The sequence below is a fragment of the Bacillus cereus group sp. MYBK216-1 genome (assembly GCF_051916495.1).
In the GTDB taxonomy this organism is placed as follows: domain Bacteria; phylum Bacillota; class Bacilli; order Bacillales; family Bacillaceae_G; genus Bacillus_A; species Bacillus_A thuringiensis_K.
In genome coordinates, this window is record NZ_JBQAGT010000008.1 from 115,344 (window position 1) to 162,967 (window position 47,624).

Genomic DNA, 47,624 nt, shown 5'->3' on the forward strand with positions numbered 1-47,624 from the left:
TTATATTATTGCAAGTAAAGACCATGCGAACCCATCGTATATAGAGAATAAGGTGTTACAGCCGAAATCTCCACAATGGACTGTTACATCATGGTTCCAAAAATATACGTATAATGATTACTCTGATCATTATCCAGTAGAGGCGACTCTTTCTATGAAGTAGTTTCAAAAAGTTTCTTCGTAAAGAAGAAACTTTTTTTATTTGCAAACAGGAAAATCACACTTTCTTTCCAATATGTATAAGACATATTGAGAAGAGGAGAGAAAAATGTGGATCGAGGACTTTTTAAAGAAGTTCCATTACCGTGTGCATTTTTGGATGAAGTGGCTTTAGATAGAAATATTCAATCGATTATAGAGTTAAGTGGAAATAAAAAGATTCGTATAGCGAGTAAATCGTTACGCTCTGTTCCGATTATGCAAAAGATTTTAGCTGCAAATGATCGATTTCAAGGTATTATGTGCTTTTCACCTAGAGAGATTTTATTTTTAATAGAACAAGGATTTAATGATTTATTGCTTGGATATCCTGCTTACGATGAAAGAGCTCTGTATGAAATTAGTTTGTTAACAAAGAAAGGTTTCATTATAACTTGTATGGTGGATTGTGAAGAGCATATTGTGTATTTAGAAAACATTGCTGAGAAATCTAAAGGATGTTTTCGTGTTTGTTTGGATATTGATATGAGTAGTCGTTTCTTTCAATTTCATTTTGGTGTACAAAGGTCCCCAGTAAAAAATGTGCAGGATGCGTTGAAAGTAGTAGAAAAGGTGAGAAGGTCATCATATTTAATGTTAGATGGTGTGATGGGTTATGAAGCTCAAATTGCTGGGGTGGGAGATCATATACCGAATCAATGGTTGAAAAGTAAAGTGATTTCGTATTTAAAGCAGAAATCAGTGCTAGAAGTTAAAGAAAGAAGAGAACATATTGTAAAAGCAATACAAAACATTGGTATTGAGCTAAGGTTTGTAAATGGAGGCGGAACAGGAAGCATAAAAACAACCGAGAAAGATAATTCAGTTTCAGAGATTACAGTAGGTTCTGCTTTTTATTCTCCAAAGCTGTTTGATTATTATAAAGAGGTGAAATTTCATCCAGCGGTCGGATTTGCCTTACCAGTTGTGCGGAAACCAGTCCCGTTTATTTACACTTGCCTAGGTGGTGGATATATTGCTTCAGGAGCAGTTGGAAAAGATAAAGAGCCTGAAGTTTGGAGACCGAAGGGTGCAAAACTATTAGCTTTAGAAGGTGCTGGAGAGGTACAAACACCAATTTTTTATAACGGCGAGGAACGAGTGGATATAGGAGAGTCCATATTGTTTCGCCATAGTAAAGCTGGTGAGTTATGTGAGCGTTTTCCTTTTTTGTATCGTGTTAAAAAAGGAGAGATTGTTGGGGAGTATTCAACATATCGGGGGGATGGCCAATGCTTTCTATAAAGGGACAAAAGTGGAGAAATTGGACAGGGAATGTAGAAGGAACGCCGCATTATACGATGTATCCAGAAAGTATACAAGATGTAGTAGAAGTTGTGGGGCTTGCGCGAAAAAAGGGGAAGAAAATTCGTGTTGTCGGTTCAGGACATTCGTTTACACCCCTTGTGCAAACGGAAGAAGTTTTAGTTTCTTTAGATGAATTGAAGGGTATTGTGAATATTGATGCAGAGAAGATGGTTGCTGAAGTATGGGCAGGAACAAAGTTATATGATTTAGGGAAGTTACTTGAGGAAAAAGGTTATGCGCAAGAAAATTTAGGAGATATTGATTTACAATCTATTGCAGGAGCGATTAGTACGGGGACTCATGGAACGGGTATTACCTTTGGGAGTTTATCAACACAAGTTATAGAGATTACGGCAGTTTTATCTAATGGTGAGAGTATAGTTTGTTCGGAAGCTGAGAACGTAGAATATTGGAGAGCGTTTCAGTTGTCACTTGGAATGTTAGGTATCATTGTAAAGATAAAATTGAAGGTTATTCCAGCGTATTCACTCGTTTATGAAAGTGAGAAACAGTCATTATCTACTGTAATGAACAAACTAGAAGAATATAAGAAGCATCGTCATTTTGAATTTTTCGTTTTTCCTTATTCTGATGAAGTACAAGTGAAACTTACGAACGAAACAACGAATAAAGGCAGTGATTTGAAATGGCATAAACTAAAGGTAGAGTTACTTGAAAATAGGATGTTCTCTTTACTATCTAAAGGATGTAAATGGTTTCCTTCTATAAGTAAAGGAGTGAGTCGATTATCAGCTAAAGCTGTACCAAACACAAAAATAATTGGCCCGAGCTATGAAGTATTTGCTACATCACGTACGGTACCATTTTATGAAATGGAGTATAGCATTCCTTCAAAGTATATGAGGACGGTTGTAGAAGAAATCTCAAATCTTATTGAAAAGAAAAAGTATAAGGTGCACTTCCCAATCGAATGCCGCTATGTAAAAGGGGATGATATATGGCTTAGTCCAGCCTATGGAAGAGATTCAGCGTATATCGCTGTTCATATGTATAAAGGTATGAAATATGCTGCTTACTTTGGCGAAGTGGAAAAAATTTTTCTGAAGTATGAAGGGCGTCCGCATTGGGGGAAAATGCATACATTATCGTATGAGCAATTACAAGATATATATCCAGAGTTTCAGTCGTTTTTACAGGTGAGGAAATCTCTAGATGAACTTGGAATGTTTTTTAATCCTTATGCAGAAAAGTTATTTATCCCGCTATTTGTCAGGCAGTAAGACCCCCACCTCAAAATTCAGCGGAAGCAAAGAAGTTAGGTCGGGGCTGATTAAAGTTTCACATTATGTATATGAAAAAGCTGACAAATAATTATTTGTCAGCTTTTTTTAGTGTAATTGCATTTCTTGTATGACTAATATGTTCATAAAATAGTAGTTTATCACGGCTAAATACATGAAGTAAAACATGAATAATGAATAGGCCGTTAATGATAAATAGGAATAACAATGTAACGAGTAATACTAAAGGCTCTGTGTGATTTAAAATAGAGCTACTAGAAAGAATATAATTGATTCCGCCTAACGCAAAATAAAATATACCGTAGCGAATAAATAGTTCTTTTAATGTAATACGATTTGATTTTCCTTTCACGTGAATGCGAAGCAATGCTTTCCCAATTGTTTTTCCATTCGTAAAGTATGGAATAATAATAAAGTAAATAAGGATTGAACACGTAATGAAAATGAGTTCATACATATTCGTGTAAGATTGCATATTAGAAACGAAGAAAGAATTCCCTTTGTTTTTAACGACAGGTACGACGATAGATAAGAAAATCCAATCAATTTGCATCGCGATAAGGCGACGAATGAATCCGACTGGTTTCGTTTCCAAATTAATATGACTATCTAACTCGTTTGTCTTCGGAAGGAAGTACGTAAATATTGGTGCAATGATAAAACCAATTACGCCACCTAATGTATTTAAAAATAAATCATCGATATCAAATAATCGGTATGCACAATTGTATATACCGTATAATCCAGTCACTTGTGTTAGCTCAAAAAATAGTGAAAGGAAAAAGGAAATGCAAATTGTTTGTAAGAAACTACGTCGGAAATAATAACGTAAGTAAATGCCGAATGGAACAGTTAATAGAACATTAAAGGCAACTTGTAAAAACGCAGACTCTTTTAATAAGTAGAAATAAGTAGTTGGTTTCGTTAAAACTGCCGATGTATGACTACTAATCTCTTGTATGAAATAAAATGGTGAGAGTTGCATGTGTTGTGTATTAGCCGGTTGTAGGCTACAAGTATCAAACGTTTGTGGCAACGGCAAAATAACAAGAAAATAGGCATTTAATAAGTAAAGTAATAATGAGTATAAAATAAATGAGCGCCATTTATTTAAATAACCGTATTTTCGATAATTAAATATTAAAAAAGGGATTAAAAGAAACATTGCTAAAAAAGGAAATAAAATAAATGCTGTTTTCACTGGAAATAAATATGCAGTCAAAGTAAAACTCCTTTCAATAAAAATTCGTTTATCATTATAGCGCTAAAAATATTTAAATACAAAGTTAAAATTTTTCGAAATAGAAATAATTACTAATTTTATAGGGATTAAGTTATAATAAATTAAATATAAGGATATTGTGATTACATAATTTGAGAGAGGGTACAAGAGATGCGATATGAACTTTTTTCTGTAAGTGGGGATCATATTACGACTTTTGAAAGTGCATGGCGTTTTCAGGAGGGAGAACAGATTTTTGTTTATGATGATCAAACAAAACGAAACTTTATTATTATTCGGCTGACACATGATGTATTTCAACAAAATAAACATGTTATTCGTTTGTATTGTCAAGAGAAGAAAGTGTATGCATAAGAGAAGCCCTCTTACAGTATGAAAAGTAAGAGGGTCCTTATCTCGTTATTTGTGAACAGCCCAATTGATGAGGGCTGATTAAAGTTTCACTTTATCATTTTGGCCCTCGTAAGGAATAAAAAGAGAAGGATTAATGCACATAGGTAGCATTTGATTTGGAAGAAAGGATATAGCCTTGTATTTTGTGCTTCAAAGTTTCATTGCCTTCTTTTTGAGAAAGCCATGTATGGTAATCTTGTTGTGTTTTCCATAACATACGAATCATATACTCTGCCTTATCATTTGTACGATGAACAGGTGAAAACTCTATGTTAATACAACCGTTCGTTCCGGGGGAAGGATAATATTGTTTAAGCCCATAAAGTAGCTCATTTTCATATCCGTACTTAATGTGAATGAGTTTAGTAACTATAAACATATAAACACCTCTTTTACGATAATAGTAGGAAAGATAGAATTACTGTAATAGTGAACTTTATAAAAATTATACTATTCAGAAAATTATAAGTGAATAATAGGTTTTAACTTAATAAAGGTATAAAAAAGCGAGTTATTCTATTACACTAGATGACTCGCTTTTAATTTGTAAGTTTTACTTTATAAGAAAATAAGAGTAAGTACACCTACGATAATACAATAGAAAGAGAAATATTTTAAATTTCCTTTTGCCATAATGTTCATAAACCATTTTAGTGAAATATACGTCATGATAAATGTTGCGATGAATGCAACGACATATGGTACGAATAATGTGTCTAGATTTGGATCATTTGCAATGTCTGTAATGCTTAACAATAAGCCACCTAAGCTAACAGGAATGTATAGTAAGAATGAGAAGCGAAGAGCTGTTTCTTGCTTCATACCAAGTAACATTGCTGCTACGATTGTGGCACCAGATCGGCTTATTCCGGGAATCAGTGCGCAAGCTTGTGCTAATCCGACGATGATTGCATCTTTCATAGAAAGGTCGCCATCATTTTTACGACCGCGTAAATTTCTAATAATCCAAAGGCCGACAGCAGTAATAAGAAGGGAAATCCCAACCATCTTCACACCTTTTAAGTACTGATCGATGTAATCTTTAAATAAAACACCAATAACACCTGCTGGAATAGTTGCCATAACAAGATAAATAATAAAGAAGAAATCTGATTTTGCGTCTTCTGCTCTTGTAAATATATAAGAGAGACCATTCTTTGTTAGACGAATTAAATGATTTCTATAAATAAGTAATACAGCTAATAATGAAGCTGAATTAACAAGTAGTTCGAAGCTAAACCCTTCTATTTTTAGTTCTAGCAAATGTTGTGCTAAAACGAGATGACCACTTGAAGAAATCGGAATTGGTTCTGTTAGTCCTTGGAACAGACCGAGAATTAAATATTTTAAAACGTAGTAAAATTGTTCCATAATAACCTCCTTGTTTATTAGTTGAAAGAAACAACTTTTCCATTATAACAAAGATATGGATGAATATTGAAAAGAAATAAATATTCGAAATAAAATAAAAATCCCTTATAGCAGTATAAGGGATTTTTATTTTTAATTAAGAAGTTACTGTTCCTTGAAGACTTTTAGACAATTGAACATCGACTTTTTCAGCATCATGAATATGATTCATAATAGTAGTATTTAATTTTTGGAACATTTGTTGTGTGTTAGCGAATTCTCGTAATATGTCATCATTACAAGATTTTTGGTTTTCAATAGCCTTAATAACATTTGTAGCACCATTTTGTAACGTTTGAATCATAACTAAAATATTTTCAATTCTAGCATTTGTATCGGCGCTCATTTCTACACCTTCATCGACTAAATGTAAATTATCTTTTGTGTTATCATATGCTTTTTCAATTTCTTCTTGAATTTTTTTCGTTAAGTTGCCGATGTTTTTTGTACTTTCTGCTGTACTTTCCGCTAGTTTTCTTACTTCATTGGCAACGACAGCGAATCCTTTACCGTGCTCTCCAGCACGTGCGGCTTCAATACTCGCATTTAAAGCAAGTAAATTTGTTTGTGCTGCAATGTTTTGAATGACTTCTACAATTTGCTCGATTTCCTTTGAGCGTTCGCTTAGATGATTCATACTATTAGACGTGCGTTGAGATTGTTCACCTAATTTATTAATTACAATAAGTAAGCGGTGAACGGATTCTTTTCCTTCATTAGAGCAGTCAATAATTTCTGCAATAGATTGAATTAAGCTTTGTTCCTTTTGTAACATTTCATTATTTAGCTCATTGGAATGTGTCGTACGTGTTGAAACATTTTCGAAACATGAACTTAATTGTTGAACTAAATTTTGAAGTGTATTATGTTGGTTATTTACAAGTTGATGCTCTTGGACAACACTTTGTACACGATCGTGGATAGTAGAAATAGTCTCTTGTTTTTCAATATCTTTTTGTTTTAATTCTGCTTCTAATTCTTGTATACGCTCTTCTAATTGAGCAATTGTATGTTGGAGTGATTTTTTTTGAGTAAACATGTATTTATTTCAACCGCCTTCGAAAGTTATATTTTCTCTATATTTGGATTTTAGCATCTTTTGTATTTTTTAAATATAGGAATTGTTAAATATTTAAGAATCTATTACATTTTATTCATAATTCTCTTTTTTTTGTCACGAAAAATAAACTGTATTTAATCGTTTTGTAAACAAACTGTAAAATAAATCATGTATAACTGTATAAGAAGGGAGTCGGATTATGAACTATTTTAAGCGAATCAGCTGTCTAGTATTAGCAGGAATTATCGGTCTTTCTAGTACAGTCGCTGTTAAAGCAGAGTCAAACGACGAGAAACTTAACAACATGCAACAGCAATTGCAACAAAACGATGCAGAAATGCAAAAGAAAGAGCAAGAGAAGCAAGCTGTTAGTAAAGAAATTAAAGGTATCGAAAACGAACTACATAATTTAAATAATACAATTGCAAAAAATAAAGAGGATCAAGCTGCTATTCAACGTAAAATCGATGAAACACATAAGCAGATTGAGCAAAAAAAGCAAGAAATTGTCGTTTTGGAGGATAAAGTCCTTGCTCGTAAAGATATTATGAGAAAACGTATGGTTTCTGTTCAAAACAGTTCAAATACAAGTTTAGTAGTAGAAGTTGTAGTAGAATCAAAAAACTTTGCAGACTTCTTACAACGTATGAACGCAGTTTCTACTATTCTAGAAGCTGATAAAGAAATTTTACGTCTACAAGAACAAGATCTTCGTCAAATTGAAGAAGATAAGAAAACAATTGACGAAAAAGAAGCATCTTTAGTAGTAGACAAACAAAAATTAGCAAAAGCGCAAGCTGAACTGCAAGATAACTTGAAAAAGCGTCAAGATAACTTACAAACAGTTCAAGCTAAATATAATGAAGTTGCAAGTCAACTTAATTTAGCAGCGGAAGAAAAAGCTAAAATTGAATCAAATATGAAGACAGTACAAGAAACGATTGCTCGTGAGCAAGAAGCAGCAAGAATCGCAGCGGAAGAGCGTGCAAAAGCAGAAGCGGCTGCAAAAGCAGAGCAAGAAGCTTTAGCGAAAGCACAAGCAGAAATTGCTGAAAAGCAAAAGCAGGAAAAAGCTAGTAAACCAGCTGAACCAGTTGCTAATAATAATTCGAAGGTACAACCTACCAAACCTGCACAACCTGAACCACCTTCTAAGCCAACTGCTGGTGGGAAAGAAATTTATGTAGAAGCTACAGCTTATACAGCTGATCCAGCGGAAAATGGTTATGCACCAGGTCAACAAGTATTTTCTGCATGGGGACACTATAACTTAACTGCAAACCCAGGAATGAAATTAATTGCTGTAGATCCAAATGTTATTCCATTAGGTAAGACTGTAAATGTTGAAGGTTATGGAGTAGCAATTGCAGCCGATACTGGTGGAGCTATTAAGGGGCATAGAATTGATGTTTTAATGCCAGATAAAGGTTCATCAAGTAGTTGGGGCAGAAGAACAGTTAAAGTTACAATTTTAAACTAAAGCGAAATCCAACTTTACAATATGTAAAGTTGGATTTTTTTATAATAATAATGTTAAGTTGAGTTTACATTTTGTTAAGGATAGCATACAATAATGGTGAGAGGTGGTAAATTTGACCATTTTAAACAGAGTAAAAGAATTAAGAGCTCGTTTTAACTTTACGCAAAGCGTATTAGCAGAAAAGGTTGGAGTAACGAGACAAACAATTGCAGCAATTGAAAAAGGGGATTACGTTCCTTCGTTGTTATTAGCACTTACGATTTGTGATGTGTTTCAGTTAAAGATGGAAGATGTGTTTGTTTTAAATAAGGAGGGGGAAGAGGATGAATAGAATTGTTTTTTCTTATATCATAAACGTGCTTTATACTGCTTTAGCATGCTGGACATTTGTTGAATTTTATAGTGTCATTACAGAGTTAGCAGATATAATTAAAAACGAGAAATTCCCATTTGAAGTATGGTTTAATGGAGTACCATTCATTTTATTATTTATTGGAGCAATTATAGTTACAATTTTTTATAGAATTCAAAAGAAAAAATATAAGAATTTATCTTTTTGGATGTATCCATTATTATTTCCACTAGAAGATGAACGTGAAAAAGCGATTACGGATAAAGCTTGCCGAACAACATTTGTATCGTTATGGTTTGTGTTACCTTGTGCAGTTGGATTTTTAACTTTTTCGCCTATTATTAATGAATATCTTCCTGGATACCCATTATATATTATATTTTCGATTTTCTTTATTCAAATGACAGTATTTCACGTATCACTATACAGAAATAAATTAGCTTAAAAAGAAACCTTCTTGCACCGGCAAGAAGGTTTCTTTTCAGCTAATACTTGTACATATGGCGATATTATTTTATCATTTTATATAGAGTAAGATTTTGTAAGGGAAAGGAATTGTATATGAATAAGCAAAGAATTTATAGTATAGTAGCAATCCTTCTATTTGTTGTAGGTGGCGTGTTAATTGGAAAGCCATTTTATGATGGATATCAGGCTGAAAAGAAACAGACTGAAAATGTGCAGGCTGTTCAAAAGATGGATTATGAAAAGCATGAGACGGAATTTGTAGATGCTTCCAAAATTAATCAACCAGACTTGGCGGAAGTAGCGAATGCATCATTAGATAAGAAACAAGTAATCGGTCGTATTTCGATTCCAAGTGTTTCAGTAGAACTGCCTGTTTTGAAAGCTTCTACTGAAAAAAACTTATTATCAGGTGCAGCGACAGTAAAAGAGAATCAAGTTATGGGAAAAGGAAATTACGCACTAGCAGGACATAACATGTCTAAAAAAGGTGTTTTATTTAGTGATATAGCTTCTTTGAAAAAAGGCGATAAAATTTATTTGTATGACAATGAAAATGAATATGAGTATGCGGTTACTGGTGTATCTGAAGTAACTCCTGATAAGTGGGAAGTTGTAGAGGATCATGGGAAAGATGAGATAACGCTTATTACATGTGTATCTGTAAAGGATAATTCTAAGCGTTATGTTGTTGCTGGTGATTTAGTAGGAACGAAGGCGAAGAAGTAAAAAAGAAGGTGAACTCTTTAAAGAGTTCACCTTCTTTTTTACTAATGTTGAGAAATAATAGAATATTTCGGTTCGTATTTAAATATTCTTCTATTTATGTATAATAAAGTTAGAATTCTATATTTTGGGAGGAACAAGAGTGAGACAACAAGTGAAGAAACTTCTTTTAACAACGAGTATAGCGTTATTGGTAGCTCCAATTTCAGCTTATGCGCATCCAGGGCGTACAGATGCTAATGGCGGACATACGTGTCGTACAAATTGTGAGAAGTGGGGATTACAGTATGGGGAATATCATTATCACAATAAACCAGCTTCTAGTAGTGGCGTAACGAGCCCAGCTCCTAGTCAGAATAATAATAGTGCTGTAGAAACTGAGAGACAAGCAGAAGCACAGCGCAATACTGAGGCTGAAAAACAACGTGCTGCAGAAGCACAGCGCAACGCTGAGGCTGAAAAACAACGTAATGCAGAAGCAAAGCGTAAAGCTGAAGAAGAGAGACAACGTGTAGCCGAGGAACAAAGAAAAGCTGAAGAGGCACGTAAGCAAGAGGAAGCACAGCGCCAAGCTGATATGGAAAAAGGTCAACTTGAAGGTCAAAAGAATGGAGAAACTGATTTTAAAGCAGGAAAAAATGATGCAGAAGTGCATGTAGCTGGAAAATCTGATGCATATAAACAAGCGTTTAAAGCGACTTATGCAGCCGCATGGTCTTTAGAAGAGCAGAAGAAAACGCATTTTGAAAAAGGAAAAGAACAAGGTTTAGCACAAGAGACGATGGACGATAGTCAAGTTGCTCCAGAGTTTAAGGTAAACTTTGCAGACGGGTTCAAAGCAGGGAATAAAGAAAGAACAGAAAAAATTGAAAAAGAGCAAGCTGAATTAGGGGAAAAGACAGGGAAAGAACTAGCTGAAAAGAATCCTGAAAATAGAGAGAAAGAAGTATACGTGAAGGCATATGAAACAGCGTATGAAAAAGGCTATAAGTCTACAAAAAAGGCAGTAGAAAAGGCTGGCTATAAGTATGCATTTGAAAACTATGATTTAAAAGTTCCTGCTAAGTATGAACGAAATGAATTGTTAAAGAAGTGGTTTACTGAAGGATTTAAATCGAATAAAAAAGCAGCGGAAATTCGAGAAGAAGGGTATAAAAAAGGAGACAGCTGGTTCTCATTCTTCTATAAGAGTTTCGTACCAAGTGAATATAAAGAACATAAAGAGCTGTACGAACAAGCAATAGAAAAAGGTAAAACAGCATAAAAAAGATGAGGAGAAATTCCTCATCTTTTTTAATCCATCCATTTCACTAATTTCTTAGAAATTAATAATAAAACACAACCTAATACAATTGCCACAGCGCCAATAACTGTGAATACTTCAGCGTATCCAAGTGAAGTTGTGAAGCTTGCAAGTTGTCCGCCTAAAATGTTGGCGATACCTGAACTTGCTAGCCATACACCCATTAATAAAGATGCTAATTTTACCGGAGCAAGCGCACTAACCATTGATAGTCCGACAGGTGATAAGAATAGCTCACCTAACGTATGGAAAAGATACGTAAAGACGATAAACAGTAAGTTTGCTTTTTCTGTAATGTTATGTTCATCACTACCTGTTTTTAATGTAGCGATAACGAGAATGATATAACCGATACCGAGTAAGATCATACCAAGTCCCATTTTAGTTGGGATTTTTAAATCACCCTGCTTGCGAGTTGCAAGTTTTGCCCATAATGCAGAAATGACTGGAGCAAGTAAAATAATAAATAATGGATTGACCGATTGGAACCAAGATGTTGGAACTTCCCATCCGAACACAGAGCGGTCTACAAATTTGTTTGTATATAATGTTAATGAGCTACCAGCTTGTTCAAAGCCAGCCCAGAAGAAGACAACGAAGCATGTTAAAATGACAATAACTGCGGTACGTTGTTTTTCTTTTTTTGTTAACGGTGTATCTCCTACTGATGGTTGTCCAGTAGCTGTTTGTAAATCGCGAGTTGGTTTCTTACCGATATTACCAAGGAAGCGATTTGATAGTGTTGTAAATAAAATTTGTCCAATGATCATTCCGATTGAAGCGGCTAAGAAACCGTAACGGAATCCGTAATGTACAACGCCATCAACTGTTGTTTTGAATAAATTTTCTGATAAAAATCCGCAAACGAGTGGAGCTAAAAATGACCCGACGTTAATACCCATATAGAAAATGGTAAATGCACTATCACGTTTTGGATCGTTCTCTTCGTATAATTCTCCAACCAGTGTAGAGATGTTCGGTTTGAAGAATCCGTTACCTATAATAATAAGCGCTAATCCGAGGTATAGACCTAATTGGTTTTGCAAGGCAAATAGTGTAAGGTTACCGATTGCCATTGTTATACCACCAATTGTGATTGCTTTTCGTCTACCTAGAAAACGGTCTGTTAAGTATCCACCAATCATTGGTGTGAAATAACAGGCTCCAGTATAAAATCCGTAAATAGAGAGTGCCCATGCGGGACTAAACCCAAGACCACCGCTTACTAAAGCTGTCGTTAAATATAATGTTAATAATCCTCGTAATCCATAGTAACTAAATCTTTCCCACATTTCTGTAAAGAAGAGTAAGTATAAACCTGGAGGATGTTTCTTTTTTCTTTGTTGTTCTCTTTCTAGTTGTATCGCTGATTCCATGTTATTTTCCTCCTGACACAAACAAAAACAAAGTTAATAATTTTGTACATTTAATATTTTACTTTATTAACTATTATAAGTCAATAAAGGTTGATTTTTCAGAAGAAATTGGAAAAGAGGAATAGCTATAGAATGGGTGTTTCTTTTGTGATAGACTATGGACTATGTTTTCTTTGTAAGGAAGCGGGTTATTGTACTTTTTTATATGTGAAATTGATTTCATAAAAGATGAAATTAAAGAAGGAGAAAGAAATGAAATTGTTACAGAAAAAAGAAATTTTACTTATTAGCCTTATGTTATTCTCTATGTTCTTTGGAGCAGGGAATCTTATATTTCCACCTTTCCTTGGGTATGAAGCAGGAGAACATGTTTGGATTTCATTAGTAGGGTTTATTATATCAGCAACAGGTCTTCCTATATTAGGTGTTATCTCTATTGCAAAAGCAGGAAGCTTTCAAACGTTAGCGGGTAGGGTTCATTCTTCATTTGCAATTATTTTTCCATGTATCGTGTATGTATTTATTGGACCTGGGCTTGGTATACCACGTGCGGGAAGTTTAGCTTTTGAAATGGGGCCAGGTCAGTTATTCCCTGAAGCAGGAAACGGATTATTATTGTTTTACACAGTTATTTTCTTTAGTATTGTTTACTGGTTAAGTTTATCCCCATCTAAATTAATGGGGTTGTTTGGAAAAGTCTTGACGCCGTTATTATTATGTATGATTGCACTCATTTTTATAAAGAGTATGTTTACAACGGTAGGAGATATGAAAGAACCAATAGGGAACTATGGACAAGCTCCTATGTTTCAAGGGTTTTTAGATGGATATTTAACAATGGATGCGTTAGCTGCTTTAATCTTTGGAATTGTTATTGCAAATGCATTACGTGCAAAGGGTATTGAAGATGATAAAGGTTTAGCGAAATATATGAGTATTGCTGGAATTGGGGCAGGACTATTATTATCTATTATTTATGTCATCCTTGGATATGTGGGGGCAATTAGTGGCTCATTAGGAACATTTGATAACGGTGCGAAAGTGTTAGCACAAGTTATGATTACATTATTTGGACAGGGCGGAGTCGTTTTATTAGGTCTTATTTTTACTATCGCGTGTTTATGTGTTTCAATTGGACTTGTTACGTCTTGTAGTCAATTTTTTGCGAGTGCATTTCCGAAAGTATCTTATAAATTGTGGGCATTTATAGTAAGCGTTGTTAGTATGATCTTAGCTAATTTAGGGTTAACGCAAATTTTAAAAGTATCAGTACCAATTCTTGGATTTATTTATCCAATTGCGTTAACGCTTATTATTCTAGGGTTATTCCATCAGTATATTGGAAAGTATACATACGTATATGCAGTAACTGTTTTGGTTGTAGCGATATTTAGTGCAATTGACATTTTAAATAAAAATGTAATGATGAATCAGTGGACGTCAGCATTAAAATACATCCCGTTTTATACAGAAGGTGTTGGGTGGATTGTTCCAGCTATTGTAGGCATGTGTCTTGGTTTTATCGTTAGCATTGTTCTAAATAAGAATAAATGAGTAAAAAGGTGTTTTCCTATTTTGGGAAGACACCTTTCTTTTTTTGGAAAAATACTATTGAAAATGAATAGACTAAGAGTATGATAAAGATAATTGGTAATATATAGGTTCAATGAGAGTTACGAATGAGGGGGGAGCGTATGAAGAAGGATTTGGATAAGAAAATAGAAGCACTCGAAACGGCAATTGAAACAATTCAAGAAGCACTTGCTGAATTAAAAGTAAAGCAAAGGGAAATAGAAGTAGAAAACGCTCAGCAACATGTTAGTAAGAACAAGAAAGAATATATTGAAACGGTAATGGAGGAAAAGCCAAAAGAAGAAATAGTTAAGATAAAAGAGCCTTTGCAAGAACCTGAGGTAAAACAAGTAGATATATCGGCTTTTAAACCAGAGCCATTTAATATTATTAAGTTTTGTCAGACGTGGTTACCGCGTGTATTTGTCGGTATTATGTTGCTTGGAGTGATCTGGTTATTTAAAGCAGGGGTAGATGCTGGTTTATTAACACCAGCGATACGAATTGTGTTTGGTATCGCATTATCTATCGGGTTGTATTATATAGGAGATATTCAAATTAAAAGAGAGCGGCAAGCGTTAGGATTAGTATTAGCTGGAGGAAGTATTACCGGGATTGTTCTAACGACGTTTGCAGCACATTATTTATATGGATTTATTCCGGCCAGTGTCGCGTTTCTCTGTAATATTGCATGGGTTATTTTAGGTATTTATTTAGCGAAAAGATATCAATCGGAATATCTTACTATTTTCGTAGCGGTCGGTGCGTTCTTCGTACCATTCTTGTTAAATAGTACGACTCCTAATCCTTATATTTTCTTTGGATATGAGACAGTATTAACACTTAGTTTATTATGGTATGCGTTGAAAAATCGTTATAAATACTTATATATGATTTCTTACGCTGTTGCAGCCATTGTCCTTTTCGTTTTCTTTGCTGTTATGTCAATGTTAGTAGAGAACTTGCAAATGCAGTTAACGATTGTATATGGTTTGATTCATTTACTATTATTTTGGCATATGTTTACGGAGAGAAGTTTTATACTAGAACCACGTTTGGCGATATTTAGTGCGAATGCAGTGTTCTTTATACTAGCTATTTCAAAAATACCTGATTTTACAACATGGGGATTGATTATTAGTGCATTCGTACATGCCGCTATGTTCGTATGTGAATATAGGAAAAATAGACATTCTACATTTACAAATCTCTTATTTGGTTTCGCAATGGGAGCATTTAGTTTAGCAATTTTATATGAGTATAGTTTAGTGAATGCAGCGATTGTACTATTGTTACAAGGTTTCCTCGGCATGGTCACTTCTATTAAAGTAAAACAACAGATAAAATTGTATGTTAGTGCGACGGTTTACGCAATTGGAATGATACAGACTATTTTTAGCCCGTTTGATCAATTTATTTCGGCAGGCTTTGTTGCTCATCTTATTTTAATAGGAACGTTCTATTATTGCATGAGAGAAGCGAAAGAAGTATTAGCGAGCTTCGGTAAATATATGTATTCTATAGTGCTCTATTGGTTTATGATAATTGTATTTATTACAATTACGAGAATCGGTGAAGTTTTATCTACAGATGGAAGCGTAATTAGTGTATCAGTATCGTTATTATGGATGGTATATGCATTATTTGCGGTTTGGTTTGGAAGAAATAGAAATATGAATGAAATATTATATGCTGGTTTAGTCGTTTTAGTCGTAACGGTAGGGAAGTTATTCTTACTTGACTTACCAGAGGTATCGATGATGATTAGGGCAGTGTTATTCCTAATCGTCGGTAGTATAGGTATCGTTATTTCAAGAATGTTTTTCTCGAAGGAAGAGAAGTGAGAAGAAGGCAATCCATGTATGGATTGCCTTTTTTATTATTTCTTATTAATCGTTACAGTTTCATTATATTTCGTTGTTGTATTTTGGCGTAGACGAAGCGTTGCTTGTCCAGTTGTATTTGAATCAATCTGTACATTTACAACTTTCTCAGCAGAGCCTAAGCTGTTTGTTGTGAAAGAAAATGCACTACTATATCCGAAAGTAGATGGCCAAGTGCCGTTTGCATTTTGTACTTTAGCCACTTGTGTTCCACCAGTAGTGAAGATACCTAAAGAATAGTTGTTATACGTTGTATTAGGTAGTAAGTTATTTACTTGAATCTTCATTTGGAAAATTTCATTGTTTGGTAGAATGCTAGGGTGTGTAACGACGTAGTCGCTTGTTGTTACCGCACCGTTATAACCGTATGAACCTGGTTTAAAAGTATTTGTATTAAACCATTGATAACCTGCATTTGGTGCACTCCAAGGTTCAGGTTGTGGTTCTGTTGATAAGTTTGGCTGTTCAAATGTTTGTAGAGCTGTAGGTGAATCAAGTTGTAAACCATTTACTTGATCTAAACTTGTAAATGTCTCTTTATTTGATAACCAATTTACGATGTTTTCTAATAAAATCGCATCGTTTTCTTCTTTATAACCATCATAAGTTTTCTTTGTTTGACCAGAATCTTCACGAACGTATTTTGGCGTAGCATCTTCAACAGGAGAAGAGTCACCAATAAAGGCAGCTTTTCCAAGTCCTACTTTTGCAATTGCAGCATATGGGCCTTCTGCAATACCACCGCCATTATAAACGCCACTATCAACAGCGTTATTCCATTTTGATGGATTTTCTGGAAGGTAAACAAGTCCTTTTGCTAGTTTTGGGTTTGTAATTGCTAGAGTAGAACCAGCATGCATTGCTACAGACGAAACACCTTTTGTAATTCCGAAAGATTGTTCAGGCGATACAATTGTTTTCGCTGAAACATCACCAAGTGCATTGTAGCGGAAGCGAATACCGAAGTTGTCAGAGAGCCAATCAGAGCTTTCTACTCCTTGCATAGCTTGTGAATTTGCTTCTTCATTAGACATTCCTTTTGCTGGATTATCCCAAGCACCGCGTCTATATCCATTAAATACTTCAGAAGAGTCCCAGCGATTTTTATTACGATCTGCATTGTAATGATCAGCAATAAAGAAGATACTACCACCATTTTTTACATATTGTAACATAGCGTCCTGCTCAGATTTTTTGTAAGGAATATTAGCTTCTGGAACGATAAATACATTGTAATCTTTTAAGTCTTCGTACGTAATAGGTGTTGATTTACGAAGTTCCTTTACGTGATATCCGTTTTTTGCAATGCCGTTTCCGAAGTCAGAAAAGCCGCCGTCAATAACCCAGTCAGCTGTCCCAGCAGTTTGACCGTGTGTATTATCGAATAATACTTTCTTCCCATTGTTTTGATTTACAACTTTTGCAGCAATTTCAGGAGCTGGGTCTACAGAGCTTTCGGCATAAGTAGACGGTATGAACGAGGTCCCTATACTTAGTGTAATTGCTGTTGCTAAAGAAAATGTAATCCATTTTTTATTCTTCATAGAAGAATCCCCCTAATAATAAATATATGTGCTTTAATAATGTAATTTATTTTTCTGTAAAAATAAAGACGGAAAACATAAAAAATATTAAAAAAATGTAAAAATAAAGTGAATTTTGTTGAGAAATATTTATATAGATATAAAAACATCCCTTCCAAGTAATAAGGAAGGGATGTTTTGCTTAACTAATTTTTGAGTTAGGTGTTTCATCAATCTTATGAAACCCTTTCATGTAATATACGATTGCTAAGCCGATAAGCCAAATTGGGCCGACAATCAATGCAATTCGTGTATCTTCTGAATACGCCATTATACCTAATACTAATACAAGGAAAACGAGTGAGAAATATGAGCTTAATGGGTATAAAGGCATTTTATACGATAACTTTTGTTTATTTTGAGTAGGCAAGCTTTTACGGAATTTAATTTGAGCGACTAATATAATTCCCCAAGTCCAAATTGCACCGAAAGTTGAAATGCTAGTAAGCCATGTAAATACCTTTGCAGGTACGAGATAGTTTAATATAACACCAATTAGTAAAACGATAGCAGTTGCTACAATTCCTTGGCTTGGAATGCCATTTTTATTTAAACGACCAAATCTTTCAGGAGCTTTTTTCTGCTGAGCTAATGTATATAGCATACGGCCTGTACTAAATAAACCACCGTTACAAGAAGAAAGAGCTGCTGTTAATACGACAAAGTTAATAATACCTGCTGCTTTTGCGATACCAATTTGTTGGAATGTTAATACGAATGGACTGCCTTTCTCACCCAGTTCGTTCCATGGATAAATTGCCATCATAACGAATAATGCCCCAACGTAAAAGAGAAGAATTCTCCAAAATACGTTATCGATTGCCTTTGCGAGTGTTTTCTTCGGATTTTGAGCCTCACCAGCTGTAACACCGATTAATTCAACGCCTAAATAAGCGAATAGTACCATCTGCATGGAGAGTAGTAACCCAGAAAATCCATTTGGGAACCAGCCACCATGTGACCAAAGATTTGAAATACCAGTAGCGATACCACCGTTTCCGAATCCGAATAAAATAATACCAGCTCCGACTACTATCATACAGATAATTGTGACAATTTTAATGAGAGCAAACCAAAACTCAAGTTCTCCAAATACTTTTACCGATAAGAAGTTAAAAGCGCTCATTAATAATAGAGCAAGTAACGCCCAAGTCCAGCGCGGAATATCTGGGAACCAGTACTGCATGTAAATACCAGCTGCTGTAATTTCAGCCATACAAGTAACAACCCATAAGAACCAGTAATTCCAACCAGTAATATAGCCAGCGAGTGGTCCAATATAATCATATGCATATTTACTAAAAGAACCGGCAACAGGTTGTTCAATTGCCATTTCCCCAAGCGCTCGCATAATGAAAAAAATAACGAGTCCGGCAATCATATAGCCTAGTAAAATAGAAGGACCGGCTAGTTTAATGGCGGAAGCGGATCCTAAAAATAGCCCAACGCCAATAGCTGAGCCAAGTGACATTAAAGTAATATGTCGTTCTTTTAAACCACGATTTAAAGTTCCAGATTTGTTTGCGTGCTGCATAAGAAGAATCCCCCTTGTAGAGTGAACGATATTTGAATGCGTTTACTAAATATTTAACTATTTCAAATTATAAAACATTTCTATCTGTTATGCTACAAAAATAATCATAATGAACTGTACTGCATCTGTACTTGTCCGACTTAAACTTAAAATTCGAACTATTAGGGAATATATTGACTCTTCTTTTTATTGATTGTTAAGATTAAGTATTATATTTTCTCACATACTAGTAAGAAAAAGAATGTGTGATAATAATTCAGGTGTAGGAAGGGTACATAAGCATGTTTCAATTACAAAAATATAACACTTCTGTGAAGCAAGAGTTTTTAGCTGGCATCACAACTTTTTTTACATTTGCGTATATTCTTGTCATCAATCCAAAAATATTATCTGATGCAGGTGTACCGTTTGACCAAGCGTTTACAGCAACAATTATTGCCACTGTTGTTGGAACAGTAGGTATGGCGATTTTCGCGAATTACCCGATTGTTATTGCTCCAGCTATGGGAATGAATGCATATTTTGCTTATTCTGTTGTACAGAAGGCAGAAGGGATTACATATGTAGTTGCCTTTTCAGCTGTATTTGTAACGGGAATTATTTTTCTTTTATTATCTTTTACTTCGTTTAGGCAAAAGTTAATTTTAGCAATTCCTGATAGTTTAAAGCATGCAATTGCAGGTGGAATTGGACTATTTATTGCTTTTATTGGATTACGCCTTTCTGGAATTATCGTGGATCATCCGTCTAATTTAGTTACGATTGGTGATTTTCATTCTCCAGCTGTTATTTTAACTTTAATTGGTTTAATCTTAGCGGCGGTATTAATGGCATTACGTGTGAGCGGTGCATTATTTATTAGTATGATTGTGACAGGAATTATTGCCTTCTTTACAGGGCAATTGAAGTTTGCTGATAAAATTGTGGCGATGCCTCATTTACCAGAGGGTATTATCGTTTCAAACCCAATCAATGCCTTTTCTGATGTAATTGAATACGGATTATACGGCGTTGTATTTTCATTTTTACTTGTACTGTTATTCGATACAACAGGTGCATTACTCGGTTTAATTAAACAAGCAGGTTTAATTACAGACAATACAGAGAAGCGTTTTGGTAAAGCATTTATTGCAGATGCAATTGGCGGGACTACAGGTTCTATCTTTGGAACAAGCCCAACAGCAGCGACCATTGAATCGTCAGCAGGTATTGCTGCAGGTGGTAAAACTGGATTAACAGGGATTGTAGTTGTTGGTCTAACAATTATAACGGCATTTTTCAGTCCTGTTATTGCTTCTTTATCAAGTGTAGCTGCTATTACAGCTCCTTCATTAATTATAGTAGGTAGTTTAATGGCACAAAGCATTCGAGATATTAATTGGAATGGATTTGAAGATGCGTTACCAGCATTTTTGATCTTTATAGGTATTCCGTTAACATCTAGTATTGCAAATGGAATCGCAATTGGATTTTTAGTATATCCAGTCTTGAAAATTGTGAAGGGTAAAGGGATGGAAGTACATCCATTACTATACCTATTTGCATTCTTATTTGGATGTCATTTATTCTTATAATATAAATATAGGAGAGGGCCTTCTTATGGGAGGCCCCTTTTTTGTGTATAATAAAGTGAAACTATAGGCAGTAGGGGGATCCCCACTGTGTATTAGCCCACACCAATTGTGATAAGATGAAAACTTAAATGATTTCGTAAAATATAAATTACTTAATGGAATATATATGTTACAATAAAGATAGAGGAGGAACATGAATGGCTGTAAGTAAAATAAAAGTCGCGCGTGTTCAGTTAGATTTAACACAGCAACAATTAGCAGAAAAAGTAGGCGTTACAAGGCAAACGATTAGTTTAATTGAGAAGGGGAAATACAATCCATCTTTAGATTTATGTTTAAAAATTTGTTATGCAGTAGATAAAACGTTGAATGATTTGTTTTGGGAGGAAAAGGAGTGGTAGGATGAAAATCGTGAAAGATGAACGTTTAATGATTGAAGGGTTAAAACATATTAGATTAGCTTTCATTTTACAAAATATCGTCATACTAGCTATCGTCTTTTACCGCTATGTCTTGCAAGGGGCAGGATATGAAAGTGTTTCGGATTTATTAATGGTATTTATGAGCGGGATAATAATTATTAACTTTTTAAATCTGAAAAATTCAGTGGAAGTGTATGAGCATACGGGCGGAGTGTCGCGTCGTTATTTTATGAAGCTATTATTCATTCCGGTGGGTATTATTATTGGGATTTTAGCTATTTGTATCGTTGTAACACCAGATATTTCGATAAAGGAAATTAGTATGACAGGACTTATTATGTTTGCTTGTTTTTTAGTTCCTAGTTTGTTTATATACATATATATGAAAAAAATAAAAAGAGAAGATTGAAATATAAGAAAGGCTTTCCTGTATTGAGGAAAGCTTTTCTTATATCTTTTTATACAAAACTTTATGAAGGCCAATTGGTTCAATTTCAAAAATTTCACCATGTTCCTGAAAGCCTAAGCGCTTGTAATAGTCAGCTACAGTAATTCGGCCATTACACCATAACATATTTGCTTGACGCTCTTGTAAGATTTGTTCTGCATTCTGAATTAAGGAGCTTCCAGCGTGGTTGTTTCGAAACTCAGGTAATGTGGCCATTCCTCGTAGACGATAATGAATACCGGCTGGTAGGTCAGGATATATTTCTTTTGAGAAGGAAGCGATACTAATTAGTTCATCGTTTATAAATGCGCCTAAGTGGAAGGTGTCTGTTTCATAATCGGAAGGATATTTACAATCTGCTAATGTTTGATTGGGGCGTAAAATTTTTTGACGTAATACGTAAGTTTCAGATCCCTCAATATTTTTCACGATAATCATATTAACATCCTTTCTTATAAGGCTTTTTCTGTTAATTGTATAAAGAAATAAGCAGGTGCGGCGAGAAGTCCGAGTATGCTAGCAGTTCCGAGAAGGAGTGAAAGTAGGAGGCAAGAATATTTTATTCCATTCGATTTTTTCCATCCGTAACTACAAATCTCAATACTAACACCGATGAGAATAATGGCAATGAGTATTTCTGCTAATAATAAAAGAGCTAAAGTTACAATAGACATAATGTGATCCATCCTCATAATATGTGATAGTAACATTTTACCATATGAAGTTAAAAAAATGCCCCTCAATTATGTGAGGGGCATTTTTTTACTCTAATATGTTTTTTAGTGTATCGATATGTTCTTTTGAACCTGTTACAAGTAATGTGTCACCGTGTTGTAGTCTTGTATCACCATGTGGTATTAATGCTTTGTTACCGCGGTAGATTTGAATGACAAGTACATCACCTAAAAACGGGAGGCGGCGAAGCGCAACGCCGTTATATTTATTGCTGCGCAGTTCAACTTCACGTACTGTTTCGTTTGCTGTTGTAATTAAGCGAACGAGACTAGGTTTATCAATAAGTGCACGTAATAAAATACGTGTAGAGTTAATTGTTGAGAATACAGCGATATGTTCTTGCGTTGCTTTTTCTTGTAGAAGTGGATCTTCTACACTTGCAATAACATGTTCAACACCTAGCTCTTTTGCATGTTCTGCCAATAATAAGTTTTGTTCATCATCGCTTGTTGCAACAACGACGCGATCTGCATCAAATGCTGTTTGTTCAGTTAATGATGCGATTGTAATATCATCTAATTTCACGATAGGAAAGTCGTGTGATTTCGCTTCTTCATCATTTATTTTGTTTTGCCGCATCATATATAGCGTTACGTCATAATCTTCTCGTTTTAAATCTAGTGATAACGGAAGGGTAATTCTGCTCGCGCCAATAATAGCTACTTTTGGTTTTGGTGTTTCTACTTTTGGGAACATTTTTTTAAACAATATAGGTGCAAAAATACAAGTAATAACTGCGCTTAAAATAAGAGAGGCAGATAAACTTGGACTGATAATCCCCAGTTTTTCACCAATTTGTGCAGCCGCAATAACTAAAGAAAGTGTCGATGTTAATAAAATTGCACTTCCAAGTACGATATTACGTGGATACCATTTTCTTAAGACGAGTGATGGTAAGAGTTTCGAAATAAAGAGTCCTACAATTAAGATTGGGATCATTAGCATGCTAGAAGGTTCTTTGAAAATAGACCACACCTCTAGATTTACACCAACCATTACGAAGAAAATAGGGATGAAGAAACCATAGCCGATAGAATCAAGTTTTTCCACCATATCTTCATTTGGTGATAATAACGATACAAGTACACCTGCTAAGAAGGCTCCTAAAATATTTTCTGCTCCAACAGATTCCGATAACCCAACTAAGATTAAAATGAGTGCAAAAACAGCTCGTGTATCAATTTGTACACTACCAGCTTTTAAACTATCTAAGTATGGAATGTTTTTAAAGCGTTTTGCAATAAAGTAAATGATAATACCGGCACCGAATAGAATAAGTAAGAGCCACATACTTTGGCCGCTTTCGGAATTTAATCCGACGAAAACAGCGAGTAAAATCATTGTAACTAAATCTGCAATAACAGCAACTAATAAAATGATTTGTCCGATTGCAGTTTTTCCTAGGTTGTTCTCTTTTAATGTTGGTACAACAACACCTAAAGAAATAGTTGAAATAATTAAAGTCATGAACATTGCATTATCTACGAATCCTAGCCATACGAATAGTAATGATAGGGCATAAGATAAGATGAAAATAAATAAGAAGATAATGCTTGCTGCTTGAAATGTATTTGGTTCGTTTGTCGTATTCTTTTTCCCTTTTTGTTTAAAGATAGAAAAATCAATTTCTAAACCGCTTAAGAACATGAGGAAGATAAATCCTAATGTTGATAAAACTTGAAGCCATATATCTGGCTCAATAATATTAAACCCACTTTTACCTACAAAGATTCCTGCAATAATTTCTGCAACGACCACAGGAAGTGCTTTTAATTTAAAGCGTTGTAACAAAAGGGGAACGAAAAACGCGATTGCAACGACAACCATAAGTGATAGAACAGAAGTATGATGTTCCATTGCGTTCTCTCCCTTCAAATAAATATAGTACCTATTTAGCCATATAATAGGTAGAAAAGCAACGCATATGGATTCGATTTCATAAAGAAAGAGTTTTCTTAACATTTGTCATAATAAGTATATTTTTCATGATTATGTTGTTAATTCCGTAATGTGGATGTAATAGGGGAGAGGATAAAAAAAGGACTGCTGAGCAATCTCAGCAGTCCTTTTCATGTACATTACATTGAGAAGAAGATCCATACAGTTAAACCAACAGTTGCGGTTGCAACGAAGAAACTGTAGATCATAGTAAGAATTTGAACTCTTCCTTCTCCTTCTTTTAAATGCATGAACATAATTAATTGTAACAACGCTTGCGCAACAGCCATTATGATAATGGTAGTTAAGATCGTTGATAGTGGCAGGTTTGTGTAAAGTGCCACGTATAGAGCTAGAAACGTTAGTGCAAGCGATAAAATAAATCCGAAAACGTGTGACCAAGGGAATCCGCTATGCGCATGCCCGTTTGCTTGATTGTTATTTTGACTCATTTACGCCACCATCCCGTTCAAGTAAACTAGTGTGTAAATAAAGACCCAAACTAGATCAAGGAAATGCCAGTATAAGCTGATAATAAATACTTTACGAGCTGTAACTGGTGTTAAACCTCGTTTTAAAATTTGGATAATAACACAAATTGCCCAAATGATACCGCCTGTTACGTGGGCTCCGTGCGTTCCAAGAAGAACGAAGAATCCAGATAGGAAAGCACTTGTTTGAATTGTTGCGCCTTCACCAATATACATAATGAACTCTTCAATCTCGAAGAATAGGAAGCCTGCACCTAAAAGTAATGTAAGGACGAACCATCCAAGCATCGCTTTTTGGTTGTGCTTACGCATTTCGTGAATCACGATACCACATGTGAAACTACTTGTTAAAAGTAGTAATGTTTGAATTAAAAGCGTTTTAAGTTCAAACAGTTGTGCTGGTGTTGGACCATCTGCCGTACGACCAGCAAGTACTAGATAAGAGGCGAAAAGTGTTGCGAACAGCATAATTTCAGCCCCAAGAAAAATCCAGAATCCTAGGATATTCAATCTGCTTTGTTCGGATTGATATTCCAAAGGTAAGCTTTTATCTAAAGCCGCCATATCATTTCACCTCTCATGCTACATGTTCTGATTTTTTAATTTCATCAACACTAATATAGTAACCTTCATCGTAATCGAATGAACGATAGATTAAGCAAGCTAAAATACCAATGCCGCCGATTGCTGCAAGCCAGAACCAGCTAAATACTAATGCGAAACCTGCAAGACCGAAGAATCCAGACGCAATAATAGGCACACCAGAGTTACTTGGCATGTGAATTGGTTTGATGTCTTCTTCTGCTGGTGTAACTGTTTCCCCGCGCTTCTTCATGTACCAGAAAGCATCAGCTTCTTTAATTTCAGGAAGTTTCGCGAAGTTGTAATGTTGTACAGGAGATTGAGTAGCCCATTCAAGTGTACGGCCATCCCATGGATCTCCAGTTGTGTCACGTTCACCGTGACGAGCACTCCAAATTACGTTGTAACAAAGAAGTAGGAAACCAATACCCATCATTACCGCACCAACAGATGCGATTTGGTTTAGCCATCCCCATCCAAGACTTTCAGAGTAAGTGTACATACGACGAGTCATACCATCTAAACCTAAGAAGTACATTGGGAAGAAACAGATGTTGAATCCGCTCATAAAGATCCAGAATGTCCATTTACCTAGGCGTTCATTTAACATATGACCAGTCATTTTTGGATACCAGAATGTAAATCCAGCAAGCATAGCGAATACTGTACCTGCGATTAATACGTAGTGGAAGTGAGCAATTAAGAAGTAGCTGTTATGGTACTGATAATCAGCTGCTGCCATACCAAGCATAACCCCTGTAACCCCACCGACTACGAAGTTTGGAATAAATGCCAATGACCAAAGCATTGGAACTGTAAAACGAATACGTCCTTTATACAGCGTAAACAACCAGTTAAAGATCTTAACACCGGTTGGAATCGAAATCGCCATTGTCGAAATCGAGAAGAATGAGTTAACCGCTGGACCTGCACCCATCGTGAAGAAGTGGTGAAGCCATACGACGAAACTTAGTAAAGAAATTGCAACCATTGAGTATACCATCGCACTGTAACCGAATAGACGCTTACGTGAGAATGTACTAATGATTTCAGAGAAAATACCGAATGCCGGTAAAATAACGATATATACTTCAGGGTGACCCCATACCCAGAATAGGTTGGCCCATAACATTGGCATACCGCCGCTCGCCATCGTAAAGAAGTGAGCATCGAATAGACGGTCAAATGTCATTAATGCAAGAGCAACTGTTAATACTGGGAAAGCGAAAATAATGATAATTGTTGTAATTAAGATTGACCAAGTAAACATTGGCATTCTCATTAAAGTCATACCAGGTGTACGCATTTTTAAGATAGTAACAAGGAAGTTAATACCTGTCATTAACGTACCGAGACCTGAAATCTGTAATGCAATTGCGTAGTAGTTATTTCCTACACCAGAAGTAAACTCTGTACCTGCCATTGGGAAGTAAGAAGTCCACCCAGCGTCTGGAGAACCACCGATTACGAAAGCGATGTTGAATAACATTGCTCCGACAAAGAATAACCAGAAACTTAAAGCATTTAAGAACGGATATGCAACGTCACGAGCACCAATTTGTAATGGTACTACAAGGTTCATTAATCCCATAACGAATGGCATTGCCATGAAAAGAATCATTACTGTACCGTGTGTTGTAAAGATCCCGTTATAGTGTTCAGCGTTTAAATAAGTTGTTTCTGGGAATGTTAACTGTGCACGGATCATTAAACCATCCATACCACCACGGAATAACATGATAACCGCAGAAATAATATACATAGCTCCGATTTTTTTATGGTCAACAGTTGTCAACCATTCGTCCCAAAGCCATTTCCATTTTTTATACTTTGTTAGTACGAAAATGATTGCTAATGTCACAAGAACGATAGAAGCGTCTGCACCGTAAATAATCGGGTCACCTGTGACAAAGAATTCATCAAGCTTCACTGTGTTCACTCCAATCTGTTGGAATAATAGCTATTATTTTTTGTTTTTGTAGTAGTTGTAATCACAATATTCAAGTGATTTTGGATCTACATAACTTAAGTGGTGACTAGAGAATGTCATACGACCAACTACACCAGGTTTAACAATTTCGTTGTACTTATCTTCTGTTAGTTTAGGAGCAGTTTGTTGTACTTCTTTAACCCACTTGTCATATTTCTCTTTAGTTTTTGCTTCAACTTCGAACTCCATGTGTGTGAATCCTTCACCAGAGAAGTTCGCGCTACGACCTAGGTAAGAACCTGGCTTATCAGCTTGTAAATAAAGATCCATAATCATGCCATCCATTGTGTACTTCATACCACCAAGTTCTGGTACCCAGAAAGCATTCATTGGGCCGACAGAAGTCAGTTTGAATTGAATTGGTACACCAGCTGGGATGTTTAAATAGTTAACGGTTTCAATTTTTTCCTCTGGGTAACTGAATAACCATTTCCAGTTTGCAGATGTAACATAAATTTCAACTGGTTTAATATGTTTGGACTCTTTCGGCACCTCTTCAGAAGCATAAGTTGCTTTTACTGTTGGAATCGATAATGCGATAACGATAATAACAGGAACAAGCGTCCAAATAATTTCTAGTAATGTGTTACCGTGTTGTTCAGGTGGCTCATAGTCCATATTCTCTGGTTTTTCACGATAACGAATCAAGATGACTGTAAACAGAATGAATACAATTGCGATAATTAATGACATAAGCAAGAATGACCAAACAATTAAATCATACTGTGCTTTTGCAACAGGTCCTTGCGGATTTAATACTGCGAGTTTTTTATCACAGCCACCGAGGAACAGAAGTAATGATAACGGAAGAAGCGAAGCCAACTTCCAAAACGCTTTCTTTAGTTGCACGATTGAAAATCTCCTTTCTCCTTGGATTGAAACTATGCCAATAAAACAATATAAACCTATTAATTTATAGAAGGCAATAGTTTTTGATATATTGTTAAAAAATAGACACAAATGCACACTTTTTAAGGTGAATATCATTTGTAACTTGATTACATTGTAAACTATTTTCCAGAGAAAAACGTGATTGTGAAAATTTTAAGATAAATAAAGTTATACCAGGATATCCAAGAAATAGAAAAAAGCTATCTTATCATAAGAAAGATAGCTGAATGTTTTGTATATTTAGTTTATTTATCGTGTGACAGTTCGCGGCTGTTCAAGTGTGACAATTTTTTTATATTTAACTTGGTATAAAATGTAACAAATAATCATAAATGGAATGCCACAATAAAGAGCAATTCTTTGATCTGGAATGAAAGCCAAACTAACAAATGTAATGAAATTGAGCGAGAACGCTACGATTGGAACTAGTGGATAGAGCGGTGTACGATATTTTAAATCATTTATGTCGCCACCATTTTTCACGAAATTTCTACGGAAGAAAAACTGTGAAGCGGCGATTGACATCCAAACGACAACGGCAGCCATTGCTGCAATAGATGTTAAAACTAGAAAGACAGTATCTGCTGCAAATACACTTGTTAATAAGGAAAGGCTAGCAAAAATCAGACTGAAAATTAATGCATTTAGCGGTACACCTTTTTTAGTTAATTTCGTAAATGCTGGGCTTGCCATTCCTTGTTTTGCCATCGCCCACAGCATACGAGAATTTGCGTATAGACCAGAGTTAGCAACGGATAATACAGCTGTAATAATAACAAAGTTCATAATGTCCGCTGCATATGGGACACCGGCTACATCAAAAACAAGTACAAACGGACTTTCGACTAGATTAGCCTCTTGCCATGGGAGTAAACCTACAACAACTGATATCGCTAAGACGAAGAAGAAGAGAGTTCGCCAAATTGTATTTTTGATCGCTTTTGGAATTGTTTTTTCAGGATTTTCACTTTCTCCTGAAGCGATTCCGATTAATTCTGTTCCTTGGAAGGAGTAATTTACTGTAATCATCGTAAGAAGAACAGCTAATGCACCATTTGGAAATAGCCCGCCATTTTCAGTGAAATTATGAAGCATCGGAGCTGGCTTTCCATTAAAGTCTAGTAAACCGAACATAACAGCCCCACCAAGTACAATGAAAATAACGATTGTTGCGACTTTTACACTTGCGAACCAAAACTCTGCTTCTGCATATGCTTTTGCTGATAAAGCGTTTACGAGGAAGAGCGCTGCTGCAAATGTAACGCACCAAATCCATGAAGAAACGTCTGGAAACCAGCGTTTCATTAAAATACTTACAGTTGTTAACTCTACACCAACTGTAACAGCCCAATTTAACCAATACATCCAACCGACAACAAATCCAAAACCAGGTGAAATGAATTTGCTTGCATAGCTTTGGAATGAACCTGCTTCTGGCATAGCAACAGATAATTCACCAAGACATAACATCGTTAAATACATAACAAATCCACCTACTAAAAATGCAAGAATAGCGCCACCAGGTCCGGCATTATGGACGATTTGACCAGATCCCATAAATAGCCCGGTTCCGATAACACCACCGAGTGCAATCATAAATAGGTGTCTACTTTTCATTGTTCGTTTTAAATTTGTTTGTTCAATTTGTTGATTCATATGCCCCTCACCCCGTATTTTCTTGAATGTGTGAACTTCATTTTATTCTGAGTTTTTAATCATTAGTGGGGGATGCAACACACACTCGGTTTATTTGCTATGAAATGAATGGAGTATGTAAAAAACGAACTATGACTAAATACTCTAAGAATGTTTGTTAACATGGTGATATCTTCACTATGTTAACAATTTTGATTTTAGCAAAATATTCTGGAAATGTATATTTATTTTTCTTTTTATTAAAAATAATTAGAATTTTTACAATTAATTTTATGAGCGATAATTCACATGATCTTTCTAGCAAACTAGTAAGAAGAAAGGTACAATGATAAGAGTTGTGTCTGTAAAATAATAATTAATGGAGTTTTGTTTATAATGAAAAAGTTAAAATATCTTTTTGTTTTTGGTATTATACTTGTTGCTGCATTTTTTATAGGGAAAGATAAAATCATGCAAAAGGCGCAAGTTTTACGCTTAGAGTTTCTATCTGAAATGAAAGAAGCAGCTATGATTGAAGATGTTCCGTTTATTAAACAATTACCAGAATTACCTCGAGGATGTGAAGTGACAAGTTTAGCTATGTTGCTGCAATATAAAGGTGTACAAGTAGATAAGATGCAACTTGCTAGCGAAATTTATCGTGTTCCATTTGAACAAAATGGTTTGCGTGGAAATCCTTACGAGGGATTTGTAGGAAATATTTATACAAAGGCAAAGCCTGGATATGGTGTATACAATAAACCAATCTTTGATTTAGCAGAAAAATATGTTCCTGAAAAAGTAATTAATTTAACAGGTAGAGACATGCAAGATATATATAAAGTAATTAGTTCTGGCTCCCCGGTATGGGTCATTATTAATACGACGTTTAAGCCGCTAGCTGAAAGTAGTTTTGAAACATGGAATACGAGTTCAGGCGAAGTGAAAATTACATATTATGAGCATAGTGCAGTAGTAATTGGATATGATCAAAACTTTGTATATGTAAATGATCCTCTGAAAAATAATCCACGTTTGGCTGTTCCACGAGCAGAATTTGAGAAAGCTTGGGAGCAAATGGGAAAACAAGCGATTACTATTTTATAATAAAGAAAAAGTCATCTTTTGGATGGCTTTTTCTTTTTGTTTTATTGTAATTGAAAATTCAGAAGATTCTTTTAAAAGTTAACAATTCACGTTATAATAACATTTAACTTGGTGAAGAAGGAGTGAAGGGGTATGGATGTTGCAAAGGAACTTGTTTTGTCAAAAAATCAGTTAGTTGAGTGGAGAAGGCATTTTCATAAGTATCCAGAGTTATCTTTTCAAGAAGAAAAAACATCGCAGTTTGTGTTCGATATACTTCGGAAATGCCCATATTTAGAAGTGTCACGGCCGACTAAATATAGTGTGATGGCAAAGTTAGTAGGTAAACAGCCGGGCAAAACAGTTGCGGTTCGAGCCGATATGGATGCTCTTCCTATTCATGAAGAAAATGAGTTTGACTTTATTTCTAAATATCCGGGTGTAATGCATGCATGTGGCCATGATGGACATATAGCGATATTACTTGGGGTTGTACATAAGTTAGTAGAAGCAAGAGAGAAGATTAAAGGGGAGATTCGTTTTCTATTCCAACATGCTGAAGAAAATTTTCCTGGTGGTGCAGAGGAAATGATTGCGGCAGGTGTAATGGAAGGTGTGGATTATATCATTGGTGCTCACCTTTGGGCGTCGTTAGAGGTTGGGAAAATAGGCGTTATTTATGGTCCTGCAATGGCTGCACCGGATGTTTTTAAAATTAGGATAGAGGGAAAAGGTGGACATGCTGGAATCCCTCATGAAACGGTAGATAGTATCGCAATCGGTACACAAGTCGTTTCGCAACTTCAGCAAATTGTATCTCGCCTCACGAATCCATTAGATTCTCTCGTAATATCCGTTACGCAATTTCATGCGGGGACAACTCATAATGTAATACCAGAGCAAGCGGAGATTGAAGGGACAGTGAGGAGTTTAAGACATGAGTTACGAGGTGAAACAGAGAAGAAGATTGAGCGGATTGTGAAGCATATTACGGAATCTTACGGAGCGAAATATACGTTTTCTTATGAATATGGATATCGACCAGTTGTAAATAATTATGAAGTTACAGAGCTTATTGAACAAACGGCATTACAACTTTATGGAAGAGATAGAGTTGTTCGTTTGCAGCCGACGATGGCTGGAGAAGATTTTTCAGCGTTTTTACAAAAGGCACCAGGGGCATTCTTTTTTATCGGAGCGGGAAATAAAGAGAAAGGTATTATATATCCTCATCATCACCCTCGTTTTACGATTGACGAAGATGCATTACCGATTGGAGTGGAAGTCTTTGTATCAGCCATTATGAACTTTATAAGTAAAGGAGAATGAGATGAAGAAAATACACATTCTAGCGCTTATCCCAGTTCTTTGTTTAGTAGTTGGGCCAATATTTGCGAATTCAGTTACTCCTTACGTATTAGGGATGCCATTTTTATTATTTTGGGTATTATTATCAGTGTTTATTACATCTCTTTGTATGGGGCTTGTGTACGTGTTTGATCCTGCTAATAAGGAGGATGTAAAATGACTGCATTACTTATCATTATTTTATTTTTGTTTCTCGCACTATTTTTAGGGATTCGGGCACAACATGGAAAAGATATGAATTTAGAGCAATGGTCAGTTGGGGGAAGAGGATTTGGCACTATTTTTGTTTTTCTCCTGATGGCAGGTGAGATTTATACGACGTTTACATTTTTAGGGGGAAGCGGCTGGGCGTATAGTAAAGGAGCACCTACCTTTTATATTTTGGGATATGGTGCTTTAGCTTATCTTTTATCGTATTTTTTATTACCACCAATTTGGAAGTATGCGAAAGAGCATAACCTTGTTTCGCAGTCGGATTTTTTTGCGAAGAAATATAGAAGTAAAGCTCTTGGACTTATTGTTTCAGTTGTTGGTGTTGTTTCCATCATCCCATATCTTGTTTTACAGTTAAAGGGACTAGGGATTATCGTTTCAGAAGCTTCTTACGGAAGGGTGTCACCTGTTGTTGCAGTATGGATTGGTGCTATTGTTATAACTATATATGTAATGGTTTCAGGTATACACGGTTCGGCTTGGACGGCTGCTTTGAAGGATATTATGATACTGTTTATCGTTATGTTTTTAGGTATATATTTACCGTATCATTATTATGGAGGATTTCAGCCTATGTTTGAGGCTGTAGAAGCAGCGAAGCCGGGATTTTTATCTTTACCTGAAGAAGGAATGAGTATTTCTTGGTTTGTTTCTACTATTATATTAACGGCCCTAGGTTTTTATATGTGGCCTCATACATTTGCTTCTGCTTTTTCTGCAAAAAATGAAAAAGTATTTCGTAAAAATGCAGCAATTATGCCATTGTATTCTTTAGTGTTACTTTTCGTATTTTTTGCAGGGTTTGCTGCTATATTGCAAGTTCCTGGGTTAAAGGGAGCGGATGTGGATCTTTCGTTATTCCGTCTTGCTTTACAAACTTTTGATCCTTGGTTTATTGGAATTATTGGTAGTGCGGGAGTATTAACGGCGTTAGTTCCAGGCTCTATGCTTGTTATGGCGGCTTCTACACTGTTAGCGAAAAATATTTATCGAACGATGGTTCCATCTGCTTCAGATAGACAAGTTGCTAAAGCTGCAAAGTTATTTGTACCTGTAGTAACGCTCGTAGCAGTTTTATTTACATTTAAAGGAGGAGAAACAATAGGAGCCCTTCTATTAATGGGGTACAGTATTGTTACACAACTTTTCCCTGCACTTGTATGTAGCTTGTTTCCACGTCAGGTTATTACGAAGCAAGGAGCGATTGCAGGAATGGGAATGGGGTTATTAGTTGTTGCATATATCACTTTATCGGGCTCTAATATAGCTACGATGTTTCCGAGTTTTCCGCAGTCTATAAAAGATTTAAATGTAGGTATAGTCGCATTGTTAATTAATATGATTGTGATGTTTGTAGTTAGTGGATTTACAAAAAGTGTATCTATAAAGAAAAACAGCATAATAGTAGAAAAGTAATTCGTTTATTAGAGCTATCTTTGAAAAGAGATAGCTCTTTTTTGTATATATTTTCTTCTATTAGCGGAATCTAACTAAAAACTTGTTGAAAAGGAAGTTAGGTGGGGAAATTGTTAGAGCTTGAAGGTAACTTATTTGAAGTTATGAAAGAAATTAGGGATGAGTTAGGTTCACCTAATGATTTAACAATTAGAGAAGTTGCTCTTGCTGGGAGTTTTACACGTTGTGCGGTTGTGTTTTTATGTGGGTTAACAGACAAGGATAATGTTTATAAATATGTCGTTCGTACGCTGCAATACGAAGAAATTCCAAGTGAGGAAGCCGTTGTTCAAACGTTATTGGATCGTTTTATTTCTATCGCAGAAGTTGGTGTAAAGACGAAGTTTCCAGACATTATGAATGCGATTTTAGCGGGAGATACAGTTATATTAATTGATAATATTCAAACTGCTATCGTTATTAATAGTAGGGCTTGGGAGAAGAGAAGTTTAGAACCACCAGTGACAGAAGATTTAATACGTGGACCGAGGATCGGATTAAATGAAGATATTAACGTGAATAAAATGTTAATTCGCCGTAGTTTACGTGACCCAAAGCTGAGATTTCAATCTTATATTATAGGGAAGAGATCCCAAAAAGAAGTAACTTTAGTATATGTAGAAGACGTTATTAATCCTTACATTGTAAAAGAGTTAGATCGGCGTCTTCAATCAATAGTGACAGATGTCGTTTTTGAGACGGGAACGATTGAGCAGTTAATTCAAGATAATAATTTGTCACCGTTTCCACAATTTTTGAACACAGAAAGGCCTGATAATATTGTGGCCTCATTAATGAAAGGTAAGGCGGCTATTTTAGTGGATGGATCACCGTTTGCTCTTATTGCGCCATTAGTATTTGTTGATATTTTTCAATCTGTGGAAGATCATTATGAGCGCTGGGTAATTGGGACTTTATTAAGAATTTTGCGGATGGGTTCTGGTATAATTGCGATTTTAATGCCAGCGATGTATGTAGCGCTCGTCTCATATCATCAAGGACTTATTCCTTCTAAATTGGCTTATTCAATTGCTGGAGCAAGAGAAGGGGTTCCGTTTCCTGCATATATTGAAACGTTAATGATGGCATTAACGATGGAGCTAATACGAGAAGCAGGAATTAGGTTGCCGAAACCGATGGGGCAAACAATTGGGATTGTAGGTGGTCTTGTAATTGGAGAGGCAGCGGTGAATGCAGGAATTGTAAATCCATTTTTAGTTATCATTATTGCGGTTACAGCTATTGCTACATTTTCACTTCCAGTGTATAGCATCACAATTACGTTTCGGATTTTACTTTTCGTCTTTGTATTAGCAGCAACGGCTTTTGGGTTGTATGGAATCATTCTAGCTCTTATTGCGCTTGCTGTTCATATTACAAATTTAACAAGTGTTGGTGTACCGTATACAACTCCAATTGCTCCTGCATTTTATAAAGATTGGAAAGAGGAGTTTATTCGCATGCCAAAATCAATGTTGAAAGAGAGACCGGAATATTTACAAACGAAAGATTCTACAGTACGTCCAAAGGAGCGAAAATAATTGAAACCATTTGAGTATGGCGATGAAGAAATTGGATCTCGGGAAATTGGGTTTGCGGTATCATCGACCATTATTGGTATAGGAGCATTATCTATGCCAAGGGATATTGCTAACCAAACTTTATTTTCAGATGGTTGGATTATTTTGCTTTTGGGTGGATTGATATGTGCAGTTTTAGGCTGGTTTGTAACGAGGGTGGCTATTTTATTTCCAAAACAAAACTTTGTTCAATATACGAGTGCACATTTGACAAAGCCGGTAGCATACACGATTAGTATGGTTTTAGTATTAACGTTTGCTGCTTTGACAGCATATGAATCGCGAATGATTTCAATTATTTCTCAAACGTATTTATTTAGTGAGACACCGATACAACTACTGTCTTTCTTCTTCTTACTAGTTGTTATTTACGGAATAGCAGGATCAAGAGCGGCCTTATTAAGGTTAAATGTTCTATTTTTACCTATTGTTTTAATTGCGATAGTGCTTCTTTCTTTATTGAATATAAATTTAATGGAAATAAACAATTTATTTCCAGCTTTTCAAACGGAAGTAAGTCAGTACGCTGTTGGGGTTAAAAATTCTATATTCACATTTATTGGATTTGAGGTAGCTCTGTTTTATGCTGTGTTGTTGAATGATAAGACAGCGAAAAAGGCACCAATGGCAGTTGCAAAAGCCGTGATAGTAAATGTGCTCTCATATATTTTAATTTATGTAACTTGTATTAGTGTTTTTACGTATATGACAACTCGTGGATTGACATATCCAACAATTGAATTAGGGAAAGAAATTGAAATTGGTGGAGGCTTTTTAGAAAGGTTCGATGCAATTTTTTTTACGACTTGGATTATTACTATTTATAACACTACAGCAATGTATTATGACGTCGCATCTTTATTGTTTTGTGCCATGTTTCCGAAAGTGAAGAAACATATTTTTATTTTCGGAAGCGCGCCTCTGATTTTTATGCTGAATATGCTCCCTGGTAATTTAGATACGTTATCAAGTTACGGAACGTATTTAGCGTGGATAGATATGGGGTTTGTCGTATTAGCTCCTTTGCTAGTTTTTATTGTATATAAAATGAAAAGAAGGAATGGTAGAAATGAAAAACCTTCTTAAAATTATAATGGTTATGGTTTTAGCTGGATTTATAAGTGGGTGTTCTGAACTAGAAGAAATAGAAGAAAGAGGATTTGTAGTAGGCGCAGCTTACGATATTGTGAAGAAAAAGAAATCAAATCCGATTATGAAAGGGACGTATCAGATGGTACTTCCCAGTAAGTTAGCACAACAAGGTGGACAGGGCGATGGAGATAGTGAAAATTATATTAACGTAAGTGCGAAAGCAGATAGCGTCTTCGAGCAAATAAGAATAATTGCTAAAAAAATTAGTCGAACATTATTTTTTCCGCATATACAAGTCATTATTTTTTCGGATGAATTACTAGCGAATCCGTATGTTTTGCAAAATACGTTAGATGTATATTTTCGTGATCATGAAATGAGAAGAAATATTCGTTTGTTCGTTTCCAAGAAAAATGCAGAATCTATTTTAAAACAGAGCGCCAAACCTGAAAACTTACCGGCGCAGTACATTGATATGTTAGCTGAACATCCTCCGAAAAACGCTCAAATGATTGAGGCGGCGAGAATTGGTGAGGTACAAGGGAAAATGATCGCAGATCGAAGTTTTGCATTACCTCTCTTAGGATTAACTAAACAAGGAGTACAAATGGAAGGAGCGGCATTGATCCGTGGAAAGGATAATAAGTGCGTTGGAACTTTGAGTGGAGAACAAACATTAGGAATGAACTATGTAATAGGTAAAAAAATTGGAGGTTTCTTTACTGTTCGTAAAAAGAATCAGCTCATTACATATGAAATTCATAAGTTGCGCCGAAAGATTCAGGTGTCTACTGAAAATGCTACAAAACCGAAGTTTGATATTCATTTGTCCACAGAAGGCATATTAGCTGAGTTACATTTTAATGAACCGAAACAAGTGATGAATGAAAAGTTTTTAAAGAAAGAGATTTCAAAGGAAATGAAGAAGCGTATTGAAAAGTCTATACAGCTTGTTCAAAAAAAATATAAGGTAGATGTATTGGAATTAGGAGAGGTATATAAGAGGCATAATTATAAAGAGTGGAAGAAAATTAGTAAGAATTGGGATCAAGGTCAGAATTATTTTAGTAATGCTGAAATTAATGTTCACGTTGATCCAACAATTGAACATTCAGGTTCAGCATTACCAAAGAAAGTGAAGTAAGGTGATGGAAGTTGTTTACTGGATTAGGAATTAGTTGCACAATATTAATAGCGATTCTTCCAGGAGCCATATACTTTATTCATAAGAAACTCACAACGTATGGAGCGCAACCTTGGAATACTGATGTGCAAAAAAAGAAACCTGAATGATTTCAGGTTTCTTTTATACAAAGCATATGTGAAGGGGGATACCTTCTATGTATGCTTTGCTTTATACAAGCCCTAACCAATGTACCAATTGTGTAGAGAGGAATGTCACAACAATAGCGATAACGGTAGGGATTGCAAACGATAAGAATGTCCATTTTGCACTTTTTGTTTCTTTATATATGTTAACCAGTGTTGTTCCACATGGGAAATGAAGAAGTGAGAACAACATTGTGTTTAACGCTGTTAACCAAGTCCAACCATTTTCTAAGAATAAATTTTTAATTTGATTAAAATCATCTATTTCAGTTAAAGCCCCGGTTGATAAGTAAGACATTAATAAAATTGGGATAACAATTTCATTTGCTGGTAGTCCAAGAATGAACGCAGCTAGAATAAAGCCATCAAGTCCTAACATTTTAGCGAATGGATCCAGGAAGTTTACAAAATACATAAGTAGACTTGTATCACCGATGAAAATATTAGCTAGTAACCAAGTTAATGCAGCCGCAGGGGCAGCTACAACAACAGCTCGTTTTAAAACATAGACTGATTTATCGAGTGTTGCACGCACAATTGTATTCCAAACCTTTGGCTTACGGTACGGCGGTAACTCAAGTGTGTAGTGAGTTGGAACGCCTTTTAAAGCTGTTTTTGATAGTACCCAAGAAACGGTTAATGTCATAATAATACCAATTACAACCATTCCAACTACAACGCCGGCAGTAACAAGTGTTTGCATACTACCTGTATAACCAGCAGCCATAAATAATGAGGCCATTAAAATTAACATAGGCCAGCGACCGTTACAAGGTACGAAGTTGTTTGTTAAGATTGCTAGCATACGTTCACGTGGTGATTCAATGATACGTGTTGACATAATGGCTGCTGCATTACAACCAAATCCCATTGCCATTGTTAAAGATTGTTTCCCGTGTGCACCGGATCGTTTGAATAAGCGGTCCATATTAAACGCGACACGTGGTAAGTATCCGTAGTTTTCTAATAGCGCGAACATAGGGAAAAAGATTGCCATAGGTGGTAACATAACGCTAATAACAGCACCGATACCACGGAATAAACCAAGTATTAAAATGCCGTGTAACCATTCAGGTGCATGTGCTGCTTGGAACCAAGATGTTAAATATCCTTCGGCCCATCCGAAGAATTCGGCAATCATATCAGATGGTACGTTAGCGCCTGCAATTGTAAGATAAAAAATAATAGATAAAATACCAAGCATAATTGGGAATCCCCATATTGGAGATGTGAAAACTTTATCTAGTTTTTCGGAACGATATAATTTATCAGTATTTGTATATTGGACGGATTCTTTACATATGCTTGCAGATGTTCGGTAAATATCTCCGACTATATCATCTCGTATATCTTCTTTTGAAAGTGTTTGTGCATGTTGAATAATATAGTCTAATGGAAGAGCTTTACTGGCTGAGTGAGATTCCATTAATTACGACCTCCCTTACAAGTGGTTCATTATGGTGTTTTTGAAGTGTAGTTAAGAAATTTTTATCTCCATCTAGTATACGTAACGCAATCCAACGTGCTGGATACGTATCACCGAACACTTTATAAATTTGTGGTTCTAATTCCTGAATCATATTTTCGATTTTTTCGCTGTAAGTAATTTTAATTGGTGTTGGAATTAGTTTTTTATTTGCTACTTTTGCAATAACATTCAGCAAATGACCAATACCTACTCGGTTACGTGCTGAAATTTTAACGACAGGCACACCAAGTGATTTTGCTAATTTCTTTTCATCGATAACGATGCCTTTTTTCTCAGCTTCATCAATTAAGTTAATACAAATGACTACGTTACTCGTCATTTCAATCACTTGAAGTGCTAAATTTAAATTTCTTTCCATTGCAGTTGCATCTACAACGACTACAGTTACTTCTGGTTTTTCAAATATAATATAATCCCTTGCTACTTCTTCATCCGCAGAGTTTGAATATAGTGAGTAAGTTCCAGGTAAATCTATTAATGTATATTTACTTCCGTTATGTTCATATTCCCCTTCAGCTTTTAAAACAGTTTTTCCCGTCCAGTTGCCAGTATGTTGTTTTAAGCCTGTTAAAGTATTAAATAATGTACTTTTCCCGGTATTCGGGTTACCAGCTAAAGCGATACGATGTTTGCTCATCTGAAATCATCTCCTATTAATACCCCGAAAATAAGGGAACTTTCTTCTTTGCGCAGTGCAATAGTTGTGTTGCTTACTTGATAAGCAACTGGATCTCCAAGTGGACTGCGTTGCAATACTTTAATCGTTGCCCCAGGGATAAATCCCAAATCTAATAAACGTCGTTTCATAGTTCCTTCTAATTGTATCTTCTCAATTTGTACAAACTCTCCTGTTCTAAATTCGGAAAGTGGTTTTGTATTAGCCGATACCATAAAAGTTACCTCATCTCTATATTGTTAGTTTAAGTTTAAAAAGTTTCCTAAGGTAAACTTTTTGTTAGTAATATAGTAGACCACGTTGGATTATGTTGTCAATTAGTACTTTAAAAATATTCATTTAATTTTAGAATTGTTCCAATTTATTTAGTTGTACTAAAAAATATTACTGAAATTCTTTTTAATGTTCACAAATTAGGCGTGTAAAAGTTACAAAATGCGCGGAATTGTAAATCTAACTTTAACTAGAAAGGGAAAAGATAGAAAAACATTTACATTGAATTTACATTGTTAAGAATAAATTTACATTACAGCATAGTTAGTGTGGTTTTTGTTGGATTCTTTAACTATAAATGTTGGGATTCCTAGCTTTTAAAGAGTATTATCGTCATTTACTTAAAATTAAAAATTGCTTAACACTCACATAATATTGTTGTCCTACAATGAATTTGTGTTCGAAAGAAAATGAATTCGAAAAGCGATAATCCAAATGGGGGTACAAGACATGGTTATGAAAAAAGGTATTAAATTTTCTTTAGCAGCTTTAGTGGTGGCAGGAGCGTTAGTTGGATGTGGGAAAGCAGAAGATACAGCTAGTAAAGAAACTGCTAAAGGAAGCGATAATACAAAACAAGAGTTATCAGGTACGATTGCAGCAGCTGGTTCTACAGCTCTTCTACCTCTTGCGGAGGAAGCTGGAAAGAAATTCATGGAGAAAAATTCAAAAGTTTCTATTCAAGTACAAGGTGGCGGTAGTGGAACTGGGATTAACCAAGTAGCATCGGGTGCAGTACAAATTGGTAATTCAGATGTTCCATCAGGAGATAAAATAAAAGATGCTGAAAAAGCGAAAGAATTAGTAGATAACAAGGTTGCGGGTATTGCATTCGCACTTGTCGTAAATAAAGATGTAAAAGTTGATAACTTAACAGTGCAACAAGTACAAGATATCTTCACTGGAAAAGTAACAAACTGGAAAGAGGTAGGCGGGAAAGATGAAAAAATCAACGTAATTAACCGTCCGGCTTCATCTGGTACACGTGCTACATTTGAAAAGACAGTTATGAAAGAAGCAAAGATTAATGATGGAACTGGTACGACACAAGATTCTAACGGTGCAGTAGAGCAAGCGATTAACTCTACTCCAGGTTCAGTAAGTTATTTAGCGATGTCTTACATGGTTGGCGACAAAAAAGGTGCACTACAAACAGTGAAAATTGATGGTGCTGAACCAAAAGTTGAAAACATTTCGTCTGGTAAATATCCATTCTGGTCTTACGAGTACATGGTAACAAAAGGTGAAGCGAAAGAAGCAACAAAAGCTTACATTGATTATGTAAAAGGTAAAGACTTTGAAAAGCAAGTAGAAGATATGGGTTACATCCCAATGTCTAAATTAAATAAGTAATAAAGTTTATGGGGCTGGCTGCAAGGCCAGTCCTGTTCATTTCAATCTATGAAGTGGGGTCTGACCTGTGATGAAGGGGAAAAAACAAATTAATTACGTAAAAAGTGAATATATAGGAAGATCGCTTGTTACGTTTTGTGGTATTTTTATTGTTTTAATTACATTAGCTATTATCGCGTTTATTTGTGGTAAAGGTATTCAATCTTTTACACAAAGCGGTATTTCATTTACTGAGATGTTAACATCCACAAAATGGAATCCAAATGCTGACGAAGGAACCTTCGGGGCTTTGATTTTCATTGTAGGTTCAACAGTGGTTTCGTTAGGTGCGGTTATTATTAGTGCGCCAATTGCTATAGCTCTTGCTATATTCATGAATTTAATTTCGCCGAAGTTTGGAAATAAAGTATTGAAGCCTGTTTTAGAATTATTAGTTGGTATTCCTTCGGTTGTATACGGGTTATTAGGGGTTACGATTTTAGTGCCGCTATTACGTGATTCGTTTGGAGGAGTGGGCTTTAGTTTAATTGCAGGTATTGTTGTATTAAGTATTATGATTTTACCTACTATTGCTAGTATCGCTTCTGATGCAATACGCTCTGTTCCATTTGATTATTTAGAAGCTTCTTATGGTTTAGGGTCAACGAAATGGCAAGCGGTTAGCCGAGTGATTGTTCCTGCTGCGAAAAAAGGGATTTTAACAGGTATTGTTTTAGGTTTAGCGCGTGCTTTTGGTGAAGCATTAGCGGTTCAAATGGTAATCGGGAACACAATTAAATTACCAGAAGGAATATACAGTCCGACAGCAACGTTAACTGGTATTTTGACAATGGACATGACAAATACATTAAACGGAACTGCTTGGAACAATGCGCTATGGACTTTAGCGATGATTTTACTTGTTATTTCATTCCTGTTTATTTTAGTAATTCGAGCGATTGGGCAAAGAGGTGAGCGATAATAATGAATGCAAGAACGGTAAATAAAGTTTGGACAGGTATCTTTTATGCAGTTGCAGCTTTTGTTGTAGCTTTACTAGTATTCTTAGTGTTTGAAATTCTGCAAAAGGGATGGGGATTTTGGGATCCTAATTTCTTGTTTGGAGAACCAAGTAATACAAGAGCTGGTGGTGGGATTGGTCCACAGTTATTCAATTCCTTCTACATGCTTGTTATAACGCTTGTTATATCTATTCCTCTTGGTTTAGGTGCTGGAATATATTTAGCGGAGTACGCAAAACAAGGACGTTTTTTAAATTTTGTTCGTTTATGTATTGAGACAATGGCGTCTTTACCTTCGATTGTTGTTGGTTTATTCGGTTTGTTAGTGTTCGTTACAATGACAGGCTGGGGATACACAGTAATGGGTGGTGCTCTTGCTTTAACTATTTTAAATTTACCAGGTTTAACACGTGTTTGTGAAAATGCGATTTCAGAAGTTCCTCATAATGTAAAAGAGGCAAGTCTTGGATTAGGTGCAACGAAGTGGCAAACGATTGCTCGTATTATTATCCCATCGTCATTACCGCAAATTATTACAGGTATTATTTTAGCGGCGGGTCGTATATTTGGAGAAGCGGCAGCATTAATTTACACAGCGGGTTTAACATCGCCGATTTTAAATTCAGCAGCGGATTTCTCAAGTCCTGCGCATCCTTTAAATCCGTTTAGACCAGCTGAAACATTAGCGGTTCACATTTGGAAATTAAATTCTGAAGGAGTTATTCCAGATGCGAAGTTGATTGCGACAAAATCTGCAGCTGTATTAATTATTATGGTATTATTATTCAATGTTATTTCACGCTTGGTAGCGTCTATATTACACAAGCGTTTTACAGGAACGAAAAGAAAAAGTAAAACGACGAAGAAGGTAAAAGCGGCATAAGTTACAAAGGAGAACTCTCTATTTATAAGTAGGGGGTTCTTTTGTATTTTAATATAGAAGGAATGGATGTAATGATTGTTGAATTTGTAATTAATTATAAAGAAGAACAGATGTAATTTGGATTGTGGATTCTAGTAAACCTATAGAGCGATATGTGGAAAAAATGATGCATTATATGATTAAGTAGAGAAAAGGCGTTATCTTCATTTTTGAAGATAACGCCTTTTGTTTTTAAATATCAGGTGTTTCTGTAGAAGTGCTGATTTTCCTACGGGAGCGTCTTTTTCTCCCAATTTTATCTAACAGTTCATACATAACTGGAACTACTACTAATGTAAGAACAGTTGAGACTGCCAAACCACCAATGACAACGACGGCTAAACTTTTTGATACCATACTTCCTGCTTGGGATTGGCCAAATAGGAGTGGGAGCATAGCAACGATTGTTGTAATAGCTGTCATAATAATTGGGCGTAGTCTAGTAGAACCTGCTTCAAGTAAGGCTTCTCTTGTTTCCATTCCGTGTTCCCGATTTTGTTGGACTCTTTCTATTAATACAATAGCGTTTGTAACAACAATACCGATTAACATTAATGCGCCAATTAAGGAATTTACATCAACAGGTGTTCGTGAAATGATTAATCCTAAAATACCACCGACAGCAGCTAGCGGCAAGGAGAATAGGATTGCAAAAGGAGCACGTGCTTGCCCGAAGGTGATAACCATAATTAAATATACAATACCGATTGCAATCCCCATAATTTTGAATAAATCCGTAAAATTCTCTTGCATAGATTCAGTAGCTCCTGCGATATTTACTTTTGCACCGCTAGGTAAATCTAAGTCAGTCATCGCTTTATTTACTGCTGTGTTTACTTTGCTCAAATCTTCATTTGAAGCTTCGGCGGTAATTTGGATTGTTTCTTTTCCATCTTTATGGAAAATTTCTGTTTGCGTTTGTTTTTCTGAAATAGTTGCGATGTCTTTTAAAGGTATTGGGCCATTAATAGGTGATAGTATGTTTGTATTTAAAATATCTTCTTGTTTATTAATGTTTTCTTTTTTGTGTTCTATCATAATAGTAGTTTTTTCGTTATTAATTGTAATTTCGCCAATAGGTGATTTCTTCATAAGGAATGCTACTTGTTGCGCAGCTATTTCTGGTGTTAAACCTAGTTGTTCAGCCTTTGTTTGATCAATATGAATTTGCCATTCTTTCTTAGAGTCTTCTAAATTTGTTTTTACTTTAGAAAGATCATCCATGCTTTTTAGTTTTGTTTCAACGATAGTAGCCGCCTCTTTTAAATTCGCTTCGTTAGTAGCTGTTACGTTAAATTGTAAGTTATTGCCGCCGCCAGAGCTTGAATAACTTGTTTTTATATAATCAAGTTCAGCAGGCTCAAAAGTTTTATTTTCCTTTTTTAACTCTTTAATATATTGATCAATATCAGAACCTTTTTTAAAGACTACGAATATACTAGCGAGGTTATTTTTAGTTGTTTGCCCCCATTGTGCATCTTCTGCGCTAGATCCCATTCGTAAAATAACGTCTGTTATATCTGAATTAGAAAGTAATTTCTTTTCAAAATCAAATGCTTTTTGTTTTTGAGATTCAGCATTATAATCTGCTGGAAATGTCATGTTAATAGATAACATTGTGTCGTCTTCAGATTTTATGTTTGCTTTCGGTAGTAATATATAGGCTGCAATTGATCCTACAAATAATAAAAATGCAGTAAGTAGAATAATGAATTTATGAGAAAGAGCCCACTTTAACGTAGCGACATATCGTGATGAAGAACTTGGCTTTCGATGCTTTGTTTTTTTGAGTAGTAAAAAAGCCATAAGTGGAACAACTGTTAGTGCAACGATTAAGGATGATAGAATAGAATATACAACTGCTAATACCATAGGTAACATTAATTTTCCGATTGCTCCTGATACGAGGCCGATAGGTAAAAAAACAGCAACCGTTGTTAAAGTAGAAGAAGTAATTGCGACTGCGACTTCTTTCGTTGCATCGAGAATGATATCTTTAGAGAAAGAATCTTTTTGTAAACGGCGGAAAATATTCTCGATGACAACGATACTATCATCGACGAGACGTCCAACTGCAACAGCTAAACCACCGAGTGTTAAAATGTTAAGCGTAATGTTAGATTGATGTAGTAAAAAGAGTGTTAATAAAATAGATAATGGAATACTGACAACAGCGATGAGTGTTGTTCGGAAGTTACGTAAAAAGATTAAGATAATTAGAGTTGCAGCGATTGCTCCAAGTATTACTTCTTTTCCCATGTTAGTAACAGCATTTTCAACTTGTTCATGGGTTGAAGCCAAAAGTTTAATAGAAAATTGATCTTTATATTCCTTATCTATCTCTTTAACTTTTTTATCAATCTCTTTTCCAATGGCAACTGCATTTTTACTCGGTTCTTTCATGATGATTAATCCTGTGCCTTCTTCTCCGTTTATATGTGAGATTGTATCGTAGTGTTGTTTAATTTCAATTTGAGCAATGTCTTCCAATTTCACCTGGGGTGCCACAGTGATGTTTTTAATGGCATTTACATTTTTTATGTCCCCAATGACGCGGAGGTTGTATTCTTCCTGATTAACAGTAATTGCCCCAGCTGGAGTAGAAGTTTCTTTTCCTTGTAAAACAGTTAGTACCTGCTGTGATGTTACGTTTTTATTTTTTAATTGGTTCGGATCAAGTACGATAGATAATTCAGAGGTGGATTTTCCGAAAAACATAACGTTGGCAACACCATCAATGTTTTCGAGTTGTGGTACGATTTCTTTTTCAATTTGTTTTTCATCTGCTTTTGAAAAACCGTTTTGTTTCTGGATAGTAATTTGAGCGAGTGGAATCATAGAAGTGTTTAATTGACTAACTACGGGCTTGGTTACATCTTTAGGTAATTTAATTGTATTGACGGCTTTTTCGACTTCGCGTGCTGCATCTTTCATGTTTGCTTTTGATGTATACGCAATGTCAATACGTGATAATCCCTCGTATGTAGAAGAAGTAATGGTGTCGACGTGTTCTAAATTGCGAAATTGTTTTTCGAGAGGGTCAGTTACATCCTTTGTCATCGTTTCAGCGTCGAGTCCTTGAGATAAGGTTGTGACGGTAATTGCCGGATTGTCGATACTTGGTAAAAATTCCATAGGTAATTTAGAGCCGGAATAAACACCGAGTATGGAAATGAGAAAGATCATGATGATAATGGCAGCTCGGTTTTTTAATGAAAACTTTGTTAACCTATCCATAAAATAATTCCTCCATTGGTTTATTTATAGTTGAGTGCGTCCTTTCTTACTATATAACAAAAAATGGATATTTTTCATTAATTAAATGTAAAAAAATTCTAACAATACCCTTAAGTTTATATTAGGATTGGAATGTTGTTAATTTGTAGGGGGGAATTTTCGAATGAGAAGGAAGGGGATAATGCGCGTGAGTGACTGTTTAATGTAGATGGGATTTTTTCTTACGGCTAATTTGTATAGTTATTTTATAGAAGGATAATTATTATAAACCTTAATATAGAAGAGAATGAAAATTTGGGAAGGTATTGTGAAATTCAATTTTGTTGAATGAAGTGTAGTAGTATACAATCAGAATAACTATTTTTAGTAGAGAGGATAATAGTTATTTCTATAGAAGAAAGTAGGGTAGATAATTTTTTTATATTTTTATAAAAAAACACTTGTTATTTAAAAAGTGTGATGGTATATTAATAAACGTCGCTGATGCGGAAACGCAGAAAACGACAAAAAAGAAATTTTAAAACTTAGTTGACATCGAAAAATGAAGATGTTAATATGATGAAGTCGCTTCTGAAGCGACGGACAAGTTCTTTGAAAACTGAACGAAACAAACAACGTGAAACGTCAATTTTTATTTTAGATGCTAGACAAACTAACTTTATTGGAGAGTTTGATCCTGGCTCAGGATGAACGCTG

At 35.3% G+C, this 47,624-nt stretch carries 43 protein-coding genes and 1 pseudogene (1 of these 44 only partly in view); 25 read left to right on the forward strand and 19 right to left on the reverse strand.

The genetic code is table 11. The annotated features are described in order from the left end of the window. From sph to ACTFRH_RS23830, 3 genes are all read left to right on the forward strand, one after another. A protein-coding gene (gene sph / locus ACTFRH_RS23820; RefSeq protein ID WP_000676791.1) for a sphingomyelinase C crosses the window boundary here: on the forward strand, positions 1-163 show its end. 839 nt of this gene lie to the left of the window's left edge; 163 of the gene's 1,002 nt are visible here — the last part of the coding sequence; its start codon lies off the left edge, out of view; the stop codon is at positions 161-163. A gap of 107 nt (positions 164-270) precedes the next feature. Next, the gene (locus ACTFRH_RS23825; protein ID WP_000373793.1) at positions 271-1,443 is read left to right on the forward strand and encodes an amino acid deaminase/aldolase; all 1,173 of its coding nucleotides are present in this window, start codon (positions 271-273) and stop codon (positions 1,441-1,443) included. Further along, entirely contained in the window at positions 1,431-2,747 is a 1,317-nt protein-coding gene (locus tag ACTFRH_RS23830) for a D-arabinono-1,4-lactone oxidase (protein ID WP_000948946.1), read from the forward strand. Before ACTFRH_RS23825 ends, ACTFRH_RS23830 begins: the two co-directional genes overlap by 13 nt. 91 nt (positions 2,748-2,838) lie before the next feature. On the opposite strand, the gene ACTFRH_RS23835 is transcribed toward ACTFRH_RS23830, so the two are convergent. Beyond that, on the reverse strand, positions 2,839-3,990 hold the full coding sequence (locus ACTFRH_RS23835) for a VanZ family protein (RefSeq protein WP_000128028.1): 1,152 nt from the start codon (positions 3,988-3,990) through the stop codon (positions 2,839-2,841). A gap of 171 nt (positions 3,991-4,161) precedes the next feature. Between ACTFRH_RS23835 and ACTFRH_RS23840 the strand changes: the two genes are divergently transcribed. After that, entirely contained in the window at positions 4,162-4,365 is a 204-nt protein-coding gene (locus ACTFRH_RS23840) for a hypothetical protein (RefSeq protein WP_001268333.1), read from the forward strand. Positions 4,366-4,495: 130 nt separating this feature from the next. Here ACTFRH_RS23840 and ACTFRH_RS23845 read toward each other — a convergent pair whose 3' ends face one another. The 3 genes and pseudogenes from ACTFRH_RS23845 to ACTFRH_RS23855 form a co-directional block, all read right to left on the reverse strand. After that, on the reverse strand, positions 4,496-4,783 hold the full coding sequence (locus ACTFRH_RS23845; protein WP_000471252.1) for a hypothetical protein: 288 nt from the start codon (positions 4,781-4,783) through the stop codon (positions 4,496-4,498). 179 nt (positions 4,784-4,962) lie between these two features. Further along, positions 4,963-5,775, reverse strand: coding sequence for an undecaprenyl-diphosphate phosphatase (locus ACTFRH_RS23850; protein ID WP_000434791.1), 813 nt, complete (start codon positions 5,773-5,775; stop codon positions 4,963-4,965). Positions 5,776-5,911: 136 nt separating this feature from the next. After that, a pseudogene (locus ACTFRH_RS23855) lies at positions 5,912-6,442 on the reverse strand (methyl-accepting chemotaxis protein); the annotation flags it as partial. 631 nt (positions 6,443-7,073) lie between these two features. Between ACTFRH_RS23855 and ACTFRH_RS23860 the strand changes: the two are divergent. The 5 genes from ACTFRH_RS23860 (at position 7,074) to ACTFRH_RS23880 (ending at position 11,161) form a co-directional block, all read left to right on the forward strand. Beyond that, positions 7,074-8,354 (forward strand): 3D domain-containing protein, encoded by a 1,281-nt coding sequence (locus ACTFRH_RS23860; RefSeq protein WP_001105790.1) that lies wholly within the window; start codon positions 7,074-7,076, stop codon positions 8,352-8,354. Between the two features lie 112 nt (positions 8,355-8,466). Continuing rightward, on the forward strand, positions 8,467-8,685 hold the full coding sequence (locus ACTFRH_RS23865; RefSeq protein ID WP_000154019.1) for a helix-turn-helix transcriptional regulator: 219 nt from the start codon (positions 8,467-8,469) through the stop codon (positions 8,683-8,685). Further along, positions 8,678-9,151 carry a hypothetical protein gene (locus tag ACTFRH_RS23870; RefSeq protein WP_001080041.1) on the forward strand — a complete coding sequence of 158 codons (474 nt, stop codon included), beginning with the start codon at positions 8,678-8,680 and terminating at the stop codon, positions 9,149-9,151. The genes ACTFRH_RS23865 and ACTFRH_RS23870 overlap by 8 nt, the downstream gene beginning before the upstream one ends. 116 nt (positions 9,152-9,267) lie before the next feature. Next, positions 9,268-9,900, forward strand: coding sequence for a class A sortase (locus ACTFRH_RS23875; protein ID WP_001041724.1), 633 nt, complete (start codon positions 9,268-9,270; stop codon positions 9,898-9,900). 139 nt (positions 9,901-10,039) lie between these two features. Continuing rightward, entirely contained in the window at positions 10,040-11,161 is a 1,122-nt protein-coding gene (locus ACTFRH_RS23880) for a YHYH domain-containing protein (RefSeq protein WP_001249823.1), read from the forward strand. A 29-nt stretch (positions 11,162-11,190) separates the two neighbouring features. Here ACTFRH_RS23880 and ACTFRH_RS23885 read toward each other — a convergent pair whose 3' ends face one another. Beyond that, positions 11,191-12,576 (reverse strand): peptide MFS transporter, encoded by a 1,386-nt coding sequence (locus ACTFRH_RS23885; RefSeq protein ID WP_000443145.1) that lies wholly within the window; start codon positions 12,574-12,576, stop codon positions 11,191-11,193. A 252-nt stretch (positions 12,577-12,828) separates the two neighbouring features. On the opposite strand from ACTFRH_RS23885, the gene brnQ1 reads away from it, so the two are divergent. Both brnQ1 and ACTFRH_RS23895 read left to right on the forward strand, forming a co-directional pair. Beyond that, the gene (gene brnQ1, locus ACTFRH_RS23890; protein ID WP_000771693.1) at positions 12,829-14,130 is read left to right on the forward strand and encodes a branched-chain amino acid transport system II carrier protein BrnQ1; all 1,302 of its coding nucleotides are present in this window, start codon (positions 12,829-12,831) and stop codon (positions 14,128-14,130) included. Positions 14,131-14,270: 140 nt separating this feature from the next. Beyond that, positions 14,271-15,992: a DUF2339 domain-containing protein gene (locus ACTFRH_RS23895; RefSeq protein WP_000710922.1), complete on the forward strand. Its 1,722-nt coding sequence runs from the start codon at positions 14,271-14,273 to the stop codon at positions 15,990-15,992. Positions 15,993-16,027: 35 nt separating this feature from the next. Here ACTFRH_RS23895 and ACTFRH_RS23900 read toward each other — a convergent pair whose 3' ends face one another. Beyond that, positions 16,028-17,575 carry a DNA-binding protein gene (locus tag ACTFRH_RS23900; protein WP_000791506.1) on the reverse strand — a complete coding sequence of 516 codons (1,548 nt, stop codon included), beginning with the start codon at positions 17,573-17,575 and terminating at the stop codon, positions 16,028-16,030. Between the two features lie 181 nt (positions 17,576-17,756). Continuing rightward, a complete protein-coding gene (locus ACTFRH_RS23905; protein WP_001163362.1) occupies positions 17,757-19,148 on the reverse strand; it encodes an amino acid permease in 1,392 nt (463 codons plus the stop codon). A gap of 281 nt (positions 19,149-19,429) precedes the next feature. Here ACTFRH_RS23905 and ACTFRH_RS23910 point away from each other — a divergent pair, with 281 nt between their 5' ends. The 3 genes from ACTFRH_RS23910 to ACTFRH_RS23920 all read left to right on the forward strand — a co-directional run bounded on the left by ACTFRH_RS23910 (position 19,430) and on the right by ACTFRH_RS23920 (position 21,553). Continuing rightward, positions 19,430-20,722: an NCS2 family permease gene (locus tag ACTFRH_RS23910; protein ID WP_000487185.1), complete on the forward strand. Its 1,293-nt coding sequence runs from the start codon at positions 19,430-19,432 to the stop codon at positions 20,720-20,722. A gap of 197 nt (positions 20,723-20,919) precedes the next feature. Further along, complete coding sequence (locus ACTFRH_RS23915) at positions 20,920-21,123, forward strand: helix-turn-helix transcriptional regulator (protein ID WP_000301183.1); 204 nt, start codon at positions 20,920-20,922, stop codon at positions 21,121-21,123. A gap of 1 nt (position 21,124) precedes the next feature. Continuing rightward, positions 21,125-21,553 (forward strand): hypothetical protein, encoded by a 429-nt coding sequence (locus tag ACTFRH_RS23920; RefSeq protein ID WP_440048817.1) that lies wholly within the window; start codon positions 21,125-21,127, stop codon positions 21,551-21,553. Positions 21,554-21,592: 39 nt separating this feature from the next. On the opposite strand, the gene ACTFRH_RS23925 is transcribed toward ACTFRH_RS23920, so the two are convergent. From ACTFRH_RS23925 to ACTFRH_RS23960, 8 genes are all read right to left on the reverse strand, one after another. Next, positions 21,593-22,030, reverse strand: coding sequence for a GNAT family N-acetyltransferase (locus ACTFRH_RS23925; protein WP_000587679.1), 438 nt, complete (start codon positions 22,028-22,030; stop codon positions 21,593-21,595). A 14-nt stretch (positions 22,031-22,044) separates the two neighbouring features. Beyond that, on the reverse strand, positions 22,045-22,302 hold the full coding sequence (locus ACTFRH_RS23930) for a DUF4022 family protein (protein WP_003300023.1): 258 nt from the start codon (positions 22,300-22,302) through the stop codon (positions 22,045-22,047). Between the two features lie 52 nt (positions 22,303-22,354). Further along, a complete protein-coding gene (locus ACTFRH_RS23935; RefSeq protein WP_000399958.1) occupies positions 22,355-24,184 on the reverse strand; it encodes a monovalent cation:proton antiporter family protein in 1,830 nt (609 codons plus the stop codon). A 221-nt stretch (positions 24,185-24,405) separates the two neighbouring features. Beyond that, the gene (gene qoxD, locus ACTFRH_RS23940; RefSeq protein WP_000081349.1) at positions 24,406-24,717 is read right to left on the reverse strand and encodes a cytochrome aa3 quinol oxidase subunit IV; all 312 of its coding nucleotides are present in this window, start codon (positions 24,715-24,717) and stop codon (positions 24,406-24,408) included. Continuing rightward, positions 24,718-25,320 carry a cytochrome aa3 quinol oxidase subunit III gene (qoxC, locus tag ACTFRH_RS23945; protein WP_000729317.1) on the reverse strand — a complete coding sequence of 201 codons (603 nt, stop codon included), beginning with the start codon at positions 25,318-25,320 and terminating at the stop codon, positions 24,718-24,720. 13 nt (positions 25,321-25,333) lie between these two features. Beyond that, positions 25,334-27,268, reverse strand: a complete 1,935-nt coding sequence (qoxB, locus tag ACTFRH_RS23950) for a cytochrome aa3 quinol oxidase subunit I (RefSeq protein ID WP_000762377.1) — start codon at positions 27,266-27,268, stop codon at positions 25,334-25,336. A gap of 33 nt (positions 27,269-27,301) precedes the next feature. After that, on the reverse strand, positions 27,302-28,177 hold the full coding sequence (locus ACTFRH_RS23955; protein WP_001176167.1) for a cytochrome aa3 quinol oxidase subunit II: 876 nt from the start codon (positions 28,175-28,177) through the stop codon (positions 27,302-27,304). A 291-nt stretch (positions 28,178-28,468) separates the two neighbouring features. Next, complete coding sequence (locus tag ACTFRH_RS23960) at positions 28,469-29,875, reverse strand: amino acid permease (protein ID WP_001075768.1); 1,407 nt, start codon at positions 29,873-29,875, stop codon at positions 28,469-28,471. 375 nt (positions 29,876-30,250) lie between these two features. Here ACTFRH_RS23960 and ACTFRH_RS23965 point away from each other — a divergent pair, with 375 nt between their 5' ends. The 7 genes from ACTFRH_RS23965 (at position 30,251) to gerLC (ending at position 37,792) form a co-directional block, all read left to right on the forward strand. Next, positions 30,251-30,961, forward strand: a complete 711-nt coding sequence (locus ACTFRH_RS23965) for a C39 family peptidase (protein ID WP_000734496.1) — start codon at positions 30,251-30,253, stop codon at positions 30,959-30,961. A gap of 132 nt (positions 30,962-31,093) precedes the next feature. Then, positions 31,094-32,269, forward strand: a complete 1,176-nt coding sequence (locus ACTFRH_RS23970) for an amidohydrolase (protein ID WP_000382121.1) — start codon at positions 31,094-31,096, stop codon at positions 32,267-32,269. A gap of 1 nt (position 32,270) precedes the next feature. Next, positions 32,271-32,468: a DUF3311 domain-containing protein gene (locus ACTFRH_RS23975; protein ID WP_000719836.1), complete on the forward strand. Its 198-nt coding sequence runs from the start codon at positions 32,271-32,273 to the stop codon at positions 32,466-32,468. Further along, positions 32,465-33,937, forward strand: coding sequence for a sodium:solute symporter family protein (locus ACTFRH_RS23980; protein ID WP_000125940.1), 1,473 nt, complete (start codon positions 32,465-32,467; stop codon positions 33,935-33,937). Before ACTFRH_RS23975 ends, ACTFRH_RS23980 begins: the two co-directional genes overlap by 4 nt. Before the next feature lie 101 nt (positions 33,938-34,038). Continuing rightward, on the forward strand, positions 34,039-35,517 hold the full coding sequence (gene gerLA, locus ACTFRH_RS23985) for a spore germination protein GerLA (protein ID WP_003300032.1): 1,479 nt from the start codon (positions 34,039-34,041) through the stop codon (positions 35,515-35,517). Further along, entirely contained in the window at positions 35,518-36,642 is a 1,125-nt protein-coding gene (gene gerLB, locus ACTFRH_RS23990) for a spore germination protein GerLB (protein WP_000801999.1), read from the forward strand. Beyond that, complete coding sequence (gene gerLC, locus ACTFRH_RS23995) at positions 36,626-37,792, forward strand: spore germination protein GerLC (RefSeq protein ID WP_000793363.1); 1,167 nt, start codon at positions 36,626-36,628, stop codon at positions 37,790-37,792. Before gerLB ends, gerLC begins: the two co-directional genes overlap by 17 nt. A 210-nt stretch (positions 37,793-38,002) precedes the next feature. Here the strand turns inward: gerLC and ACTFRH_RS24000 are convergent, their stop codons facing one another. From ACTFRH_RS24000 to ACTFRH_RS24010, 3 genes are read right to left on the reverse strand one after another with little or no spacing between them, the layout of a single operon-like run. Continuing rightward, positions 38,003-39,403 carry a nucleoside recognition domain-containing protein gene (locus ACTFRH_RS24000; RefSeq protein ID WP_000443617.1) on the reverse strand — a complete coding sequence of 467 codons (1,401 nt, stop codon included), beginning with the start codon at positions 39,401-39,403 and terminating at the stop codon, positions 38,003-38,005. Beyond that, positions 39,381-40,103, reverse strand: coding sequence for a FeoB small GTPase domain-containing protein (locus ACTFRH_RS24005; RefSeq protein ID WP_000033859.1), 723 nt, complete (start codon positions 40,101-40,103; stop codon positions 39,381-39,383). The genes ACTFRH_RS24000 and ACTFRH_RS24005 overlap by 23 nt, the downstream gene beginning before the upstream one ends. After that, positions 40,100-40,357: a FeoA family protein gene (locus ACTFRH_RS24010; protein WP_000252992.1), complete on the reverse strand. Its 258-nt coding sequence runs from the start codon at positions 40,355-40,357 to the stop codon at positions 40,100-40,102. Before ACTFRH_RS24010 ends, ACTFRH_RS24005 begins: the two co-directional genes overlap by 4 nt. A 508-nt stretch (positions 40,358-40,865) precedes the next feature. Between ACTFRH_RS24010 and ACTFRH_RS24015 the strand changes: the two genes are divergently transcribed. The 3 genes from ACTFRH_RS24015 to pstA all read left to right on the forward strand — a co-directional run bounded on the left by ACTFRH_RS24015 (position 40,866) and on the right by pstA (position 43,652). Further along, positions 40,866-41,768, forward strand: coding sequence for a phosphate ABC transporter substrate-binding protein PstS family protein (locus ACTFRH_RS24015; RefSeq protein WP_000245105.1), 903 nt, complete (start codon positions 40,866-40,868; stop codon positions 41,766-41,768). A gap of 70 nt (positions 41,769-41,838) precedes the next feature. Continuing rightward, positions 41,839-42,729 carry a phosphate ABC transporter permease subunit PstC gene (gene pstC / locus ACTFRH_RS24020; RefSeq protein ID WP_000676674.1) on the forward strand — a complete coding sequence of 297 codons (891 nt, stop codon included), beginning with the start codon at positions 41,839-41,841 and terminating at the stop codon, positions 42,727-42,729. A gap of 2 nt (positions 42,730-42,731) precedes the next feature. Continuing rightward, the gene (gene pstA / locus ACTFRH_RS24025) at positions 42,732-43,652 is read left to right on the forward strand and encodes a phosphate ABC transporter permease PstA (RefSeq protein ID WP_000994135.1); all 921 of its coding nucleotides are present in this window, start codon (positions 42,732-42,734) and stop codon (positions 43,650-43,652) included. Between the two features lie 231 nt (positions 43,653-43,883). Here the strand turns inward: pstA and ACTFRH_RS24030 are convergent, their stop codons facing one another. After that, positions 43,884-46,928 (reverse strand): efflux RND transporter permease subunit, encoded by a 3,045-nt coding sequence (locus ACTFRH_RS24030; protein WP_000375533.1) that lies wholly within the window; start codon positions 46,926-46,928, stop codon positions 43,884-43,886. A 528-nt stretch (positions 46,929-47,456) separates the two neighbouring features. Between ACTFRH_RS24030 and ACTFRH_RS24035 the strand changes: the two genes are divergently transcribed. Further along, on the forward strand, positions 47,457-47,618 hold the full coding sequence (locus ACTFRH_RS24035; protein ID WP_440049328.1) for a hypothetical protein: 162 nt from the start codon (positions 47,457-47,459) through the stop codon (positions 47,616-47,618). Positions 47,619-47,624 lie beyond the last annotated feature (6 nt).

Excerpts from the sequence above, each read along its gene's own strand:
- qoxC (WP_000729317.1), bottom strand. The coding sequence starts at position 25,320 with ATGGCGGCTTTAGATAAAAGCTTACCTTTGGAATATCAATCCGAACAA.
- ACTFRH_RS23920 (WP_440048817.1), top strand. The coding sequence starts at position 21,125 with ATGAAAATCGTGAAAGATGAACGTTTAATGATTGAAGGGTTAAAACAT.
- ACTFRH_RS23860 (WP_001105790.1), top strand. The coding sequence starts at position 7,074 with ATGAACTATTTTAAGCGAATCAGCTGTCTAGTATTAGCAGGAATTATC.
- ACTFRH_RS23900 (WP_000791506.1), bottom strand. The coding sequence starts at position 17,575 with ATGAAGAATAAAAAATGGATTACATTTTCTTTAGCAACAGCAATTACA.
- ACTFRH_RS23970 (WP_000382121.1), top strand. The coding sequence starts at position 31,094 with ATGGATGTTGCAAAGGAACTTGTTTTGTCAAAAAATCAGTTAGTTGAG.
- ACTFRH_RS23925 (WP_000587679.1), bottom strand. The coding sequence starts at position 22,030 with ATGATTATCGTGAAAAATATTGAGGGATCTGAAACTTACGTATTACGT.
- ACTFRH_RS23905 (WP_001163362.1), bottom strand. The coding sequence starts at position 19,148 with ATGCAGCACGCAAACAAATCTGGAACTTTAAATCGTGGTTTAAAAGAA.
- ACTFRH_RS23975 (WP_000719836.1), top strand. The coding sequence starts at position 32,271 with ATGAAGAAAATACACATTCTAGCGCTTATCCCAGTTCTTTGTTTAGTA.
- gerLC (WP_000793363.1), top strand. The coding sequence starts at position 36,626 with ATGAAAAACCTTCTTAAAATTATAATGGTTATGGTTTTAGCTGGATTT.
- ACTFRH_RS23965 (WP_000734496.1), top strand. The coding sequence starts at position 30,251 with ATGAAAAAGTTAAAATATCTTTTTGTTTTTGGTATTATACTTGTTGCT.
- brnQ1 (WP_000771693.1), top strand. The coding sequence starts at position 12,829 with ATGAAATTGTTACAGAAAAAAGAAATTTTACTTATTAGCCTTATGTTA.
- ACTFRH_RS23875 (WP_001041724.1), top strand. The coding sequence starts at position 9,268 with ATGAATAAGCAAAGAATTTATAGTATAGTAGCAATCCTTCTATTTGTT.
- ACTFRH_RS23935 (WP_000399958.1), bottom strand. The coding sequence starts at position 24,184 with ATGGAACATCATACTTCTGTTCTATCACTTATGGTTGTCGTTGCAATC.
- ACTFRH_RS23980 (WP_000125940.1), top strand. The coding sequence starts at position 32,465 with ATGACTGCATTACTTATCATTATTTTATTTTTGTTTCTCGCACTATTT.
- ACTFRH_RS24010 (WP_000252992.1), bottom strand. The coding sequence starts at position 40,357 with ATGGTATCGGCTAATACAAAACCACTTTCCGAATTTAGAACAGGAGAG.
- ACTFRH_RS23845 (WP_000471252.1), bottom strand. The coding sequence starts at position 4,783 with ATGTTTATAGTTACTAAACTCATTCACATTAAGTACGGATATGAAAAT.
- ACTFRH_RS23830 (WP_000948946.1), top strand. The coding sequence starts at position 1,431 with ATGCTTTCTATAAAGGGACAAAAGTGGAGAAATTGGACAGGGAATGTA.
- ACTFRH_RS23960 (WP_001075768.1), bottom strand. The coding sequence starts at position 29,875 with ATGAATCAACAAATTGAACAAACAAATTTAAAACGAACAATGAAAAGT.
- ACTFRH_RS24000 (WP_000443617.1), bottom strand. The coding sequence starts at position 39,403 with ATGGAATCTCACTCAGCCAGTAAAGCTCTTCCATTAGACTATATTATT.
- ACTFRH_RS23840 (WP_001268333.1), top strand. The coding sequence starts at position 4,162 with ATGCGATATGAACTTTTTTCTGTAAGTGGGGATCATATTACGACTTTT.
- ACTFRH_RS23885 (WP_000443145.1), bottom strand. The coding sequence starts at position 12,576 with ATGGAATCAGCGATACAACTAGAAAGAGAACAACAAAGAAAAAAGAAA.
- ACTFRH_RS23850 (WP_000434791.1), bottom strand. The coding sequence starts at position 5,775 with ATGGAACAATTTTACTACGTTTTAAAATATTTAATTCTCGGTCTGTTC.
- ACTFRH_RS24030 (WP_000375533.1), bottom strand. The coding sequence starts at position 46,928 with ATGGATAGGTTAACAAAGTTTTCATTAAAAAACCGAGCTGCCATTATC.
- ACTFRH_RS23895 (WP_000710922.1), top strand. The coding sequence starts at position 14,271 with ATGAAGAAGGATTTGGATAAGAAAATAGAAGCACTCGAAACGGCAATT.
- ACTFRH_RS24005 (WP_000033859.1), bottom strand. The coding sequence starts at position 40,103 with ATGAGCAAACATCGTATCGCTTTAGCTGGTAACCCGAATACCGGGAAA.
- ACTFRH_RS23930 (WP_003300023.1), bottom strand. The coding sequence starts at position 22,302 with ATGTTACTATCACATATTATGAGGATGGATCACATTATGTCTATTGTA.
- ACTFRH_RS23910 (WP_000487185.1), top strand. The coding sequence starts at position 19,430 with ATGTTTCAATTACAAAAATATAACACTTCTGTGAAGCAAGAGTTTTTA.
- qoxD (WP_000081349.1), bottom strand. The coding sequence starts at position 24,717 with ATGAGTCAAAATAACAATCAAGCAAACGGGCATGCGCATAGCGGATTC.
- ACTFRH_RS23870 (WP_001080041.1), top strand. The coding sequence starts at position 8,678 with ATGAATAGAATTGTTTTTTCTTATATCATAAACGTGCTTTATACTGCT.
- pstA (WP_000994135.1), top strand. The coding sequence starts at position 42,732 with ATGAATGCAAGAACGGTAAATAAAGTTTGGACAGGTATCTTTTATGCA.
- ACTFRH_RS24015 (WP_000245105.1), top strand. The coding sequence starts at position 40,866 with ATGGTTATGAAAAAAGGTATTAAATTTTCTTTAGCAGCTTTAGTGGTG.
- pstC (WP_000676674.1), top strand. The coding sequence starts at position 41,839 with ATGAAGGGGAAAAAACAAATTAATTACGTAAAAAGTGAATATATAGGA.
- ACTFRH_RS23915 (WP_000301183.1), top strand. The coding sequence starts at position 20,920 with ATGGCTGTAAGTAAAATAAAAGTCGCGCGTGTTCAGTTAGATTTAACA.